This window comes from Kitasatospora sp. NPDC002543, assembly GCF_053594915.1.
Window position 1 is genome coordinate 1 of sequence record NZ_JBSFWR010000044.1, and the last position, 55,076, is coordinate 55,076.

The 55,076-nt window shown below is 74.1% G+C and carries 57 protein-coding genes and 1 riboswitch (1 of these 58 running past the window's edge); of the genes, 17 read left to right on the forward strand and 40 right to left on the reverse strand.

Going from position 1 to position 55,076, the window contains the following annotated elements; translation table 11 throughout:
* From ACWD4P_RS19835 to ACWD4P_RS19845, 3 genes are all read right to left on the reverse strand, one after another.
* Positions 1–1,235, reverse strand: a 1,235-nt coding sequence (locus ACWD4P_RS19835; RefSeq protein ID WP_449780424.1) for an alpha/beta fold hydrolase, incomplete at its 3' end; no start/stop codon positions are given.
* 189 nt (positions 1,236–1,424) lie between these two features.
* The gene (locus ACWD4P_RS19840; RefSeq protein ID WP_359819598.1) at positions 1,425–2,234 is read right to left on the reverse strand and encodes an alpha/beta fold hydrolase; all 810 of its coding nucleotides are present in this window, start codon (positions 2,232–2,234) and stop codon (positions 1,425–1,427) included.
* Positions 2,235–2,455: 221 nt separating this feature from the next.
* Positions 2,456–3,982: an outer membrane protein assembly factor BamB family protein gene (locus ACWD4P_RS19845; protein WP_449780425.1), complete on the reverse strand. Its 1,527-nt coding sequence runs from the start codon at positions 3,980–3,982 to the stop codon at positions 2,456–2,458.
* Positions 3,983–4,188: 206 nt separating this feature from the next.
* Between ACWD4P_RS19845 and ACWD4P_RS19850 the strand changes: the two genes are divergently transcribed.
* Positions 4,189–4,965 (forward strand): class I SAM-dependent methyltransferase, encoded by a 777-nt coding sequence (locus tag ACWD4P_RS19850; protein WP_449780426.1) that lies wholly within the window; start codon positions 4,189–4,191, stop codon positions 4,963–4,965.
* 76 nt (positions 4,966–5,041) lie between these two features.
* On the opposite strand, the gene ACWD4P_RS19855 is transcribed toward ACWD4P_RS19850, so the two are convergent.
* Positions 5,042–6,550, reverse strand: a complete 1,509-nt coding sequence (locus ACWD4P_RS19855; RefSeq protein WP_449780427.1) for a carotenoid oxygenase family protein — start codon at positions 6,548–6,550, stop codon at positions 5,042–5,044.
* The gene (locus tag ACWD4P_RS19860; RefSeq protein ID WP_449780428.1) at positions 6,547–7,182 is read right to left on the reverse strand and encodes a TetR/AcrR family transcriptional regulator; all 636 of its coding nucleotides are present in this window, start codon (positions 7,180–7,182) and stop codon (positions 6,547–6,549) included. Before ACWD4P_RS19860 ends, ACWD4P_RS19855 begins: the two co-directional genes overlap by 4 nt.
* A gap of 420 nt (positions 7,183–7,602) precedes the next feature.
* Here ACWD4P_RS19860 and ACWD4P_RS19865 point away from each other — a divergent pair, with 420 nt between their 5' ends.
* The 10 genes from ACWD4P_RS19865 to ACWD4P_RS19910 all read left to right on the forward strand — a co-directional run bounded on the left by ACWD4P_RS19865 (position 7,603) and on the right by ACWD4P_RS19910 (position 15,106).
* Positions 7,603–7,932, forward strand: a complete 330-nt coding sequence (locus ACWD4P_RS19865; RefSeq protein ID WP_359819583.1) for a hypothetical protein — start codon at positions 7,603–7,605, stop codon at positions 7,930–7,932.
* A gap of 32 nt (positions 7,933–7,964) precedes the next feature.
* Entirely contained in the window at positions 7,965–8,654 is a 690-nt protein-coding gene (locus ACWD4P_RS19870; protein ID WP_449780429.1) for an alpha/beta hydrolase, read from the forward strand.
* A gap of 317 nt (positions 8,655–8,971) precedes the next feature.
* Positions 8,972–10,210, forward strand: coding sequence for a serine hydrolase domain-containing protein (locus tag ACWD4P_RS19875; RefSeq protein WP_449780430.1), 1,239 nt, complete (start codon positions 8,972–8,974; stop codon positions 10,208–10,210).
* 76 nt (positions 10,211–10,286) lie between these two features.
* Positions 10,287–11,219: an aminoglycoside phosphotransferase family protein gene (locus ACWD4P_RS19880; protein WP_449780431.1), complete on the forward strand. Its 933-nt coding sequence runs from the start codon at positions 10,287–10,289 to the stop codon at positions 11,217–11,219.
* A gap of 103 nt (positions 11,220–11,322) precedes the next feature.
* Positions 11,323–11,679: a DUF6204 family protein gene (locus ACWD4P_RS19885; RefSeq protein WP_359819571.1), complete on the forward strand. Its 357-nt coding sequence runs from the start codon at positions 11,323–11,325 to the stop codon at positions 11,677–11,679.
* 75 nt (positions 11,680–11,754) lie between these two features.
* Positions 11,755–12,312: a MarR family winged helix-turn-helix transcriptional regulator gene (locus tag ACWD4P_RS19890; RefSeq protein ID WP_359819568.1), complete on the forward strand. Its 558-nt coding sequence runs from the start codon at positions 11,755–11,757 to the stop codon at positions 12,310–12,312.
* A 169-nt stretch (positions 12,313–12,481) separates the two neighbouring features.
* A complete protein-coding gene (locus ACWD4P_RS19895; protein ID WP_449780432.1) occupies positions 12,482–13,168 on the forward strand; it encodes a class I SAM-dependent methyltransferase in 687 nt (228 codons plus the stop codon).
* On the forward strand, positions 13,165–13,581 hold the full coding sequence (locus ACWD4P_RS19900; RefSeq protein WP_449780433.1) for a sulfurtransferase TusA family protein: 417 nt from the start codon (positions 13,165–13,167) through the stop codon (positions 13,579–13,581). The genes ACWD4P_RS19895 and ACWD4P_RS19900 overlap by 4 nt, the downstream gene beginning before the upstream one ends.
* A gap of 74 nt (positions 13,582–13,655) precedes the next feature.
* Positions 13,656–14,615: a polysaccharide deacetylase family protein gene (locus ACWD4P_RS19905; protein ID WP_449780434.1), complete on the forward strand. Its 960-nt coding sequence runs from the start codon at positions 13,656–13,658 to the stop codon at positions 14,613–14,615.
* A 41-nt stretch (positions 14,616–14,656) separates the two neighbouring features.
* Positions 14,657–15,106 carry a hypothetical protein gene (locus ACWD4P_RS19910; RefSeq protein WP_359819557.1) on the forward strand — a complete coding sequence of 150 codons (450 nt, stop codon included), beginning with the start codon at positions 14,657–14,659 and terminating at the stop codon, positions 15,104–15,106.
* 77 nt (positions 15,107–15,183) lie between these two features.
* On the opposite strand, the gene ACWD4P_RS19915 is transcribed toward ACWD4P_RS19910, so the two are convergent.
* The 4 genes from ACWD4P_RS19915 to def all read right to left on the reverse strand — a co-directional run bounded on the left by ACWD4P_RS19915 (position 15,184) and on the right by def (position 19,515).
* Positions 15,184–16,176: a MerR family transcriptional regulator gene (locus ACWD4P_RS19915; RefSeq protein WP_449780435.1), complete on the reverse strand. Its 993-nt coding sequence runs from the start codon at positions 16,174–16,176 to the stop codon at positions 15,184–15,186.
* A 207-nt stretch (positions 16,177–16,383) separates the two neighbouring features.
* Positions 16,384–17,817 (reverse strand): RsmB/NOP family class I SAM-dependent RNA methyltransferase, encoded by a 1,434-nt coding sequence (locus tag ACWD4P_RS19920; RefSeq protein ID WP_359819552.1) that lies wholly within the window; start codon positions 17,815–17,817, stop codon positions 16,384–16,386.
* 128 nt (positions 17,818–17,945) lie between these two features.
* Complete coding sequence (fmt, locus tag ACWD4P_RS19925) at positions 17,946–18,884, reverse strand: methionyl-tRNA formyltransferase (RefSeq protein ID WP_449780436.1); 939 nt, start codon at positions 18,882–18,884, stop codon at positions 17,946–17,948.
* A gap of 85 nt (positions 18,885–18,969) precedes the next feature.
* The gene (gene def / locus ACWD4P_RS19930; protein ID WP_359819547.1) at positions 18,970–19,515 is read right to left on the reverse strand and encodes a peptide deformylase; all 546 of its coding nucleotides are present in this window, start codon (positions 19,513–19,515) and stop codon (positions 18,970–18,972) included.
* Between the two features lie 254 nt (positions 19,516–19,769).
* Here def and ACWD4P_RS19935 point away from each other — a divergent pair, with 254 nt between their 5' ends.
* Positions 19,770–20,447: a hypothetical protein gene (locus ACWD4P_RS19935; RefSeq protein WP_449780437.1), complete on the forward strand. Its 678-nt coding sequence runs from the start codon at positions 19,770–19,772 to the stop codon at positions 20,445–20,447.
* A 198-nt stretch (positions 20,448–20,645) separates the two neighbouring features.
* On the opposite strand, the gene ACWD4P_RS19940 is transcribed toward ACWD4P_RS19935, so the two are convergent.
* From ACWD4P_RS19940 to pyrR, 14 genes are all read right to left on the reverse strand, one after another.
* A complete protein-coding gene (locus ACWD4P_RS19940; protein WP_449780438.1) occupies positions 20,646–22,724 on the reverse strand; it encodes a primosomal protein N' in 2,079 nt (692 codons plus the stop codon).
* A 146-nt stretch (positions 22,725–22,870) separates the two neighbouring features.
* Positions 22,871–24,079, reverse strand: coding sequence for a methionine adenosyltransferase (metK, locus tag ACWD4P_RS19945; RefSeq protein WP_074002394.1), 1,209 nt, complete (start codon positions 24,077–24,079; stop codon positions 22,871–22,873).
* A 152-nt stretch (positions 24,080–24,231) separates the two neighbouring features.
* A complete protein-coding gene (gene coaBC / locus ACWD4P_RS19950) occupies positions 24,232–25,461 on the reverse strand; it encodes a bifunctional phosphopantothenoylcysteine decarboxylase/phosphopantothenate--cysteine ligase CoaBC (protein WP_449780439.1) in 1,230 nt (409 codons plus the stop codon).
* A 251-nt stretch (positions 25,462–25,712) separates the two neighbouring features.
* Complete coding sequence (gene rpoZ, locus ACWD4P_RS19955; protein WP_030056185.1) at positions 25,713–25,979, reverse strand: DNA-directed RNA polymerase subunit omega; 267 nt, start codon at positions 25,977–25,979, stop codon at positions 25,713–25,715.
* A gap of 37 nt (positions 25,980–26,016) precedes the next feature.
* A complete protein-coding gene (gene gmk / locus ACWD4P_RS19960) occupies positions 26,017–26,574 on the reverse strand; it encodes a guanylate kinase (protein ID WP_359819538.1) in 558 nt (185 codons plus the stop codon).
* A 49-nt stretch (positions 26,575–26,623) separates the two neighbouring features.
* A complete protein-coding gene (mihF, locus tag ACWD4P_RS19965; RefSeq protein WP_030056187.1) occupies positions 26,624–26,950 on the reverse strand; it encodes an integration host factor, actinobacterial type in 327 nt (108 codons plus the stop codon).
* A 349-nt stretch (positions 26,951–27,299) separates the two neighbouring features.
* Complete coding sequence (pyrF, locus tag ACWD4P_RS19970) at positions 27,300–28,133, reverse strand: orotidine-5'-phosphate decarboxylase (protein WP_359819535.1); 834 nt, start codon at positions 28,131–28,133, stop codon at positions 27,300–27,302.
* Positions 28,134–28,162: 29 nt separating this feature from the next.
* Positions 28,163–29,266: a quinone-dependent dihydroorotate dehydrogenase gene (locus ACWD4P_RS19975; protein WP_359819533.1), complete on the reverse strand. Its 1,104-nt coding sequence runs from the start codon at positions 29,264–29,266 to the stop codon at positions 28,163–28,165.
* 143 nt (positions 29,267–29,409) lie between these two features.
* The gene (carB, locus tag ACWD4P_RS19980; protein ID WP_449780440.1) at positions 29,410–32,718 is read right to left on the reverse strand and encodes a carbamoyl-phosphate synthase large subunit; all 3,309 of its coding nucleotides are present in this window, start codon (positions 32,716–32,718) and stop codon (positions 29,410–29,412) included.
* Positions 32,711–33,868, reverse strand: coding sequence for a glutamine-hydrolyzing carbamoyl-phosphate synthase small subunit (gene carA, locus ACWD4P_RS19985; protein ID WP_359819527.1), 1,158 nt, complete (start codon positions 33,866–33,868; stop codon positions 32,711–32,713). Before carA ends, carB begins: the two co-directional genes overlap by 8 nt.
* Positions 33,865–34,428 (reverse strand): PH-like domain-containing protein, encoded by a 564-nt coding sequence (locus ACWD4P_RS19990; protein WP_359819524.1) that lies wholly within the window; start codon positions 34,426–34,428, stop codon positions 33,865–33,867. Before ACWD4P_RS19990 ends, carA begins: the two co-directional genes overlap by 4 nt.
* Positions 34,428–35,732, reverse strand: coding sequence for a dihydroorotase (locus ACWD4P_RS19995; protein ID WP_359819521.1), 1,305 nt, complete (start codon positions 35,730–35,732; stop codon positions 34,428–34,430). Before ACWD4P_RS19995 ends, ACWD4P_RS19990 begins: the two co-directional genes overlap by 1 nt.
* A complete protein-coding gene (locus ACWD4P_RS20000; RefSeq protein WP_359819518.1) occupies positions 35,729–36,718 on the reverse strand; it encodes an aspartate carbamoyltransferase catalytic subunit in 990 nt (329 codons plus the stop codon). Before ACWD4P_RS20000 ends, ACWD4P_RS19995 begins: the two co-directional genes overlap by 4 nt.
* Before the next feature lie 5 nt (positions 36,719–36,723).
* Complete coding sequence (gene pyrR, locus ACWD4P_RS20005) at positions 36,724–37,347, reverse strand: bifunctional pyr operon transcriptional regulator/uracil phosphoribosyltransferase PyrR (protein ID WP_359819516.1); 624 nt, start codon at positions 37,345–37,347, stop codon at positions 36,724–36,726.
* A 330-nt stretch (positions 37,348–37,677) separates the two neighbouring features.
* Here pyrR and bldD point away from each other — a divergent pair, with 330 nt between their 5' ends.
* Positions 37,678–38,181, forward strand: a complete 504-nt coding sequence (bldD, locus tag ACWD4P_RS20010) for a transcriptional regulator BldD (RefSeq protein ID WP_030056198.1) — start codon at positions 37,678–37,680, stop codon at positions 38,179–38,181.
* 148 nt (positions 38,182–38,329) lie between these two features.
* On the opposite strand, the gene ACWD4P_RS20015 is transcribed toward bldD, so the two are convergent.
* From ACWD4P_RS20015 to rpmB, 9 genes are all read right to left on the reverse strand, one after another.
* Complete coding sequence (locus ACWD4P_RS20015; RefSeq protein WP_449780441.1) at positions 38,330–39,247, reverse strand: hypothetical protein; 918 nt, start codon at positions 39,245–39,247, stop codon at positions 38,330–38,332.
* A 181-nt stretch (positions 39,248–39,428) separates the two neighbouring features.
* Complete coding sequence (locus ACWD4P_RS20020; RefSeq protein WP_359819510.1) at positions 39,429–40,250, reverse strand: thioesterase family protein; 822 nt, start codon at positions 40,248–40,250, stop codon at positions 39,429–39,431.
* Between the two features lie 138 nt (positions 40,251–40,388).
* Positions 40,389–40,826 (reverse strand): transcription antitermination factor NusB, encoded by a 438-nt coding sequence (gene nusB, locus ACWD4P_RS20025; protein ID WP_359819509.1) that lies wholly within the window; start codon positions 40,824–40,826, stop codon positions 40,389–40,391.
* Between the two features lie 4 nt (positions 40,827–40,830).
* Complete coding sequence (efp, locus tag ACWD4P_RS20030; protein ID WP_359819507.1) at positions 40,831–41,394, reverse strand: elongation factor P; 564 nt, start codon at positions 41,392–41,394, stop codon at positions 40,831–40,833.
* A gap of 75 nt (positions 41,395–41,469) precedes the next feature.
* Positions 41,470–42,576: a M24 family metallopeptidase gene (locus ACWD4P_RS20035; protein WP_449780442.1), complete on the reverse strand. Its 1,107-nt coding sequence runs from the start codon at positions 42,574–42,576 to the stop codon at positions 41,470–41,472.
* 173 nt (positions 42,577–42,749) lie between these two features.
* Positions 42,750–42,923: a 50S ribosomal protein L32 gene (rpmF, locus tag ACWD4P_RS20040; RefSeq protein WP_359819503.1), complete on the reverse strand. Its 174-nt coding sequence runs from the start codon at positions 42,921–42,923 to the stop codon at positions 42,750–42,752.
* Positions 42,924–42,933: 10 nt separating this feature from the next.
* The gene (locus tag ACWD4P_RS20045; protein WP_449780451.1) at positions 42,934–44,169 is read right to left on the reverse strand and encodes a CobW family GTP-binding protein; all 1,236 of its coding nucleotides are present in this window, start codon (positions 44,167–44,169) and stop codon (positions 42,934–42,936) included.
* A 5-nt stretch (positions 44,170–44,174) separates the two neighbouring features.
* Positions 44,175–44,480, reverse strand: coding sequence for a 30S ribosomal protein S14 (gene rpsN / locus ACWD4P_RS20050; RefSeq protein WP_449780443.1), 306 nt, complete (start codon positions 44,478–44,480; stop codon positions 44,175–44,177).
* Positions 44,480–44,716: a 50S ribosomal protein L28 gene (gene rpmB / locus ACWD4P_RS20055; protein ID WP_359829677.1), complete on the reverse strand. Its 237-nt coding sequence runs from the start codon at positions 44,714–44,716 to the stop codon at positions 44,480–44,482. The genes rpsN and rpmB overlap by 1 nt, the downstream gene beginning before the upstream one ends.
* Positions 44,717–44,856: 140 nt before the next feature.
* On the opposite strand from rpmB, the gene rpmG reads away from it, so the two are divergent.
* On the forward strand, positions 44,857–45,021 hold the full coding sequence (gene rpmG, locus ACWD4P_RS20060) for a 50S ribosomal protein L33 (RefSeq protein ID WP_359829676.1): 165 nt from the start codon (positions 44,857–44,859) through the stop codon (positions 45,019–45,021).
* A 56-nt stretch (positions 45,022–45,077) separates the two neighbouring features.
* Positions 45,078–45,326, forward strand: coding sequence for a type B 50S ribosomal protein L31 (locus tag ACWD4P_RS20065; protein WP_359829675.1), 249 nt, complete (start codon positions 45,078–45,080; stop codon positions 45,324–45,326).
* Between the two features lie 110 nt (positions 45,327–45,436).
* Here the strand turns inward: ACWD4P_RS20065 and ACWD4P_RS20070 are convergent, their stop codons facing one another.
* The gene (locus ACWD4P_RS20070) at positions 45,437–46,552 is read right to left on the reverse strand and encodes a Nickel transporter NicT (RefSeq protein ID WP_359829674.1); all 1,116 of its coding nucleotides are present in this window, start codon (positions 46,550–46,552) and stop codon (positions 45,437–45,439) included.
* Between the two features lie 31 nt (positions 46,553–46,583).
* Positions 46,584–46,794, reverse strand: a riboswitch (cobalamin riboswitch).
* 81 nt (positions 46,795–46,875) lie between these two features.
* On the opposite strand from ACWD4P_RS20070, the gene ACWD4P_RS20075 reads away from it, so the two are divergent.
* Positions 46,876–47,259, forward strand: a complete 384-nt coding sequence (locus ACWD4P_RS20075) for an ArsR/SmtB family transcription factor (RefSeq protein WP_359829673.1) — start codon at positions 46,876–46,878, stop codon at positions 47,257–47,259.
* Positions 47,260–47,338: 79 nt separating this feature from the next.
* On the forward strand, positions 47,339–49,012 hold the full coding sequence (locus tag ACWD4P_RS20080) for a hypothetical protein (protein WP_449780444.1): 1,674 nt from the start codon (positions 47,339–47,341) through the stop codon (positions 49,010–49,012).
* A 51-nt stretch (positions 49,013–49,063) separates the two neighbouring features.
* Here ACWD4P_RS20080 and ACWD4P_RS20085 read toward each other — a convergent pair whose 3' ends face one another.
* The 7 genes from ACWD4P_RS20085 to ACWD4P_RS20115 form a co-directional block, all read right to left on the reverse strand.
* Positions 49,064–51,079, reverse strand: coding sequence for an AAA family ATPase (locus ACWD4P_RS20085; RefSeq protein WP_449780445.1), 2,016 nt, complete (start codon positions 51,077–51,079; stop codon positions 49,064–49,066).
* 69 nt (positions 51,080–51,148) lie between these two features.
* Complete coding sequence (locus tag ACWD4P_RS20090; protein ID WP_359829670.1) at positions 51,149–51,475, reverse strand: putative quinol monooxygenase; 327 nt, start codon at positions 51,473–51,475, stop codon at positions 51,149–51,151.
* A 148-nt stretch (positions 51,476–51,623) separates the two neighbouring features.
* Positions 51,624–52,433, reverse strand: a complete 810-nt coding sequence (locus tag ACWD4P_RS20095; RefSeq protein WP_449780446.1) for an Fpg/Nei family DNA glycosylase — start codon at positions 52,431–52,433, stop codon at positions 51,624–51,626.
* 101 nt (positions 52,434–52,534) lie between these two features.
* Positions 52,535–53,440, reverse strand: a complete 906-nt coding sequence (locus ACWD4P_RS20100) for an AAA family ATPase (RefSeq protein WP_449780447.1) — start codon at positions 53,438–53,440, stop codon at positions 52,535–52,537.
* Between the two features lie 85 nt (positions 53,441–53,525).
* The gene (gene aroQ / locus ACWD4P_RS20105; RefSeq protein ID WP_359822181.1) at positions 53,526–53,954 is read right to left on the reverse strand and encodes a type II 3-dehydroquinate dehydratase; all 429 of its coding nucleotides are present in this window, start codon (positions 53,952–53,954) and stop codon (positions 53,526–53,528) included.
* 8 nt (positions 53,955–53,962) lie between these two features.
* Positions 53,963–55,054, reverse strand: a complete 1,092-nt coding sequence (aroB, locus tag ACWD4P_RS20110; RefSeq protein WP_359822175.1) for a 3-dehydroquinate synthase — start codon at positions 55,052–55,054, stop codon at positions 53,963–53,965.
* Positions 55,047–55,076 carry the 3' portion of a shikimate kinase gene (locus ACWD4P_RS20115; protein ID WP_449780448.1) on the reverse strand. The gene runs 492 nt beyond the window's last position, so 30 of the gene's 522 nt are visible here — the last part of the coding sequence; its start codon lies beyond the right edge, outside the window; the stop codon is at positions 55,047–55,049. The genes aroB and ACWD4P_RS20115 overlap by 8 nt, the downstream gene beginning before the upstream one ends.

Genomic DNA, 55,076 nt, shown 5'->3' on the forward strand with positions numbered 1-55,076 from the left:
GCGACCGGCTCGCGCGGCCAGTCCCGGCAGACCAGGAGGCTGCCGAGGCCGGTCGCGGTGGCCGGGTCGTACGGCCAGGTCTGTTCGGCGGTCAGGCGCTGCCGGGTGCGTTCCAGGGCGGCCGCGCGGCCCGCGACGGGGGTGTCCGTGCTGCCCCACGGGAAGCGCGAGTCGGCGCAGACGGTGGCGGCGTGCAGCCCCTGGCTGAGCGCCCCGGCCGGCGCGGCGTCGCCCTGGTGGACGGCCTCGACGAAGGCCTGGAGCTTCGCGGGTTGCCCGGCGGCGGCCTCGTGCAGGGCTTCGGCGACCCCGCCGTAGTTCGGGTCGGTGAACTCGTAGCTGGTGAGGGCGTCCAGGATCCGCGCGCCGTCGCCGTACCGCCGGACGGTGGCGGCGAGGTCGGCGGCCGGGTCGGTGGCGCAGCCGGTGGCCTGGCAGGCGGCCCGCAGGACGCGGGCGGTGGCGGGCAGGGCGGCGAGGTCGAGCGGGTCGTACCCCTGCTGCGGCACCACCGAGTCGAGCACCAGCCGGGCCACGCGTGCCGGGTGGGCGAGCGCGTACCGCTCGGCGACGAGGGTGCCGTAGGAGACGCCGTCCAGGGTGAGGCGCTGGTCGCCGAGGGCGCGGCGCAGCAGGTCGATGTCGGCGACGGTGTCCGCGGTGCCGTAGAAGCGGGCGTTGGGGCCGAGGGCGGCGGCGCAGTCGGCGACGGACCGCTCGCGCGGCACGGCGAGGTCGGAGGAGCCCATGTCCTCCTGGAGGCCGGGGCACTGGAGCGCCCGGGCGCCGGTACCGCGCTGGTCGTACATGACCAGCCGGTAGTCCTTGAGGACGGGCTCCAGCTTGCCCGCGATCCGCTTCATCAGCGGCACGCCGGGCTGGCCGGGGCCACCGGTGAGGAACAGCAGGTCGCCCTTGGGGGCGGTGGTGTTGCCGGTGACGGCCACCGCGAGGTCGAGGGTGCCGGGGACGGCGCCACGGTGGTCGAGTGGGACGGTGAGGGTCCCGCAGGTGAACTCGGGCGCGTCCGGGCAGGGCGCCTGACCGGTGATCCCGCCGCCGGGGCGGGCCGGGGCGACCTGGGCGCCGGTTCCGGTGGAGGCGCCCGTGGAGATCCCGGTGGAGACTCCGGTGGAGACCCCGGTGGAGGCGAGGGCGGGGGTGGCCAGGGTGGTGCCGGCGACCACCGCGACGGCGCCCAGCAGGGCGGCGAAGCGGCCGCGCGTGCTCGTCATGTTCGTCCTTCCGCTCGCACCGCGCCGGGCCGGCGCGGTCACGGAAGCAGCCTGCGCCCCGGGAGACTTCGAAGCGAGCGGATATCCGGGGATGCGGCCAGGGACGAACCCCCGCAGCGGGTCAGGGCGTACCCCCACGGCGGGTCAGGACGCCCCCGACGACGGGTCGGAGCGACTCCCCGCGACCGGTCAGGCCAGCGCCCGAGGCAGCACCACCCGCACCCACTCCTCCGGCTGCGACAGGTGCGGGGCGTGCCCGGCTCCCTCGTACAGGTGGCGCTCCGCCTTGGGTAGCGAGAGGTCGATCAGGTCCAGCACCTCGCCGAACATCGGCGCGCTGTCGTCGCTCTGGGTGAGAAGGGCGGGCTCGCCGTAGCGCGCGAGCCCCGCGAGGTCGAGGTCGAGGGCGTCCGGGTCGCGCAGCTCGTCCAGGTAGGTGGGCGCGTTGCGGATGTAGGTGTGCCGCACGGGTGCGGGCAGCTGCTCCCAGGCGCCGGGGCCGAAGGCGAGGCTGTCCACGAACAGCTCGGCGGCGGCGGCCGACTCGGCCTGCTCCAGCAGCTCCCGGACGGCGGCGATCCGGTCGGCGAAGGCGGTGCCGATCGGCCGCAGGTCCGGGTCGGCGAGCAGGACGCCGGAGCCCGGCGGCTCGTGCACGGCGATCCCGCGCAGCAGGTCGGGCCGGGCGGTGGCGAGCCGGAGGGTGACCAGCGCGCCGTAGGAGTCGCCGTAGGCGAAGGCGGGCGCGAGGCCCAGTCCCTGGATCAGTCCGGCCAGGTCGGCCGCGTCCTCGTGCACCGAACCCTGGGTGAGCAGGTCCTCGCTGCGGCTGTGCCCCCGGCGGTCGTAGGCGACCGCGGTGGTGGACTCCGCCAGGCCCGGCAGCACCCGTGCCCAGGAGTCCGCGTCGCTCCAGGAACCGTGCACCAGGACGACGCCGGGGCCCTCGCCGTGGGCCTCGTAGTGCAGCGCCACCCCGTTCACCCTGATCTCGGCCATCACGAGCCTCCCGGTCTCGGCGGTGCTCCCCCACCCAGACTGACACAACCACCCGGAAGGCTCAGATCCTCCGGTCGCGGGCCCGGTGTGCCCCCGGAGCCCCGTTCCGGCGGCCCTTCCGCCCCTCGCCGCCGTGCCTCCGTGCCGCCCCGGCCCCGGGCCCGCCCGCCCGCCGCCCGGTACCTACCGGTGCCGCCCGGTACCGCCCGGGCACCGCCGGGTCAGCTCATCACCCGCACCGGCGGCTCGTCCCTCGTCCCGTCCTCCGCCACCACCGTGAACCGCTCCGAGCCCGAGACCGACAGGTCCACCGGATAGAGGGACGCGGTGTCGTTGACGTCCAGCACGGCGCTCTGCCGCCCGGTCGCCGCCTCCACCCTGGTCACCCGGCCCCGGGTCATCGCCCACACCGAGCCGCCGTCCACCACCAGGCCGGTCACCTGGTCGTCCAGCCCGGCCGTCCACCGCTTGCGGCCGTCCGTGAGCGAGTACGCCAGCAGCCGGCCGGTGGCGGTCCGGCTCGGGTGCTTGCCGCCGCTGATGCCGACGTCGCCGGGCTTCTCGCCGGGTACGACGAACAGGTCCCCCACCACCACCCCGCCGAACAGCGGCCGGGCGCTGAACTCGTCGAAGGCGTGCAGCCCGCCCAGCATCACGTCCAGGTCGTACTCGTCCCCGGCGACCGCTATGGCCGCCTGCTGCCGGCCGCTCCGGTCGAAGCTGAGCACCGCGTGGGTGCCGCGCTCGGCCTGGGCGTCCACCCACACCGCGAGCGGGTCGACCGACACCACCGCGAGGTTCTTCAGCCCGCCGGCCGCGGGCAGCACGATCCGCCGCTGCTCACGGCCGTCCGCGGGGGTCAGCGTGCGCAGCACGGGCTGGGTGGCGTCGCCGCACTGCGCGACCGTGACGGCGTCCGCGGGCCCGCCCGCGACCTGCAGCGGGGCGCAGCCGGGATCGGCCGGGCTGCGCCACAGGTCCCGGCCGTCGGCCAGCCGTACGGCGCGCCAGCCGGCCTTCTCCTGGAGCAGGGCCTGCTGCCCGGCCACCGCGACGACGTCCGGTGCCGCGTCGTCGCCGTCGCGGGCGGGCGCGTCCACGGCGGCGGTCCAGCCCTCCCTGCCGTCGGCGAGGTCGAGGGCTGTGACGGCGGCGCACGGCTTGTCGTGCGCCGCATGGCCGATCAGGCCGACGGCGCCGCCGCGGCCCGTCCCGTCGGAGCCGGTCGCCCGGCTCATCGCGCACACCGTGTCCTCCCCGGGCGGGGTCCAGCGCCAGGCGACGGCCCCGGTGGCGCGGCGGTACGCCACCACCAGGTCGGGCCGGGCCCGCACGACGAGGTCCCCGCTGGTCCAGCTGCCCACCGCGCGGATCGTGGACGGCCGGTCCAGCGGCGCCTTCCAGGAGTCGTTGAGGCCGTCCCCGGCGAAGCCGACGAAGATCCCGAGCCCCAGCAGCGCCCCGACGGCGGCGGAGGGGAACCCGGTCCTCGGGTGGATCAGCGCCCAGACGAAGCCCGCGCCGCAGGGCATCAGCCCGAGGATGCTGATGATCCCCATGAACGCGAGGCTGTCGCCGCCGAACCCGTTCGCCGGGCCGAACAGCACCGCCAGCCCCATGGTCGCGAACATCGCCCCCAGCACTCCGCCGGAGACCACCATCCAGGTCTCCTTGTCCCAGGCGAACCCCGGGCCCCACCTGGCTCGCCACCTCGCCCGGACGACACTGTCCTCGGCCTGAACGGCCATGCCGGTTTCTCCCCTGCGACGCGCCGCCCACCGCGTCGGGGCGACGATCATCGGATCGTCGCAGAGCGAGCCATGATCCGAAACAAAGAGCAGGGAAAACCCCGGCCATGACCGCACATACCCAGGGCCGGCCCCGTTCCCGCCGCCCCGCCCGGCCTGCGGAAATCGATTGTCCGCCGGCACGGCGCTGACTAGCGTTGCCCGGCATGACCACGACTCCCACCACCCCCGACTGGCGCACCGCGAACCGCGCCAACTGGGACGAGCGCGTCCCCGTGCACGCCGACGGCCCGTTCTACGACCTGCCCGGCTTCGTCGCGGGCCGTGACACCCTACGGGACTTTGAACCCGCCGAGGTCGGCGACGTCACCGGCCGCACGCTGCTGCACCTCCAGTGCCACCTCGGGCTCGACACCCTCTCCTGGGCCCGCCGCGGCGCCGTCGTCACCGGGCTCGACTTCTCCGCCCCGGCCGTCGCGGCCGCCGAGGGCCTCGCCGCCAGGATCGGCGCCGCCGACGCCCGCTTCGTCACCGCCGACGTCTACGAGGCCGCCGAGGCCCTCGACGGACGGACGTACGACATCGTCTACACCGGCTTCGGCGCGCTCTGCTGGCTCCCCGACCTCACCCGTTGGGCCCGGACGGTCGCCTCGCTCCTCACCCCCGGCGGCTTCCTCTACCTCGCCGAGCACCACCCGGTGGCCGACGTCCTCGCCGACGACGGGCGCGGCTTCGAGGAGGACTACTTCGAACGGACCCCGATCGTCGTCGACCACCCCGGCACCTACGCCGACCCGGACGCCCGGCTCGACGCCACCGTCACCGTCCAGTGGCAGCACGGCCTCGGCGACGTCGTCACCGCCCTGGCCGCCGCCGGCCTGCGCCTGGACTTCCTGCACGAGCACGCCCACGGCCACTTCCGCGTCCCGGCCGGCTCCCCCGCCCCGCAGACCTACTCGCTCCGGGCCACCAGGCCGCGGTGACCGCGGCCGGGCCGCCGCGCCGGCCTCGCGGCGGCGCCGGGGGCGTCCGTCGCACGGCGGGCAGGTCGCACCCCCCTCAGCTCCAGCCCGTGTCCCCGCCCCGGTCCCCGCCCGCGGCCGGCTCCCCGCCCGGCACCCAGTTCCCGTGCAGTCCCAGCGGCACCCGCACCGGCAGGTGGACGCGGGCGACGGGCTCGCCGGTGAAGTCCTGCGCGGACAGGATCACCAGGTCCGCCGCACCGCGCGCCGGGTCGTGGACGTACGCCATCAGGTACCCGTCGTCCTCCGCCGCCGGCGACTCGGCGGGGACGAACACCGCCTCGCCCACGGCGCCGTCCCGCCCGAACTCGTGGGCCTCGACGGTCCCGCGGAGCAGGTCGTGCTTGAGCAGGGCGTTGCTGAAGCCCTCGTCCGGGCGGTCGTCCCCGGGGCCGGTCGGCGGCGCGTAGAGCTCGACGGCGGCCGCGTAGCCGTAGCGGTAAGGGCGGCCGGTGTGGCGTGAGTTGAGGCGGGGGAACTCCTGGACCCGGTCGTCCAGCCGTTCCTCCCGCACCGTGCCCGCCGCCAGGTCGAGCGTCCAGCGGTCGAGCGTGGGCCGGCTGGCGCCGATGGCGCGCAGGTCCATGCCCGACGGGTGCCGCACCACGTCGACCACCAGCACGTCCGGCGTCCGCTCGTACGCGTTGAGGGTGTGCCCGACCAGGTGCGGGGTGAGCTCGAACCACCGCACCGGGCCGCCCTCGCGCGGCATCACCCCGACCCGGGCGGCGCGCCGCTCGTCCCAGGTGAAGGGCACTCCGGTGGCCAGGTGCGCCGCGCTGAACACCACCGGTGTGTCGTACAGCAGCACGAACCGCTCGGTCAGCGCGAAGTCGTGCATGTACGGGTTGCCCGGCACCTCGATCAGCGTGCTGCGCCGGACGGTCCCGGCGGCGTCCATCACGATGTGCTGCACCTGCTCGGAGCCGTACCGGAAGGCCAGCGAGTGCAGTTCCCGGGTGTGCGGGTCGAGGATCGAGTGGGCGTTGGCGCTGTACCCCTGCGGCGTGGCGCCCAGCGCGCACGGCCCCACCGTGTCCAGCTCGTAGGTGAGTTCGTACGGGCGGATGCCGCCCTCGATCAGCGCGTAGGTGCGCCCGGCCAGGCCCGCGACCTGCACGTTGGGGGAGATGTCGAGCCGCTCGTCGACGGGCGTGCCGCGCCGGGGCTCGCCGAGCCGGTCGGCGACGGCACCGGAGCGGACCCAGCGGTTGCGGTACCACTCGGCCCGGCCGTCGCGGATCCGGACGCCGTGCACCATGCCCGCGCCGAGGGTCCACAGGTGGGCGGCGGGGTCCTCGATGCCCAGCGGGTTGGGGCCGTTGCGCAGGTAGCGGCCGTCGAGGTGGGCCGGTATCCGGCCGGTGACGGGCAGGTCGTGGACGGTGACCTCCTCGGTCACCGGGGCGAAGTTCCCGGACAGGTAGCGGTTGCGGGCCGTGCCGCTGCGGATCGGGTCGGCGCGAGCCGTGCCGCTGCGGATCGGGTCGGCGCGAGCCGTGCCGCTGCGGATCGGGTCGGTGCGGATCGGGTCGCCGGTGCTCATGGTGTCTGTCTCTCGTCCGGTGATCGGGTGTCGGCTCCGAACGCCCGCCCCAGGGCGGCCATCAGCGCCTCGTAGCGCGCCCCGGCCTCGGCCGGCGCGAAGTGGCCGGCGAGCTCCAGGCTCACCGCGCCGTGGGTGGCCGCCCAGAAGAGCTTGGAGACCTCGTGGGCGTCGCCGGGCCGGAAGACCCCGGCCGCCACACAGGCCTGCACCGCGGCCACCGAGGCGCCGAACGCGCTGTCGGCCACCGCCAACGCCTCGGCGCCGGGGCGGAATCCGGGCACCGGCTGCTCGAACATCACCCGGTAGTAGGCGGGTTCGGCGATCGCCCGCTCGCGGTACGCGCGGCCGAGCTCGGTCAGGTACGCCAACGGGTCGCTGCCGCGCGGGACTTGCTCCTGGGCCCGGCGCAGCCGCGCGAAGCCCTCCCGGTACAGCGCGTCGAGCAGCCCCTCCTTCCCGCCGAACATCGTGTACAGCACCTTGGTCGAGGAGCCGATCTCGGCGGCGATCCGGCGCACGGTCAGCGCGGCGGGGCCTTCGGCGACGAGGAGGGAGATGGCGCGGTCGAGGATCACGGCGCGGACGGCGTCCTGGCCGATCCGCTGCGCGTCCTGGTAGGGCGTGCTCATGGGTAACAACGTAACCCATCGGAAACAGTGTTACCACCCTTCGCCCGCAAGGGGTTTCGAAACCCGGGCCGACCCGGCGCGGCGCACCGGACCGGACCTCACCCGCACCCGCACCCGCACCCGCACCCGCACCCGCACCGCCGAACGAACGGGCCGAGACGGCGGAGCGCGTCGCCGACCGTCCGCCACGGCGCGCCAACCCTGCGCCACGGGCGGAGAGTTGACACAGGCCGCGGACCCGCCCGGGGCGGCCCGGAGCCACCCGCACACAGGGTCTCCACATCGTGCTGAGCCGACCGGGTGCACCTCGGCACCGGACAGTACGCGTACGCCCGGTCGGCTCGTTCTGCAGTACATGCCTCCCCAGAAGCCCCCTCCGTTCCCGCTGCCCGCGCCCAGCACCACAGGGAGGAGGTTCCCGTGGCCGTGATCGGCCGTGCGACGGCCACCGTGGTCGCGCTGGGCATCCTGCTCATCCCGGCGGCCGTCACCGCCGGCTCCGACCTGCCGCCCGAGCTCGGCGCGGGCTGGTGGGAGGTGTCGGCCGGCGCCGCCAACGTCCGGGTCGACCACTTCGGTGAGGACACCGTCATCGGACTCGCCCGTTCGGGTGACCGGGTGGAGGTGGTGGACACCTGGACCTCGCCGCTCGGCGCCCGCTGGGCGAAGGTCATGGTGGTGCGCACCCGGGTCTCCGGCTGGGTCCTGTGGTCCCTGCTCGCGCACCGCGACCCGTCCTCGGAACCGTAGAATCCGCCTGTACACATCAGGAGGGAATTCGCGTGTTCCGAGCGCAGCGTCCGCGCACCGCAGAGCTGACCCCGTGGCAGGGGGAGGAGCCGGTCACCGGCGTCGCCCTGCTGCTGCCGGGCGGATTCATCCGCAGTCGGCGCGCACCGATGAGGGTCGCCGAGCTGGGCCTGCGGGACCTGGCCGCCGAGCTCACCGAGCGCGGCCGGCCGCACGGTCTCGCGGTGCACCTGCTGCGCTACCGCGTCGGCGGCTGGAACGGCGCCGACGCCGACACCGCCGTCGACACCCGCTGGGCGCTCGACGAACTCACCCGGACGTACCCGGGCGCACCCGTCGTCCTGATCGGCAATTCGCTGGGCGGGCGGGCCGCCTTCTGGTCCGCCGGGCACCCCTCGGTGGTCGGCGTGGCCGGGATCGCGCCCTGGCTGCCCAGCGGCGACCCGGTCGACCAGCTGGCCGGGCGGCGGGTGCTGATCGTCCACGGCACCGGGGACCACAGCACGGCCAGTGCCACCCGGTCCCTCGAGTACGCGCTGCGCGCCCGGCGGGTGGTGCCGGACCTCGCGCGCTACGAGGCCCCGGGAGCCAACCACTACCTGTTCCGCGAGTCCCGCGACATCAGCGCGCTGACCACCGCCTTCACCCTGGCCACCCTGGGCGCCGAGCCCGCTCCGCTGATGGCGGGGGCGGTCTGCACCCGGCTCCCGGCGCGGGTGTAGCCCGCACTCCCCCGCTCCATCCCCCGCGTCCCACGCCCCCGCGTCCCGGGCCTCCCCTGCCGATCGGCAGGGGAGGCCCGGTCGCGTTTCCGCGGGATTCCTGCCGATCGGCACATGTGCGAACGGGGTCCCGGCGGTCAGTCTTGGGGCATCACCACGGCGGCCACCCGGGCCGCCGGGGAAGGAGCCTCCACCGTGTTCGTCGACCGAGCCCAGCGGTTCCCCGCCGTCCGCTTGCAACTGACCGACCGCCAGTCTCGTGTACTCCTGGGCGGGTCAGTCCGACCCGCACCCGTCCCGACCGCTTCGGAGAACACATGGCCACCACCAAGCCCGCCGCCCTCGCCCTGGGCCTCGCCGCCGTGGCTCTCGCGGCCGCACCCACCGCGCCCGCCCTCGCCGCCACATCAGCCGGCCCTGCCGGCCCTGCCGGCCCCGCCGGCCGGATACCGCTCACCCGCCTCGATCCGGCCGCCCTCGACGCCGCGTTCGCCGCCCGGCCAGGGGATCCGGCCGCGGGCGCCGTCGCCCGGGTGACAGCCGACGGCCTGGTCTGGCGCGGCAGCGCCGGAGATCCGGTGAGCGGACGGCCGGTGGCACCGAACGCCGCGTTCCGGATCGGCAGCATCAACAAGACCTTCGTCGCCGCGGTGCTGCTCCAACTGGCCGCCGAGCGACGGATCTCACTGGACGGCACCGTCCAGCAGTACCTGCCCGGCACGCTGCCCGCGGCCTTCGCCCTGCCGATCACCGTCCGCCAGCTCCTCAACCACACCAGCGGCCTTCCGCAGGCCGTCGAGGGCCCGGACGTCAAGGACAACGACGACCTGATCGCCCGGCGCTTCACGGTCGAGACGCTCGACGAGGTCGTCCGGCGGACGCTCCACCCCGACCCCGAGAAGGGCCTGCCCGAGCCGAAGCCCGCCTTCGCCCCGGGCGCCGAACAGGAGTACAACAACTTCAACTACCGGCTGGCGGGCCGGATCATCGAGCAGATGACCGGCCACACGATCAGGGAGGAGGTGACGGCCCGCGTCCTGGAGCCGCTCGGCCTGCGGCACACCGAGGTGACGGAAGGCAGGCCCGCGATGCCCGAGCCCCGCCTGGCCGGCTACTACCCCGACAACGCCCACATCCCGACGGACGTCTCCGAGCAGGGCGGCAACCCTGAATCGATGGTGTCCACCCCGGCCGACCTCGACCGCTTCCTGCGCGCCCTGCTGGACGGCGAACTCCTGCCTCCCCAGCAGCTGCGGGAACTGTTCACCCTGCCGCGGGACGCCTCCGGCCGGCCGGTGCCCGTGCGCGGGGCGGGCGAGTGCCGGTTCGGGCCGGACAAGGGGCGGGCCTGCTACAGCGCCGGACTGATGGCCATCCCCCTGCAGGACGGCACGGTGGTCTGGGGCAAGACCGGGCACGACCTCGGGTACGCCGACGGCCTGTTCGCCACGCCGGACCTGCGCAAGCGGCTGGTCTACTCCGTCGGCACCTGGGAGCCCACCCCGGCACCGGCGCTCCGCCTCGCCGTCACGGCCTTCGGCCCCTTCGCCCCCTGAGCCCCGCCGCACCCGCCCGTCCCCGGCGCCGCCCGCCCCGCCCTCCGCCACCGCCCCCACCCCGGGAGGAAACCGCGTGATCGCCGTCCCCGACGGGCTCGCCCGCACCACCGTCGACCGCGAGGGAGCCCCCGGCGCGGCCTGGATCGCCGGACTCCCCCGCCTCGCCACCGAGCTGCTGGACCGCTGGGACTGCGCGCCGGACGGCCCGGCCACCCACGGCGGAGTCGGCCTGGTCCTCCCGGTCCGGCAGTCGGCGGGGCGCACCGCCGTGCTGAAGGTCTCCTTCCCCCACCCGGGCAACGTCCACGAGCCGGACGCCTTCGCGGTGTGGGCAGGCCGGGGCGCCGTCCGGCTGTACGAACGGTGCGACGGGCAGTTCGCGATGCTGCTCGAACGGGCGAGCCGGACGACGCTCGCGGAGGTCCGGGACGGCGACGAGGTACTGACGGTCGCCGGGCGGCTCAGCCGCCGGCTCGCCGTCCCGGCGCCACCGGGCCTGCCCCGGCTGAGCGAGCGGGCAGCCGACTGGGAGGCCCGGCTGCGCGCCGACGCGGCCTCCCTGCCCCACGCCCTGCCGGCCCGCACGGTGGGCGCCGCCCTCGCGACCGTCCGCGAACTCGGGCGCGCCCAGCCCGGCGTGCTCGTCCATGGCGACCTCCACCCCCGCAACATCCTGCGGGCCGAGCGCGAACCCTGGCTGGCCGTGGATCCGAAGGGGTACGCCGGAGACCGGGCCCACGACGGCGGCACCCTGCTCACGGTCCACGCCCTGACCCTGCTCGACGCGCCGGACCAGCACCGAACAGTCCTGCGCGCGCTCGACGTCTTCGCCGAGGCCGCCGAGCTGGACCGCGAACGCACTCGCCGCTGGGCCCAACTCCACGCCGTCCGAGCCGCGTTCCGAGGCCGGCGGCACGGCTTCCGGCGCGCCCGGAGCGGCCCCGAGCGTGACCGGCTCACCCGGTACGCGGACGGTCTCGCCGAGGCACTCACCCCGGCCCGGTGAGTCCGCGCCGGCCCGTTGGACCACGCCCGTCGCGGACCCCGCGCCGCTCCGGGCGCCGAAATCGCGTTGGCGGTCGACGGTCCGCACTGCCTATGGTCGGGGGATGACCACACGAACCTTCCGCATCATGGTGCGCGGCGTCTTCGACGGCCTCACCGAGGACCAGCGCGCCGACCTGCTCGCCGCCGCCCCCGAGCACGACGTCCTGCGCGCCGCGTTCACCCGCGAGGGGCACCTCAGCTACGACCTCTCCGCGCGCACCGCCTTCACCTTCCGCTTCCTCGACGAGGGCGAGGCCGAGGAGGACATCCTGGAGGCCACCGAGCGGGCCGAGCAGTCGGCGCGCGACTGGCTCACCGAACGCGGCTACGGCTGGAAGAACCTCCGCTCCCAGGCCGAGGACCTCTCCCAGGCGCCCCTCGGCAAGCGACAGCGCCGCGCCGCCGGCACCGCCCGCTGACCCGACCCCTCCCCCCCGGCCACCTCCTTGAGGGCTCCGCATGGAGATATGCTTGAGCAGTCAAGGAGGTGGCAAATGACAGAGCACCCGGAACACCCGGAGCAGACCGAGCGCACGGAGCCGACCGGGACCGCCCCGGCCGCACCGAACCCCGGCACGAGCCCGAACCCCGGCACGAGCCCCGGCCCCGACCCGTTGGACACCGCCCTGCGGCTGGTCCGCGCCCAGACCGCCCTGGTCAAACGCTTCGACGCGAGCCTCGGCGGCCTGCACGGCGTCAGCCTGGCCGACTTCACCATGCTGCTCCACCTCTCCCAGGCCCCCGGCGGCCGGATGCGCCGGGTCGACCTCGCCGAAGCCCTCGGGCTCACCGCCTCCGGCGTGACCCGCGGCCTCGCACCGCTGGAGCGGATCGGCCTGGTCGCCCGGGAGGCCGCCGCCCGTGACGCCCGGGTGGCCTACGCCGCCCTCACCCCTACCGGCCGCGAACGGCTCGCCGACATGCTGCACACCGCCCGCCAGGTCGCCGCCGACCACTTCGCGGCGGACCGCTGGACCCCCGAGGACCTCGGCCGGCTCTCCACCCTGCTCACCCGCCTCGGCGGCACCGCGCCCGGCCAACGCCTCGGCTGAGAGCCCCGCTCCCGTCCGGGCCCCCTCCCGACCGAGCCCCCACTCCCGGCCGGGCCGCACGCCCCCGGGCACACCGCCCCCACCCCACCCGCCGTTCCACCCCACGTCCTAGGCTGGCCCCGCACCACTCGCACCACCCGCACCACCCCACCCCGCGGAGGGCAGCACCATGACCGACACCCCCGGCACCGGGCCCGGCCGGGAGCAGGCCCTCGCCGACGCCCAACGCGCGCACTGGCAGCAGACCTACACCGCCAACCCCGGGATGTACGGCGAGCAACCCTCCACCCCGGCCGAGTACGCCGCCGAGGTGTTCGCCGCCGCCGGGGCACGGGACGTGCTGGAACTCGGCGCCGGGCACGGCCGGGACGCACTGCACTTCGCCCGGGCCGGCTTCCACGTGCTGGCCACCGACTTCAGCCCGACCGGTCTGCGGCAGCTGCGCGCCGCCGCGGCGGACCAGGGCCTGGCCGACCGGCTCTCGGCCCTCACCCACGATGTCCGCACCCCGCTGCCCCTCCCCGACGCCTCCGTCGACGCGGTCTTCGCCCACATGCTGCTCTGCATGGCGCTCTCCACCGAGGAGATCGAGGCGCTGGCCGCCGAGGTCCGCCGGGTCCTGCGCCCGGGCGGCACCCTCGTCTACACCGTCCGCCACACCGGTGACGCCCACTACGGCGCAGGCACCGGCCACGGGGACGACATCTGGGAGCACGGCGGCTTCGCCGTCCACTTCTTCCCCCGCGAGCTGGTGGACTCGCTCGCCGAGGGCTGGCACCTGACCGAGGTCCACCCCTTCGAGGAGGGCGAACTGCCCCGCCGCCTCTGGCGCATCACCCAGGAGACCCCCCGATGACCGCACCCGACGCCGCCACCCCGGAGACGACCGCCCCCGAGGCGGCCATCCCCGAGGCGATCACCCCCGAGGCCGCCGCTTCCGGAGCCGCCGTTTCCGGAACCGCCGCGCGGGCCGCCGGCCTCGCCCCCGATCTCACCGTCGACGGCACCGGGCTGCTCTGTGTCCAGCTCCTGCTCCGGCTGCGCGCCCGGATCGCGCACCTCCCCGCCGGCGCGGTGGTGCACATCCACACCACCGACCCCGCCGCCCCGCTCGACCTCCCCGCCTGGTGCCACCTGACCGGCCACGAGTACCTCGGTCCGGTGCCGCACGAGGCCTCCGACCGCGAGGTGTACGCGCTGCGCCTCACCTCGGCCCCGGTCCCCACCCGCCCCGACCGCCCCTGGCACCCGGTGCCCGACATCGACTGACCGGTACCCCGCTCGCCCACGGCACCCGGAAAACCCCGCGCGCCGGCCCGCACCACCGGGACAGACTGCTGCCCATGCCCGCAGCCGACGCCCCGCCCCCACCCAAGCCTCCGCCCACGCCCCCGCCCCCGCTCCCGCTCCCGCTCCCCACCGCCAACCACCTCCTCGGCCGGCCGCCCGACGCCCGCCTCCTGCTGCTCAACTGCGACGACCTCGGCCTGCACGAGTCCGTCAACCTCGCCGTGATCGACGCCGTCCGGAACGGCATCGCCGCCTCCTGCAGCCTGATGACGCCCTGCGCCGCCGCGCCGCACGCGCTCCGGCTGCTGCGCCGGCACCCGGAGGTCCCCTTCGGCGTCCACCTGACGATGGTCTGCGAGTCCGCTGACCTCCGCTGGGGCCCGCTCACCGCCCGAGACCGGGTTCCCTCCCTGCTCGACGCCTCGGGCGCGTTCTTCGCCCCCACCCCCGCCGGACGCGCCGCGCTACTCGCCCAGGCCCGGCTCGACGAGGTCGAGCGCGAGTTCCGCGCCCAGATCGACGCGGTGGCGGCCGCCGGCCTCGCCCCGACCCACCTGGACTTCCACTGCCTGGCCGACGGCGGCCGCGCGGACATCCTCGACCTCACCCTCGCGCTCGGCGCCGAGTACGGCCTGGCGGTCCGGGTCTGGCTGCCACCCGCGTCGGCCCGGATGCGCGAGCGCGGCCTGCCGGTGGTGGACCGCGGCTTCCTCGACAGCTTCACCGTCCCGCTGGACGACAAGCCCGCCCACTACGCCCGCCTGCTCGCCGCCCTCCCGCCGGGCCTCACCGAGTGGGCCCTGCACCCGGCCCTGGCCAGAGCGAACTCCCAGGCCCCGGGGGATGGTTGGGACGTCCGGCGCACCGACCACGCGTTCCTGGTCTCCCCCGAGGCCCGTCGGCTGCTCACCGAACACGGCATCACCGTCCTCGGCTACCGCACGCTCCAGGAGGCCTGGCAGCGGGCCCGAGCACGGTCCGCGCCCCCGACCCCGCCCGGTGTGCCACGATGAGGAGGCACGAACGATCCAGTGCCACTGGGAGGTTGACCACCGTGGACCCGATCATCAGCTGCCGCTGGCAGGACCCGAACGGCGAGTGGGCCCTGACCGTCGGCCACAACGGCGCCGACTGGGAGCTGCTCGCCTCCGCCCCCTCCTGGTCGGAGTCGATCCCCTTCGCGAACCCGGAGGAGGTCCGCCGCCTCGCCCAGGCCCTGCTGGACCTGCCCGCCGAACCCGAGCCGTACGAGTTCGAGTGGCAGCTCTCCCGCACCGGTCCGGACCCGGCCGGGGGCGAGTCGCGGCCCCACTTCGCGACCTTCGCCGTCGGCCTCGACCCCACCGACGACCACCGCCCGTACCTCGCCTACCAGTCCTACTACGACCTGGGCCGGGCGACCGGACTCGGCCTGGAGGTGATCTGCGAGGACCCGCCGGTCGACCACCTCCGCGCCCAGGCCCACGCCTTCCTCACCACCTACCCGGGCCCCACCCGCCGGTAGCCGCCCGACGCGGACCGGCCGACCGGCGCCGCCCCACCGGCGCCCACCCCACCGGAGCCCGCCGAACCGGCCCCGGCTCACGCCACGGCGCGCACCGCCCACTCCATCTCCGCCGCCCGGCTCTCGGGCGGGGACCAACCGTTGACCACCGCCAGCAGCTCCAGGTACCGCTCCCGCCGCGGATCGGCCATCGCCCCCAACCGCTCCGCCAACCGGTCGCGCACCGCCCCGGCATCCCCCGGCACCGCCCCCGCGCACCACCGCCCGTACCGTTCCACCAGCTCCGCGACCACGGCGGCCGCCTCCGCCGACCCCGGCTCCACCCCGGCCGCGACCGCCGGTCCGGCCAACTCCCCGACCGCTACCGCCAGTCCGGGCCTCGGTACACGCGATCCGGCTCCCGCCGCCCCGGCCGCGGACTTCCGGAACACCGTCTCGGCGGCCTCCGCCTCCGCGGCCTCCGCCTCGGCGAGCCCCCGCAGCAGCGCCCGGAACCCGGCGTCGCCCGCCAGCCGCGCCAACTCCACCCAGGCCTCGATCTGTTCGACCGACGGATCCTGCGGCAGCTCCGGCGTCAACGAGCGCGCCGCGGCCGCGAACCGCTCGCCGCCGCTCCCCGTCCCACCGCCCCCGATTCCGCCGAACACCCCCGCCAGGAACTCCCCGATCAGGCGCTCCCGTTCGTCCTCCGTGAGCCGGGCCAAGCGGTGCACGATCGTCAACTCCTCAGGTGTGGAACCGAGTCTGGCCACCGCCCCGAGCACGGCGCGCCGCAGCCGCAGCACCCGGATCCGGAGGTCGATCGCCTCCGCCTGCGCGGCGGCGACCTCGGCCGGCGCCAGTTCGCGCTCCACCACCCGCCGGATCACAGGCAGTCCGAGCCCGAGCTCCCGCAGGGTGCGGACCAGTTCCAGGCGCGCGACGGCGTCGGCGCCGTACCGCCGGTGGCCGGCCGGATTGCGGTCGGCCGGCGACACGATGCCCGCGTCCGAGTAGAAGCGGACGGTCTTGACCGTCAGCCCCGTCCGCCGGGCCAGCTCACCGATGCCGTACGTCGTGTCGCCGTTCATGACCCCACCCTGCTACCTCCCCCCACGGGAGATGCAAGCCCCCGCCGGGGAGGTGGCCCCCGCCGGAGGCGACCCGGCGGCCGGGATCACGCCCCACCGGGATCACGCCTTGCCGGAATCACGCCCCCACCGGAAGCCGCCCCCAAACGGGAGCGGCCCCGGCCGGAGGCACGACCGCCTCCGCCCGGGGCCGGCACCGCCGCCGTCTCAGGCGGTGCGCCGCAGCAGCGCCAGGTACATCGCGTCCGTCCCGTGCAGGTGCGGCCACAGCTGCACGTCCGGGCCGTCGCCGAGCGCCGGGACGCCGGGCAGCAGCGGGCGCGCGTCGATCCACTCGACCCGGCCGCCCTCGGCCCGCAGCACGTCGTCGACGACCGCGCGGGTCTCCGCGAGGTGCGGCGAGCAGGTCGCGTAGCCGACCACCCCGCCGACCCGGGTGGCCTCGATCGCCGAGCGCAGCAGGTCCCGCTGGAGCGGGCCGAAGGCCGCGATGTCGGACGGCCGGCGCCGCCAGCGCGCCTCCGGGCGGCGGCGCAGCGCGCCGAGGCCGGAGCAGGGCACGTCGACCAGCACCCGGTCGAAGCCGCCGGAGCGCCAGGCCGGGCGGGTCCCGTCGGCCGCGATCACGGTGTACGGGCCGGGGTTGCCCTCCAGCGCCCGCGCCACCAGTCGGGCCCGGTGGGGCTGCTTCTCGCTCGCGACCAGCGCGGCGCCCCGCTCGGCGGCCAGCGCCCCGAGCAGCGCGGCCTTGCCGCCGGGGCCGGCGCAGCCGTCCAGCCAGAGCCGGTCCGGCCCGTCCAGCGGCGCCGCGGCCAGCGCCAGCGCGACCAGCTGGCTGCCCTCGTCCTGCACGCCCGCCCGGTTCTCCCGGACCGCCTCGACGGAGCCCGGGTCGCCGCCCTCGGCGAGCCGCAGCGCGAACGGGGACCAGCGGCCCGGCTCGGCCTCCGGCAGCGCGTCGGCCAGCTCGCCGACGGTGGCCCGGCCGGGGCGGGCGATCAGGGTGACCTCGGGCCGCTCGTTGTCGGCCCGCAGCAGTTCCTCCATCGCGGTGCGTCCGGAGGCGTCGGGCTGCCAGCGGCCGAGCGAGTCCCAGAGGGCGGAGACCACCCAGCGCGGGTGCGAGTGGACGACGGCCAGGTGGTCCTCGGCGTCCTTGTCGTACGGCGGGGCGACCTGCTCGATCCAGGCGTCCAGGTCGTGGGCGCTGATCCGGCGCAGCACGGCGTTGACGAACTTGGCCTTGCCGTCGCCGAGCACCACCCGGGCCAGCTCGACGGTCGCCGAGACGGCCGCGTGGCTGGGGATGCGGGTGGTGAGCAGCTGGTGCGCGCCGAGCGAGAGGACGTCCAGCACCGGCGGGTCGACCTTGCTGAGCGGTCGGTCGATGCAGGCGGCGATGATCGCGTCGTAGGTGCCCTGCAGGCGCAGGGTGCCGTAGACCAGCTCGGTGGCGAGGGCGGCGTCGCGCCGGTCCATGCCCTTCTGCTCGGCCTCGCGGAGCAGGGAGGGGAGGATCAGGTTGGCGTACGCGTCGCGCTCGTCGACGGCGCGCAGTGCGCGGAACGCGACGATCCGGGCCGGGTCCTTCTTCGGACGGCGGTGCGGGCGGGGGGCGCGCTTGGCGCTGGGGGTGGTCACAGGTGCCTCAAGGTGCTGCGGTGGTTATCAACGAACGACTATCAACGAACGGCTGTCAACGAACTGCTGTCGACGAACACGGGCGGTCTCGATCGGCCTCGAACGAACAGTAGCGCCAAACCGGGGCGTCAGCCCCCGAAGCGCTCCCCCGCCTCCAGCCGCGCGCCCCGGGCCCAGTCGGCGGCCCGCATCTCCTTCTTGCCCTGCGGACGCACCTCCCCGAGCTCGACGTCGTGGCTGCCGGTCCCGACCCGGACGCTGTTCTTGCCCGCCATGGCGACCTCGCCCGGCGCCAGCTCGGCGGAGTCCGGCAGCAGCCGGACCGGCCCGGTGACCTTCAGCCGCTCGCCCCGGAACTCCGTCCAGGCCCCCGGTGCCGGCGCGCAGCCCCGCACCACCCGGTCGATCCGCAGCGCGGGGTGGTTCCAGTCGATCCGGGCGTCCTCGACGGTGATCTTCGGCGCCAGGGTGACGCCCTCGGCCGGCTGCGGCACGGCGTGCAGGGAGCCGTCCTCGATGCCGTCCATGGTGGCCGCGAGCAGCCGCGCCCCGGAGACCGAGAGCCGGGTGAGCAGCTCGCCGCTGGTGTCGCTCGGGCGGATCTCCTCGGTGATCACGCCGTAGACCGGGCCGGAGTCCAGGCCCTGCTCGATCAGGAAGGTCGACGCGCCGGTGACCTCGTCACCGGCCAGCACCGCGTGCTGGACCGGGGCCGCGCCGCGCCAGGCGGGGAGCAGCGAGAAGTGCAGGTTGACCCAGCCGTGCTTGGGGATCTCCAGGGTGCCGGGGCGCAGCAGCGCGCCGTAGGCGACCACCGGGCAGCAGTCGGGGGCGAGCTCGGTGAGCCGGGCGACGAAGTCCGGGTCGCTGGGCTTCGCCGGCTTGAGGACCTCGATCCCGGCCTCCTCGGCGCGCTGAGCGACGGGGCTGGCGACCAGCTTGCGCCCGCGCCCGGCCGGGGCGTCGGGGCGGGTGACCACCGCGACGACCTCGTGCCGGTCCGAGGCGAGCAGGGCGTCCAGGGCGGGAACGGCGACCTCGGGGGTGCCGGCGAAGACGAGGCGCATCAAGTGCCTTTCTGGTGGAGGAAGTCGGTGAGGCCCGCGGGGGACGGACCGCGACAGGGGAACGGACGAGGAGGGGGACGGAGGGTCAGCGGGCGGAGCCGAAGGTGCTGTGCGGCGAGACCTTGACCACCGGGGCCGGCCCGCCGCCCCAGTCCGCCTCCCGGATCGCCTTCAGCGCGGCCTTGCGCTGCTCCCGGTCCAGACGGTCGATGAAGACGATGCCGTCCAGGTGGTCGGTCTCGTGCTGGATGCACCGGGCGAGCAGCCGGGTGCCCTCCAGCGTCACCGGATCGCCGTACATGTTGAAGCCCTTGGCCACCACGCCGTACGCGCGCTTGGTGTCGTAGCGCAGCCCGGGCAGCGACAGGCAGCCCTCGGGGCCGTCCTGCTCCTCCTCGCTCAGCGACAGGTCGGGGTTGATCAGGTGCCCGGTGACGCCGTCCACGTGGTATGTGAACACCCGCAGGGAGACGCCGAGTTGGGGCGCGGCGAGGCCGGCGCCGGGGGCGTCCAGCATGGTGTCGGTGAGGTCGGCCACCAGCTTGCGCAGTTCCTTGTCGAAGGTGGTCACCGGCTTGGCGGTGGACCGCAGGACGGGGTCTCCGAAGAGACGGATCGGCTGGATCGCCACGGGGTACGGGCTCCTGTCCGTAGGGGCGCGGGCTGCGGTCGGCCGCTGGTTCACCCGCCAGTCTATGCAACCCGCGCGGCCGCCCGACGGGGGCTTCCCCGGGGCCGGATCGGCGGCCGCCGCGGCCCGACTGTGCCGAGCCGCGTTACCCCGGCCCCCGCTTCGGCGTTGGTCAAGAGAGATTGACCGGGGCCGGGCGCATCGGGACACCGAGTGCCGGCCGACCCAACCGTACGGAAGGTGGCACGTAGGCCATGGCCGAGCAGATCAACCACGACGCCCGGGCGCGGGCGAGCCTGCACCTGCTGGTGCGGGACATCGAGCGGGTGAGGCGGCAGGTCGACGCGCTGCGGACGCTCACCGCTCAACTGGGCAACGTCTACCGTCCGCGCCGACCGAGCACCTCGGCCGGCTTCGTGGTGTACGGGCGGGCGCCGGCGCCGACCGTGCGCCTGGCGCAGGAGCTGCGGGAGAGCGTGGAGACCCTGGTGGCGGCGGCGGTCGAGTTCGACCGGGCGCTGGGCTTCTCCTGGGACTCGGTGGGCTCCGCCCTCGGGGTCACCAAGCAGGCGGTGCACCGGCGCTACGGCATGCGCCGCCCGACCAGCGAGCTCCTCGCCGCGAGCGGCGCCGTCCCGGGCCAGAGCCGCCCGGACCGCTCCGAGGAACTGCCCGCCGGCGCCGAGCGCACCGGTCTGGCGACGACCGTCCCGGCGGCCCGCCAGGGCGGCCTGGACCGCAGCAGCCTGGACCGCGCCGTCCTGGACCGCACCCCGATGGACCGCACTTCGATGGACCGCACGCCGATCGACCGCACCCCGATGGACCGCGGCGCCATCGACCGCACCCCGATCGACCGCGGTACGACCGACCGCGGCACCGCCGTCGACCGCCCCCAGCCGGACCGGCCCGGCATCCCGCTGCGCGGCTGACCGAGCCGCCGCAGCCGGGCCGTCCGGGGCGGGGTGGCCCACTCACCCCGCCCCATCGGCCCGTCCCACCGGGCCTCCGGGCCTCCGGACCGCCGACCCACCGGGCCACCCGATCACCAGGCCGCCGACCCACCAGGCCCACCAGGCCCCCCAGCCCCCCGGGCCGCCCGGCCGCGAAGCCCCCAGCTCCCCAGCCCCTCAGCCGATGTCCGTCGGATCCACCCGCACCCGCACCGGCTCCGCCGTCCGCAGCGCGATCCGCGCGATCTGCGCCGCCTTGAGCGCCGTCGCCAGCGCGGCCCCCTGCCCGGGCGACACCCGCAGCAGCGCGCGCTCCTGCTCCTCCCCCCGCAGCGCCGGCACCGGCACCGGCCCGAGCACGTCCGCCCCCTCGGGCAGCCGGATCAGGTTCAGCAGGTCCGCGACCGCCGAGGGGCTCCCGCTCACCGAGGCCATCCGGGAGACCGGCGGGAAGTGCAGTTGCGCCCGTTCGTCCCGTTCCAGCCCGGCGTGCCCCAGTGGGTCCCAGCGGACCAGTGCCTGCACCGGACGGGCCGACGGCTCGGCGACCACGACCACCGTCCCGCCCTCCGTCGAGGGGCGCACCAGCGCGGCCGCCGCGAGCCAGAGCCGCAGCGTCTCCTCCCCCGCCCGCAGGTCGGGCCGGCTCAGCAGGGCCCAGCCGTCGAGCAGCAGCGCGGCCCCGTACCCGCCGCCCTCCACCACCGGTTCCGCGCCGGGCGTGGAGATCACCAGGGAGGGCTCGTCCGGCACGGTGGCCAGCACCGAGTCCCGGCCCGAGGTCCGCACCGGGATGCGCGGGAACGCCTTGCCCAGTTCCTCCGCCGTCCGCCGGGCCCCGACCACCTGGGCGCGCAGCCGGAAGGACCCGCACTCGGGGCAGTGCCAGTCGTTCTCCGGTTCCCCGCACCAGCCGCACACCAGGGCGTCCGCCGAGGGTGCCTCCAGCGGCCCCTCGCAGCGCCGGCAGCGGGCGGGGGTCCGGCAGCGTCCGCAGGTCAGTCTGGGCACGTAGCCGCGCCGGGGCACCTGGATGAGCACGGGGTGACCGGCGGCCAGGGACTCCCGGGCGGCTTCCCAGGCCACCGAGGGCAGCCGGGCGGCCTGGGCGGCGGCGTCCCGGTGCTGGTCCTGGTCGGTGACGGTCCGCACCCTGGGCGCGACCTGCCGCACCGTCTCGCGGTCCGCGACCAGCGGGCGCGCCCAGCCGGTGCTGACCAGCTGCGCGCCCTCGACCGTCACCGCGTGCCCGCCGAGCAGCACCGCCGCGCCCTCGTCGGCGGCGCGCAGCAGCGCCACCTCGCGCACGTGCGGGTGCGGCGCGCGCGGGTCGCTGTGGCTGTTGTCGCCGTCCGACCAGACGACGACCAGCCCGAGGTCCCGCACCGGCGCGAACATGGTGGCCCTGGTCCCGATCACGGCGTGCACCGAGCCGCGGCTCACCGCGAGCCAGCGCCGGTAGCGTTCGCGCGGGCCGAGGTCGGCCTCCAGCGCCACGTGCATCCCGGGGCCGAGCAGCTCGGTCAGGGCCTGGTCGACCCGGGCCACCGAGCGTCCTTCCGGGAGCACCACCAGCGCCCCGCGCCCGCCCGCCAGTGTCGCGGCCACTGCCCGGGCGATCTCGTACGGCCAGCCCGGGCCGGGCAGCGCCGACCAGACGGCGCGCGGCGAGCCGCCCCCGGCGAGGGCGGCGAGGAAGTCCGGTCCGGCCGGGTAGCGCTGCCAGCCGCCGGGGGCGGGGGCGGCCGGGCGGGGCAGCGGGGGCGGCGAGGGTTCGGCCTCGGCCTTGGCGTGCCGGGGCGGGACGGCGAGCTGGAGCACGTCGGCCAGCGTCCCGGCGTACCGGTCGGCGACGGTGCGGCACAGCCGCAGCAGCTGCGGGGTGAGCACCGGTTCGGGTGAGAGCACCTGGGCCAGCGGGGCGAGCGGGCCGGCGAAGTCGCTCTTCTCCAGCCGGGCGACGATGAAGCCGTCGTGCAGTTCCCCGCCCTCGCGCTGGCCCCGCACCACCCGGGCCCCGAACCGCACCCGGACCCGCACGCCGGGCTGGGCCTCCTCGGCCATGCCGGCCGGCACCTCGTAGTCGAAGAACTTGTCGATGGTGAGCACGCCCTTGTCCACCACGACCCGGGCCACCGGCAGGTGCTCGGCCCGTTTGGCCCCGTGCCAGGTGCGCGGCTTGGCCCGCTTGACCGTCTCCCGGATGAACGCCAGCTGCTCGGGCTCGGCGCCCCCGTTCTCCCCTGTGCTGCTCATCGCCACCAAGTACTACCAGGTCACACCGACAACGCACGAAGCGGCGCCCACCCCCGTTCGGGGGCGGGCGCCGCCTCAAGCATTGCTCGGCACCGCTCGACACTGCTCGGCGCCACGGGGCACCGCCGGTGCCCGGGCCGCGGACGTCAGTCCTGCACGGCCGCCTTCAGCTGCTCCACCCGGTCGGTGCGCTCCCAGGTGAAGTCCGGCAGCTCACGGCCGAAGTGGCCGTACGCGGCGGTCTGGGAGTAGATCGGGCGCAGCAGGTCCAGGTCGCGGATGATCGCGGCCGGACGCAGGTCGAAGACCTCGGAGACGGCCTTCTGGATCGCGAGGACCGGCACGCTCTCGGTGCCGAAGGTCTCCACGAACAGGCCGACCGGCTCGGCCTTGCCGATCGCGTACGCGACCTGCACCTCGGCGCGGCGGGCGAGGCCGGCGGCGACGATGTTCTTCGCCACCCAGCGCATCGCGTACGCGGCCGAGCGGTCCACCTTGGACGGGTCCTTGCCGGAGAAGGCGCCGCCGCCGTGGCGGGCCATGCCGCCGTAGGTGTCGATGATGATCTTGCGGCCGGTGAGCCCGGCGTCGCCCATCGGGCCGCCGATCTCGAAGCGGCCGGTCGGGTTGACCAGCAGGCGGTAGCCCTCGGTGGTCAGCTTGATGCCCTGCTCGGCCAGCGCCTTCAGCTCCGGCTCGACCACGAACTCGCGGATGTCCGGGGTGAGCAGCGACTCCAGGTCGATGTCGCTGGCGTGCTGGGTGGAGACGACCACGGTGTCGAGGCGGACGGCCTTGTCGCCGTCGTACTCGATGGTGACCTGGGTCTTGCCGTCGGGGCGCAGGTACGGGATGGTCCCGTTCTTGCGCACCTCGGTGAGGCGGCGGGAGAGGCGGTGCGCCAGGGTGATCGGCAGCGGCATGAGCTCGGGCGTCTCGTCGGACGCGTAGCCGAACATCAGGCCCTGGTCACCGGCGCCCTGCTTGTCCAGGTCGTCCTCGTCACCCTCGACCCGTGCCTCGTACGCGGTGTCGACGCCCTGCGCGATGTCGGGCGACTGGGCACCGATGGACACCGAGACGCCGCAGGAGGCGCCGTCGAAGCCCTTCTTGGAGCTGTCGTAGCCGATCTCCAGGATCTTGTCCCGGACGAGCTGGGCGATCGGCGCGTACGCCTTGGTGGTCACCTCGCCGGCCACGTGCACCTGGCCGGTGGTGATGAGCGTCTCCACGGCGACCCGGGACGTCGGGTCCTCCCGGAGGAGAGCGTCAAGGATGGTGTCGCTGATCTGGTCAGCGATCTTGTCGGGGTGTCCCTCGGTCACGGACTCCGAGGTGAACAGGCGGCGAGACACAGCGCTCCCTGGGGTTGCAGCGGCTGCTGACTGAAGTTCCCCGGGGCGACCCGGGGAACTCCGGAAAGACTTGATTCCTGGAGTCTAACGGTCTGGTTCCGTCGAACGTCACCCGCTTCAGGATTTCTCGACCGCCGCGCGACCGGTTCCGATCAGTTGCCGCCCATTTCCAGCCGCTTTGCGACCAGGTCCCAGACCACGTCCGCGAGCGCCTCCTTCGGGCCCACCGGAACGGCGGTCTCACTGCCGTCCGAGCCCAGAACCACGGCCTCGTTGACGTCCGTGCCGAAGGCCTTGCCGTCGCCCACCTCGTTCACGACGAGCAGGTCACAGCCCTTGCGGGCGAGCTTGGCGCGGCCGTTGGCGAGCACGTCGTCGGTCTCCGCCGCGAAACCCACCACGAGTTGACCCGAACGGGCCCGGTGGGCCGACACCTCGGCCAGGATGTCGGGGTTGCGGACCAGGGCGACGGGCGACGGCTCGACCCCCTCGACCTTCTTGATCTTGCCGGTCACGTACTCGGCGGGCCTGAAGTCCGCCACCGCCGCGGCCATGACCACGGCGTCCGCGTCCCGGACCGCCTCCAGCGCCGCCTCGCGCAGCTGCAGCGCGGTCGAGACGTGCACCACGTCCACCCCGGCCGGGTCCGGCAGCTCGGCATTGGCCGAGAGCAACGTCACTCGGGCCCCGCGCGCCGCGGCCGTCGTGGCGAGCGCGTAGCCCTGCTTGCCGGAGGAGCGGTTGCCCAGGTAGCGGACCGGGTCCAGCGGCTCCCGGGTGCCGCCGGCCGAGACCACCACGTGCCGGCCCGCCAGGTCGGTCGGCACCGGCCCGCCCCGGCGCAGCACCGCCCGGCAGGCGTCGAAGATCGCGGACGGCTCGGGCAGCCGGCCCTTGCCGGTGTCCTTGCCGGTCAGCCGCCCGACGGCCGGCTCCAGCACGATCACACCGCGCCGGCGCAGGGTGGCCACGTTGTCCCGGGTGGCCGGGTGCTCCCACATCTCGGTGTGCATGGCGGGCGCCACCACGACCGGACAGCGGGCGGTGAGCAGGGTGTTGGTGAGCAGGTCGTCGGCGAGGCCGTGGGCGGCCTTGGCGATCAGGTCGGCGGTTGCCGGGGCGACCACGACCAGGTCGGCCTGCTGCCCGATCCGCACGTGCGGCACCTCGTGCACGCGCTCCCAGGTCTCGGTGGCGGCCGGACGCCCGGACAGCGCGGCCCAGGTCGCCTCACCGACGAAGTGCAGCGCGGCCGCGGTCGGCACCACGGTGACCTGGTGGCCCGACTCGGTGAAGCGTCGCAGCAGCTCGCACGCCTTGTACGCGGCGATCCCGCCGCTCACGCCGAGGACCACGCGGGGGGCGTCCGCACTCAGAGTCATCTACCGGCCTTTCTCCGCATCGGGGCTCCGCATCGGGAACGCGCCCACCCTACGGCCCCGCGGCCGGCACCCGCTCGGCGCCCCTCCCCGCGGCGGAACGGGCTTCCGGGGGGTCTGCGCACCCCACGGGGAACACCGGCAGCCCCCGGGGAACACCGCACCCCGGGGAACACCGGAGCCCCGCCCGGGAAACACCGAAGGGCCCGGCGGAAACGATTCCGCCGGGCCCTTCCGGAAATTCAGCGACCGCCTCAGGCAGCCTCGACCGCCTCGGCGGTCAGCATGCCCGCGTTGATCTCGCGCAGCGCGATCGACAGCGGCTTCTCGTGCACGTGGGTGTCGACCAGCGGGCCGACGTACTCCAGCAGGCCCTCGCCGAGCTGGGAGTAGTACGCGTTGATCTGCCGCGCGCGCTTGGCGGCGTAGATCACGAGGCTGTACTTGGAGTCGGTGGCCTCAAGCAGCTCGTCGATCGGCGGGTTGATGATGCCCTCGGGCGCGGTCATCGAAGAGGACACGCTAAAACCTTCCGAAAGGGTGGAAAAGACAGACAGGTCAGGCTACACCGAGCAAGGCTAGCAGTTCGGCCGCTACCTGCTCGACGGAGGTGTTGACAAGGGTCGTGTCGAACTCGGGCTCGGCCGCGAGCTCGACCTTGGCCGCCTCCAGCCGCTTCTCGATCACGTCCTGCGCCTCGGTGCCCCGGCCGGTCAGCCGGCGGACCAGCTCGTCCCAGCTCGGCGGGGCCAGGAACACCAGCTGCGCCTCGGGCATCGAGCCGCGGACCTGACGGGCGCCCTGGAGGTCGATCTCCAGCAGCACCGGCTCGCCGCGCTCCAGCTTCTCCTGCACGGCCGCACGCGGGGTCCCGTAGCGGTTCCCGGCGAACTCGGCCCACTCCAGCAGTTCGCCGTTGGCGACCAGCTTGTCGAACTCGTCGTTGTCGACGAAGTGGTACTGGACCCCGTTCTTCTCGCCCGGCCTCGGACGGCGGGTCGTCGCCGACACCGAGAGCCAGACCTCGGGGTGCATCTTCCTCATATGAGCGACGACCGTGCTCTTGCCGACCCCCGAAGGGCCGGAGAGCACGGTCAGCCGCGGACGCTCACTCATGCACCGATTATCCCGGATCGCGGAGGATCCTGGGACCACGGGGGCACGGTCAGGCGGCGCCACCGCCGAACTCCCGCTCCAGGGAAGCGATCTGGTTCGTGCCGAGGCCCCGGACACGCCGGCTCTCGCTGATGCCGAGGCGCTCCATGATCTGCTTGGCGCGGACCTTGCCGACGCCCGGAAGGGACTCCAGCAGGGCCGAGACCTTCATCTTGCCGATCACGTCGTTGTCGGCCTTGCCGGCCTTGATCACCTCGTGCAGGGAGGCGCCGGAGTGCTTGAGCCGGTTCTTGACCTCGGCGCGCTCCCGGCGAGCCTCGGCGGCCTTGGCGAGCGCGGCGGTGCGCTGTTCAGGGGTAAGGGGCGGAAGGGCCACGCCGTTCACCTCAGGGTGTGGATGGATGGATTGAGCTAGGACTGGTTCGGTACCGAGGACACCGTCCGCAAGGGGAACCACAAGGCCCTGACCTGCGGGAGCCACGGAAATCGCGGCTCGCCGATGACCTATCGCCGGACACTACCCGGATTGCGGCGCCACGTCAGGAAAAGAACACGAAAAGTCCTGGTCAGCCAAGGCCGACCAGGACTTTCCAGGGCAAAATGACCGCGATTGCGAGGCTTTGGCGGCGCCGATGTGACGGCGCTCACGTCAACTCCCCGGCCACCGCGCGGTGCTGCGGACACTCCGCAGGGTCACCGCGCGGCTACCGGAAGAACTCGTTCCGCTACTTGACGGCGTCCGCGAACTCGCCGACGAAGCGCTCCGCGGCACCGCGCAGCGCCGGCACCGACGGGCCGTGCTTGAGCACGTCCCGGCTGACGCTCGGCACCACGTTGATCACCGCGGCGCCGAACACCCGCGGCAGGTCCGCCATGGTCGCGCCCTGGGCGCCGATCCCGGGGGCCAGCAGCGGGCCGTTGATGGCCAGTTCCACGCCCGCGTCGGCCAGCGTCGCGCCGACCACCGCGCCGAAGGAGCCCAGCGGCGCGGCGCCCTCGTTCTCGGCCGCCAGCTGCCGCAGCACCGAGGCCGCGACCGGCTCGCCGTCCGCGCCCACCGCGCGCTGCACCTCGGCGCCCTCCGGGTTGGAGGTGAGCGCCAGCGCGAACACGCCGCAGCCCTGCTCCCGGGCCAGGTCCAGGGCCGGGCGCAGCGAGCCGAAGCCCAGGTACGGGCTGACCGTCACCGCGTCCGAGAACAGCGGGCTGCCCGGCGACAGGAAGGCCTCGGCGTACGCGGCCATGGTGGAGCCGATGTCGCCGCGCTTGGCGTCCATCAGGACCAGCGCGCCGGCCGCCCGGGCCTCCTCGACGGTCTTCTCCAGCACCGCGACGCCCTTGCTGCCGAAGCGCTCGAAGAAGGCGGCCTGCGGCTTGAGCACGGCCACCCGGTCGGCCAGCGCCTCGACCACGGTGCGGCTGAAGGTCTCCAGACCGGCGAGGTCGTCGCCGAGCCCCCAGGCGGCGAGCAGGGACGCGTGCGGGTCGATGCCGACGCAGAGCTGGCCGCGGGTGTCGAGGGCCTGGCGCAGCCGGGTGCCGAACGGGGCGAGGGTCATGTCGTCTCTTTCCGGAGGTGGTGGGGGGTTCAGGAGCTGCGCACGGCGCTGCCGACGGCGTCGGCCAGGCTGCGGAAGCCGCCCGCGCGGACCTTGGCGGACAGGCCCTTGTGGATCCGGCGGCACCAGAACGGGCCCTCGTAGATGAACGCGCTGTAGCCCTGGACCAGGTCGGCGCCGTGGACGATCCGCTGCCAGGCGTCCTCGGCGGTCTCGATGCCGCCGACCGAGACCAGGGTGAGCCGGCCCTCGGTGCGGGCGCGCAGCCGCTGGAGCACCTCCAGGGCGCGGGCCTTGAGCGGGGCACCGGACAGGCCGCCCATGCCGATCTCCTCGACCCGCCCGGCGTCGGTGCGCAGGCCCTCGCGGCCGATCGTGGTGTTGGTGGCGATGATGCCGTCCAGGCCCAGCTCCAGGGCGAGGTCGGCGACCGCGTCGACGTCCTCGTCGGCCAGGTCGGGGGCGATCTTGACCAGCAGCGGCACGTGGTGCGCGGTGGTGCGGTCGGCGGCCTCGCGGACGGCGGCGAGCAGCGGCCGCAGGTGGTCCACGGCCTGGAGGTTGCGCAGCCCGGGGGTGTTCGGCGAGCTGACGTTGACCACCAGGTAGTCGGCGTACTTGGCCAGCCGCTCGGTGGACTTCACGTAGTCGGCGACGGCGTCGGCCTCCTCGACCACCTTGGTCTTGCCGATGTTGACGCCGACCACCGGGGTGGAGCTGGTGTGCGGGCGGGCGGCCAGCCGGGCCGCGACCCGGGCCGAGCCCTGGTTGTTGAAGCCCATCCGGTTGATCAGCGCGCGGTCCTCGACCAGGCGGAACAGCCGGGGCGCCGGGTTGCCGGGCTGGGGCTCGCCGGTGATGGTGCCGATCTCGACGTAGTCGAAGCCGAGCATCGACAGGCCGTCGATGCCGACGCCGTTCTTGTCGAATCCGGCCGCCAGGCCGAACGGGCCCGGCAGGTCGAGGCCGAGGGCGCGGGTGCGCAGGGCCCGGTCGCGCGGGGCGAGCACCAGCCGCACCAGGGTGCGCAGTCCGGGCACCGAGGAGCCGAGGCGGATCCAGAAGAAGGCCAGGTGGTGGGCCTTCTCGGGGTCCATCTTCTTGAAGACCAGGTCGAACAGAAGCTTGTACAAGGGTGGTTCAACTCCCGGAGCGGAGAGAGTAGGGGCGCGGGCGCAGCCCGTCGGAAGAGAAGAAGGGCGGCGGCGGGCGACGGGTGGGCGGGCACGGCAGTGGGGGGCACCCAGCGGTTCCGGTGCCCCCCACTGCGGTGGTGCTACTTGCGGCCGGCGTTGATCAGCTCGGCGTGCTCCTGGAGCGACATCACCCCGACCTCGTCGCGCAGCAGCGCGTCCATGCCCTGCACCGCCGCGCCCATCGCCTGGACGGTGGTCAGGCAGGGCACCGCGCGGGCCACGGCCGCGGTGCGGATCTCGTAGCCGTCGAGGCGGCCACCGGTGCCGTACGGCGTGTTGATGATGAGGTCGACCTCACCGTCGTGGATCAGCTGGACGATGGTCCGCTCGCCGTTCGGGCCCTCGCCCTCGCTGTGCTTGCGCACCAGCGTGGACGGGATGCCACCGCGGTGGAGCACCTCGGCGGTGCCGGCGGTGGCGAGCACCTCGAAGCCGAGGTTGACCAGCGCCCGGGCCGGGAAGACCAGGTTGCGCTTGTCGCGGTTGGCCACCGAGACGAAGACCTTGCCCTTGGTCGGCAGCGCGCCGTACGCGCCGGCCTGCGCCTTGGCGTAGGCGGTGCCGAACACCTTGTCGATGCCCATGACCTCACCGGTCGAGCGCATCTCCGGGCCGAGCACGGTGTCCACCCCGCGGCCGTGGATGTCGCGGAAGCGGCTCCACGGCATCACGGCCTCCTTGACCGCGATCGGCGCGTCGGCGGGCAGCGTGCCGCCGTCGCCCTCGGCCGGGAGCAGGCCCTCGGCGCGCAGCTCGGCGATGGTGGCGCCGAGCGAGATCCGGGCGGCGGCCTTGGCCAGCGGCACGGCGGTCGCCTTGGAGGTGAACGGGACGGTCCGGGAGGCGCGGGGGTTGGCCTCCAGCACGTAGAGGATGTCCCCGGCCATGGCGAACTGGATGTTGATCAGACCGCGGACGCCGACACCGCGCGCGATGGCCTCGGTGGAGGTGCGCAGGCGCTTGATGTCGAAGCCGCCGAGGGTGATCGGGGGCAGCGCGCAGGCCGAGTCGCCGGAGTGGATGCCGGCCTCCTCGATGTGCTCCATGACGCCGCCGAGGTAGAGCTCGGTGCCGTCGTAGAGCGCGTCGACGTCGATCTCCACCGCGTCGTCCAGGAAGCGGTCGATGAGCACCGGGTGCTCGGAGATCAGACCGGCGTGCCGCTCCAGGTAGGAGGCGAGCGAGGCCTCGTCGTAGACGATCTCCATGCCGCGGCCGCCGAGCACGTAGGACGGGCGGGCGAGGACGGGGTAGCCGATCTCGTCGGCGATCGCCTTGGCGTCCTCGAAGGAGAAGGCGGTGCCGTGCTTGGGGGCCGGCAGGCCGGCGTCGCGCAGGACGCGGCCGAAGGCGCCGCGCTCCTCGGCGAGGTCGATCGCCTCGGGCTGGGTGCCGACGATCGGCACGCCGTTGTCCTTGAGCGCCTGGGCCAGGCCGAGCGGGGTCTGGCCGCCGAGCTGGACGATCACGCCGGCGAGCGGGCCGGCCTGCTGCTCGGCGTGGACGATCTCCAGCACGTCCTCCAGGGTGAGCGGCTCGAAGTAGAGCCGGTCGGAGGTGTCGTAGTCGGTGGAGACGGTCTCCGGGTTGCAGTTGACCATGACGGTCTCGTACCCGGCGTCGGCGAGCGCGAAGGAGGCGTGCACGCAGGAGTAGTCGAACTCGATGCCCTGGCCGATGCGGTTCGGGCCGGAGCCCAGGATGATCACGGCGGGCTTGGTGCGCGGGGCGACCTCGTTCTCCTCGTCGTAGGACGAGTAGAAGTACGGGGTCTTGGCGGCGAACTCGGCGGCGCAGGTGTCGACGGTCTTGAAGACCGGGCGGATGCCGAGGGCGTGGCGCACCTCGCGGACGACGTCCGGCTTCAGGCCGCGGATCTCGCCGATCTGCTGGTCGGAGAAGCCGTGCCGCTTGGCGTGGCGCAGCAGCTCGGGGGTGAGCTCGTCGGCCTCGGCCAGCTCGCCGGCGATCTCGTCCAGCAGGAAGAGCTGGTCGACGAACCACGGGTCGATCCTGGTGGTCTCGAACACCTCCTCCGGGGTGGCGCCGGCCCGGATGGCCTCCATGACGGTGTTGATCCGGCCGTCGGTCGGCACGACCGCCTTGGCCAGCAGCTCCGCCTTGTCCCCGACGGGGCCGGTCCAGCCGAACTGGGAGCCCTTCTTCTCCAGCGAGCGCAGGGCCTTCTGGAGCGCCTCGGGGAAGTTGCGGCCCAGGGCCATGGCCTCGCCGACGGACTTCATGGTGGTGGTCAGCGTCGCGTCGGCGCTCGGGAACTTCTCGAACGCGAACCGCGGCACCTTGACGACGACGTAGTCGAGGCTCGGCTCGAAGGAGGCCGGGGTCTCCTCGGTGATGTCGTTGGGGATCTCGTCCAGGGTGTAGCCGACGGCCAGCTTGGCGGCGATCTTGGCGATCGGGAAGCCGGTGGCCTTGGAGGCGAGCGCCGAGGAGCGGGAGACGCGCGGGTTCATCTCGATGACGATGACCCGGCCGTCCACGGGGTTGACGGCGAACTGGATGTTGCAGCCGCCGGTGTCGACGCCGACCTCGCGGATCACGGCGATGCCGATGTCGCGCAGGATCTGGTACTCGCGGTCGGTGAGGGTCATCGCCGGGGCGACGGTGATCGAGTCACCGGTGTGCACGCCCATCGGGTCGAAGTTCTCGATGGAGCAGACGACCACGACGTTGTCGTTCTTGTCGCGCATCAGCTCCAGCTCGTACTCCTTCCAGCCGAGGATGGACTCCTCCAGGAGCACCTCGGTGGTCGGCGAGAGGGTCAGGCCCTGGCCGGCGATGCGGCGCAGGTCCTCCTCGTTGTGGGCGAAGCCGGAGCCGGCGCCGCCCATGGTGAAGGAGGGGCGCACGACGACCGGGTAGCCGCCGAGGGTGTCGACCCCGGCCAGCACCTCGTCCATGGTGTGGCAGATGACCGAGCGGGCGGACTCGCCGTGGCCGATCTCGGCGTTGACGGCCTCGACGACGCCCTTGAAGAGCTCGCGGTCCTCGCCCTTGTTGATCGCCTCGACGTCGGCGCCGATCAGCTCGACGCCGTACTTCTCCAGCGTGCCGGCCGCGTGCAGCGAGATCGCAGTGTTGAGCGCGGTCTGGCCGCCCAGGGTCGGCAGCAGCGCGTCGGGGCGCTCCTTGGCGATGATCTTCTCGACGAACTCCGGGGTGATCGGCTCGACGTAGGTGGCGTCGGCGATCTCCGGGTCGGTCATGATCGTGGCCGGGTTGGAGTTCACCAGCACGACCCGCAGGCCCTCGGACTTGAGGACCCGGCAGGCCTGCGTACCCGAGTAGTCGAACTCGGCGGCCTGGCCGATCACGATCGGGCCGGAGCCGATCACCAGGACGGACTTGATGTCAGTGCGCTTAGGCACGCTGGCCCTCCATGAGCTTCACGAAGCGGTCGAACAGGTAGGCGGCGTCGTGCGGACCGGCGGCCGCTTCGGGGTGGTACTGCACGCTGAAGGCGGGGACGTCGAGTGCCTGGAGGCCCTCGACCACGTCGTCGTTGAGGCAGACGTGGGAGACCTCGACCCGCCCGAAGGGGGTGTCGCTCGCCTTGTCCAGCGGGGCGTTCACGGCGAAGCCGTGGTTGTGGGCGGTCACCTCGACCTTGCCGGTGGTGCGGTCCTGCACCGGCTGGTTGATGCCGCGGTGGCCGTACTTGAGCTTGTAGGTGCCGAAGCCCAGGGCGCGGCCGAGGATCTGGTTGCCGAAGCAGATCCCGAAGAACGGGGTCTTCCGCTCCAGCACGCCCCGCGCCACGGCGACCTGGTGGTCGGCGGTGGCCGGGTCGCCCGGGCCGTTGGAGAAGAAGACGCCGTCGGGGTTGACGGCGTAGACGTCCTCCAGGGTGGAGTTCGCCGGCAGCACGTGCACCTCGATGCCGCGCTCGGCCATCCGCTGCGGGGTCATCGCCTTGATGCCGAGGTCCAGCGCGGCGACGGTGAAGCGCTTCTCACCGATCGCGGGGACGACGTACGGCTCGGTCGTGGCGACCTCGGCGCACAGGTCGGCGCCCTTCATCTCGGGCGACTCCTGCACCCGGGCGAGCAGGGCGGCCGGGTCGGCCAGCGCCTCGCCGGAGAAGATGCCGCAGCGCATCGCGCCGCGCTCGCGCAGGTGGCGGGTCAGCGCGCGGGTGTCGATGCCGCTGATCCCGACGATGCCCTGGTCGACCAGTGCCTCGTCGAGCGAGCGCCGCGAGCGCCAGTTGGAGGCGATCCGGGCGGGGTCGCGGACGACGTAGCCGGCGACCCAGATCCGCTGGGACTCGTCGTCCTCGTCGTTCCAGCCGGTGTTGCCGATCTGCGGGGCGGTCATCACGACCACCTGGCGGTGGTACGACGGGTCGGTCAGGGTCTCCTGGTAGCCGGACATGCCGGTGTTGAAGACCGCCTCGCCGAAGGTCTCGCCGGTGGCGCCGTAGGCCTGTCCGCGGAAGGTCCGGCCGTCCTCCAGGACGAGCACGGCAGGCACTCGTTCCCGCCGTTGGCGCTGCGTGGTGGGGGCAGGTGCGGTCATTGCGCGGCCTCTTCCGTCTTCGTCTTCGTACGTGTTGCGAGCTGGGCGATCGCCTCGACCCAGGCGGCGTGCTCATCGGGGTGGTCGGCCCGGAAGCCGGAGTCCAGCTCCGTTCCCTCGTGCGTCCAGCTGACGACGAGCAGTCCGGAGGGGACGACCTTGCCGGCGATCCCGGAGTCCGTCCGGGCGCCGGTCAGGTGCGCGGCCGGGATCCAGAAGTCGACGTCGCCGGGGCGCTGCACCAGCAGGCCGTCCTCGCCGAGGGTGAGGTCGACGCGGCTGCGGGTGCCCAGGCCGTGGGCGACGACCCGGTCGAGCCAGTTCCCGGCGGTGGTCGTGCCGTGGTACCGGCCGCTGGTCTCCAGGAGGGTGCGCCCGGCGCGGGCCGGCACGGCCGGCAGCGGCGGGATGCCGGACTGCAGGGTGCGCCGCCAGTTCCAGCCCTGGCGCATCAGCCAGTAGACGAGGCCGATCACGATCAGCAGTCCGACGGACCAGCCGATGTAGCCGGGCCAGTCGGTGACCTTCGCCTGCTCCTGGGCGAGCGTGGCGCCGTCCATCACCGGTCGCCGTCCTGCTCGGCGAGCTCGCCGGCCAGGACGGTGGCGCGGCCCCGCAGGAAGGTGGCGTGCACCCGTCCGGGCAGGTCCAGGCCCTTGTAGGGGGTGTTGCGGCTGCGGGTGGCGAAGCTGTCCGGGTTCACGGCTCCACGGTACGCGGGATCGAACAGCACCAGGTTGGCGGGCTCACCCACCGAGATCGGCCGGCCCTGGCCGGCGAGACGTCCGATCCGGGCCGGGCGGTGCGACATCCGGTCCGCGACGCCCTCCCAGTTCAGCAGGCCGGTGTCGACCATGGTCTGCTGGACGACCGACAGGGCGGTCTCCAGGCCGACCATGCCCATCGCGGCCACGGCCCACTCGCAGTCCTTGTCCTCGTCCGGGTGCGGGGCGTGGTCGGTGGCGACGGCGTCGATGGTGCCGTCGGCCAGCGCCTCGCGCAGTGCCCGGACGTCCTCGGCGGTGCGCAGCGGCGGGTTCACCTTGTACACCGGGTCGTAGGTGCGGACCATCTCGTCGGTGAGCAGCAGGTGGTGCGGGGTCACCTCGGCGGTGACGTCCCAGCCCTTGGACTTGGCCCAGCGGACGATCTCGACCGAGCCGGCCGTGGAGAGGTGGCAGACGTGCAGCCGGGAGCCGACGTGCGCGGCGAGCAGCACGTCGCGGGCGATGATCGACTCCTCGGCGACGGCCGGCCAGCCGCCGAGCCCGAGCTCGCCGGAGACCTGGCCCTCGTTCATCTGGGCGCCCTCGGTCAGCCGGGGCTCCTGGGCGTGCTGGGCGACGACGCCGTCGAAGGCCTTGACGTACTCCAGGGCGCGGCGCATCAGCACCGCGTCGTCCACGCACTTGCCGTCGTCGGAGAAGACCCGGACGTTCGCGGCGGACTCGTGCATCGCGCCGAGCTCGGCGAGCTTCTTGCCCTCCAGGCCGACGGTGACGGCGCCGACCGGCTGCACGTCGCAGTAGCCGGCCTCCTGGCCGAGCCGCCAGACCTGCTCGACCACGCCGGCGGTGTCGGCCACCGGGGTGGTGTTGGCCATCGCGTGCACGGCGGTGAAGCCGCCCATCGCGGCGGCCCGGGTGCCGGTGAGCACGGTCTCGGCGTCCTCGCGGCCGGGCTCGCGCAGGTGGGTGTGCAGGTCGACCAGGCCGGGCAGGGCGATCAGCCCGGTGGCGTCGATCTCGATGTCCGCCTCGACCGTCAGGCCGGTCCCGATCTCCTTGACCACACCGTCGGCGAGGTGGAGGTCCTGCGGGGCGCCGCCCAGGATCTTGGCGTTGCGGATCAGGTAGCTGGTCACTGAGCGGTCTCCACGGAGTCGGTACGGGGGGCGTCGGCGGGGGCGTCGGCGAAGACGGCGCCACCGAGCAGCAGGTAGAGGACGGCCATCCGGACGGAGACGCCGTTGGCGACCTGCTCGATGGCGGTGCAGCGCGGCGAGTCGGCGACCTCGGCGGTGATCTCCATGCCGCGGACCATCGGGCCGGGGTGCATCACGATCGCCCGGTCCGGCAGCTGGGCCATCCGGCGGCCGTTCATGCCGTAGCGGCGGCTGTACTCGCGCTCGGTCGGGAAGAACGCGGCGTTCATCCGCTCGCGCTGCACCCGCAGCATCATCAGCGCGTCCGTCTTGGGCAGGACCTCGTCCAGGCTGTAGCTGATCTCGCAGGGCCAGTTCTCGACCCCGATCGGCAGCAGCGTGGGCGGGGCGACGAAGGTGACCTGCGCGCCGAGGGTGTTCAGCAGGTGGACGTTGGAGCGGGCGACCCGGCTGTGCAGGACGTCGCCGACGATGGTCACCCGGCGCCCGGCCAGGTCGTTGCCGCTGCCGGGGTTGAGGTGGCGGCGCATGGTGAAGGCGTCGAGCAGCGCCTGGGTGGGGTGCTCGTGGGTGCCGTCACCGGCGTTGATCACACTGCCGTGCAGCCAGTCGGACTGGGCCAGCCGGGCGGGCGCGCCGGAGGCGTGGTGGCGGATGACCACCGCGTCGGCGCCCATCGCCTGGAGGGTCAGCGCGGTGTCCTTGAGGCTCTCGCCCTTGGAGACCGAGGAGCCCTTGGCGGAGAAGTTGATGACGTCGGCCGAGAGGCGCTTCTCGGCGACCTCGAAGGAGGTCTTCGTCCGGGTGGAGTCCTCGAAGAAGAGGTTGACGACGGTGCGGCCGCGCAGCGTGGGCAGCTTCTTGACGGCCCGGCCGGAGAGCTGGGCCAGCTCCTCGGCGGTGTCCAGGATCAGCAGCGCGTCGTCGCGGCTGAGATCGGCGGCGGAGACGAGGTGGCGCTTCACGCGGGTTACTCCGGGAGGTGCGGTTCGGAAGGCTGGGGGGCCAGGGCCTGCGAGCTGCGGGCGGTGTAGTCGCGGTCGCCGACCAGGACGGCGTCCACGCCGTCGCTGTCGGACAGGCGCACCTGCACGGCCTCGCGCAGCGAGGTGGGGAGGTTCTTGCCCACGTAGTCGGCGCGGATCGGCAGCTCGCGGTGGCCCCGGTCGACCAGGACGGCGAGCTGCACGGCGCGCGGGCGGCCGATGTCGTTCAGCGCGTCGAGCGCGGCGCGGATGGTGCGGCCGGAGAAGAGCACGTCGTCGACGAGGATGACGAGCTTGCCGTCGATGCCGCCGGCCGGGATCTCGGTGTGCTCCAGGGCGCGGGCGGGCTTCAGCCGCAGGTCGTCCCGGTACATGGTGATGTCCAGGGTGCCCAGCGGGATCTCGCGCCCGGTGATCTGGGCCAGCCGGCCGTGCAGGCGGCGGGCGAGGTGGACGCCCCTGGTGTGGATGCCGAGCAGCACGACGTCCTCCGCGCCCTTGGCGCGCTCGACGATCTCGTGCGCTATCCGGGTGACGACCCGGGCGATGTCCGTGCCGTCCAGCACCTGGTGAGGTGCCCGGGGCGTCGGTTCATGGTGTGTGGTCATGCCGAAGCGGACCTCCTTCCCCGCCTCACGGGACGGGCCTTAAAGGATGTCTGGGATGGCCCCCGCCGACCGGGCGCGGGCTTCGAGCCATCGTAGCAGTGCGCCGGACAGTAAACAGACGGCCATCATTCCGCTTCCCGGGGTTAACACTCCGGACGCGCCGACGATGCGGGCCATTCGCACGACTGCCCCATTCGGCTTGACGCAACTACCTTACTCTACGTAACCTCACAGTGAGTTACGAGACGGACGTCGGACCCACCGGTAACGACGTCGGCAATCGCCCGTGACCCACCACTGAACGCGAAGCAATCTCGTCCGGGGAGATCAATGTCCAGCGACTACGCGAAGCAACTCGGAGGCAAGCTCCGAGCGATCCGCACTCAGCAGGGTCTCTCCCTGCACGGTGTCGAGGAGAAGTCCCAGGGGCGATGGAAGGCAGTCGTCGTCGGCTCGTACGAGCGTGGTGACCGTGCGGTCACCGTGCAGCGTCTGGCCGAGCTGGCGGAGTTCTACGGCGTCCCGGTGCAGGAACTGCTGCCCGGCGGCACGCCCGGCGGTGCGGCCGAGCCGCCGCCGCGCCTGGTCCTCGACCTGGAGAGACTGACCCAGGTCCCGTCCGAGAAGGCCGGCCCGCTGCAGCGCTACGCGGCGACCATCCAGAGCCAGCGCGGCGACTACAACGGCAAGGTGCTGTCGATCCGCCAGGACGACCTGCGCACCCTGGCCGTCATCTACGACCAGTCGCCGTCGATCCTCACCGAGCAGCTGATCTCCTGGGGCGTGCTGAACCCCGACGCGCGCCGTGCGGTGCGCGAGGAGGACGCGAGCTGAGGCTCACCGCACCGGCTCCCGCCAGCGGATCCAGGCACGACCCGGCACCAGCACGACCAGTGCCGGCAAGCAGAAACGTCACGGCGCGGCTCCCCAGAGCGGGGGCCGCGCCGCGGTGTCGAACAGGCCGTCCCGGGCGGCGCCGGTCTCAGCAGACCGTGTCCAGGCTGTAGCCGGGCTGCGCCGCCACACCGTCCAGCCGCACCGGCCGGTCGGCCGGGGCCCAGTCCTGCCCGCCGCTCGACCAGGCCCAGGAGGCCGGCAGGTACTCCCCGCAGGAGGCCGCCGAGCCCTGCGAACCGTGCAGCACCGCGATGCCCGGCAGCTCCAGGGCCAGCCCGGCGCAGAGCACCGCGCAGAGCAGCTCCAGGTCCTCGTCGTTGATCCGGACCACGCCGTCCTCCCACTGGAGCACCCGCGCCGCCGCGGTCAGCGTCCCGCCGGGCGCGTCCACCCGCAGGCGCAGCTCGTACACGCCGGCGCCCGCGCCGACCAGCATCCGCCGGAACACCTCGCCCCCGCGCTGGTAGGCGGCGCGCACCCAGGCGGCGTGCTCCTCGTCGGGCGCGCCCGCGCCCCCGTACAGGCCCCCGTCGAGCAGCAGGTCGGCGTGGCAGAGCGTCAGCCCGTTCTCCCGGGCGCGCACCAGGCGCGGCACGAAGTCCCCGGCCAGCTCCTCGCCCTGATAGACGAGCAGCTGGGTCTGCAGGGCCGGGTTGGTCAGGTAGCGGTCGCGGGCGGCGGGCTCGGCCGGGTCCAGCCCGTGCAGCACGCAGAACTCCTCGAAGTCCTGCGGGTGGAACATCCGGGCCCGGACGGTGTCGAACCGCTCCAGCGCCTCGGCCAGCAGGTCCGCGATGTCGGCCAGGTAGCGCTCGTGGTCGGGGGCGTCGGAGATCCCCCACGCCCGGGCCCGCGCGAAGTCCGCGGCGTTGGTCAGCACCCCGATGACAAAAGCCTGTTCGGCACCCGCGGCCCGCTGTGGGCGGTGCGACGCCCGCACGGCGGGCCGCGAGCCGCCGGCGGTGCAGTCGGAGTTACGGCGGGCGCGCCCCAAATGACTCATCGGTGGCTCCTGGCTTCGACGTCGGCGGTGGGTCGAGGGTCAGCGGCGGGCTCGCCGCTGACCCTCTTCCTCCCCATCCGCGCGCGTCGCACACGTACGGCGTGTCACAGGAATGTAACCACCGGTAATCCGGGCCCCCGGGAGCGGTGCTCCGGACCGTCCGGGGCTGCGGCACTCCGGCCTACCGGGGCGCCCGGGCGAGCTGGCGGGACTGCGCGACCAGGCGGCCCGACTCGTCCCAGACCTCCGCGTCCTCCTCGAAGTAACCGCCGGCCAGGTTGCGGGTCGCGTGGGTGACCCGGAGCCAGCCGGGCACGGGCCTGGCGCGCAGGTGGACGGTCAGCTCGATGGTGGGGGCCCAGCCCGGCAGGCCGAGGTCGAAGGTGACCGGCGGCAGCGCGTCGGCGACCAGCAGGAGCAGCAGCGGGTCGGGCTCGCGGCCGTCGGCGAGCCGGAACCAGCCCTGGATCCGCCCCTGGCCGGAGGGCTGCCCGAGCGCCCAGCCGACGGTGGCCGGGTCCAGCCGCAGGTCGAACCGCTCCAGCAGGGCGGCCTGGTCGATCAGCTCCTTGGGGGCGTGCTCGACGCCGATGCACTGGTCCGGCGGCGGCAGCTGCGGCGGGCGGGCGCTGGTGCGCACCTCGCCCTCGGCGGTGGCGAGGTCGCCGTGGCTGGCCACCACGCGCAGCCGTTCGACGCCGTCCTGGCTGAGCGAGGCGGTGCCGGTGGACAGTCCGCGGCCGGTGCGCAGCACCTCGGTGCGGACGGTGGCCGGGCCGGGTGTGGAGGCGGACAGGTAGTAACCGCTGATGGACACCGGGTCCGGGTGGGTGCCGTGCTCCAGCGACAGCGCGTGTCCGGCCACCGCGAGCAGCAGTCCGCCGTTCACCCCGCCGCCGATCTGCCAGCCGGCGCCGAGCTCGGCCTCGTAGCGGCCGGCCTCCTCGGGGTGCCTGGTCAGGGCGATGCCCTGGTCGAACTCGCTGCGGATCGCCGTGGTCATGTGGGGGGCCTGCCCTTCAGCGTGCTTCCGGACGTCAAGTTACTGACAAGTAGGCCCCCACCCTACGCCGACCGAGGGAAACGCGGAACGGCCGCCGGAACCCTGTTCGGGTTCCGACGGCCGTTCACGAGGTCGCCGTTACCGGCGGATGCCCGGCTTCAGCTCCAGGAAGCGGGCGAGCATGCCGTTGACGAAGGCCGGGGAGTCGTCCGTGGAGAACTCCTTGGCGATCTCGACGGACTCGTCCAGGACGACGGCGTCCGGGACGCCGTCCTCCCAGATCAGCTCGTACGCACCGAGCCGCAGGACGTTGCGGTCCACGATCGGCATCCGGTCGAGGGTCCAGCCCACGGCGTACTGCTCGATCAGGTCGTCGATGCGACGGGCGTGCTGGACGTAACCCTCGATGAGCTCCATGGTGTACTCACCGACCTGCGGGGTGCCCTCGTCGGGCTTGGCCTCACGGGCGCGGGCCACCCAGTCGGCGAGGACCTGCTGCGGGTCGACCCCGCGGTGGTCGGCCTCGAAGAGGATCTGGAAGGCCCGGGTACGGGCCTTGCTGCGTGCGGCCGACACGGACTTACTTCACCCGGCCGAGGTAGCTGCCGTCGCGGGTGTCGACCTTGACCTTCTCGCCGGTGACGACGAAGAGCGGGACGGCGATCTCGGCGCCGGTCTCCAGGGTGGCCGGCTTGGAGCCACCGGTCGAGCGGTCGCCCTGGACGCCCGGCTCGGTGTGGGCGATGGTCAGCTCGACGGCGGCCGGGAGCTCGATGTAGAGGACGGCGCCCTCGTTGGTGGCGACCAGGGCCTCGAAGCCCTCCAGCAGGTACTTGGCGGCGTCGCCGACGACGGCCGGCTCGACCGTCAGCTGGTCGTAGGTGTCCATGTCCATGAACACGAAGTTCTCGCCGTCCTTGTACGAGAACTGCATGCCGCGCTTGTCGACGTTGGCGGTCTCGACCTTGGTGCCGGCGTTGAAGGTCTTGTCGACGACCTTGCCCGTCAGGACCTCCTTGAGCTTGGTACGCACGAAGGCCGGGCCCTTGCCGGGCTTGACGTGCTGGAACTCGACGACGGACCAGAGCTTGCCGCCATCGAGCTTGAGGACCATGCCGTTCTTGAGATCGTTCGTGGAAGCCACGGGCGCACTTACTCCTGGATATAGCTGTCAAGGAACCAAGGGGTGCGTCCTGCCGCCCACGGCCGGGGGCCGCGGTCACAGGGCGAGGAGCTCCTTGGTGGTGATGGTGAGCAGCTCGGGCCCGCCCTCCTCAAGGGGGCGCACGACGAGCGTGTCCTCGATCCGGACCCCGCCCTTGCCCGGGAGGTGGACCCCTGGGCCGACGGTGACCGGCACGCGGCTGTCCAGTTTACCCATGTCCGCCGGACCAAGGCGCGGCGCCTCCCGGATCTCCAGCCCGATGCCGTGGCCCACCGGGTGCGGGGAGGCCTCGGTGTGGCCGGCCGCCTCCAGGACCTGCCGGGCGGCCCGGTCGGGCACGCACTGCTCCACCCCCGGTCCGAGCGCCTCCCGGCCGGCCCGCTGGGCCCGGAAGACCAGCCGGTGCAGCTCCACCTGCCAGGGCGCCGGGGCGGCGCCGATCACGAAGGTGCGGGCGGTGGAGACGCCGTAGCCGCGGTACTGGGCGCCCATCACCACGGTCAGGAAGTCGCCCTCCTCCACCCGGCGGTCGGTCGGCTGGTGGGCGGCCTGGCCGGAGTGGCTGCCGGTGCCGACCGACACCGGGAAGGCGGCCCGGTCGGCGCCGTGGTCGATCATCCGGCGCTCCAGCTCCATCGCCAGGTGCCGCTCGGTGCGGCCGACCAGGATCGACTCCAGCAGCTCGCCGAGCGCCTGGTCGGCGATCTCGGCGGCGATCCGCAGGTCGGCGATCTCGTGCTCGTCCTTGACCACCCGCAGCCGCTCGACCGTCCGGCCGAGGTCCACCAGCCGGGCGCCCTCGGCCAGGGCCCCCACCGCCCGGTGCCGGCTGACGGTCAGGTCGTGCTCCTCCACCGCCAGGTCCGACACCCCGGACGCGGCCGCGACCGTCGCGGCGGCCAGCGCGGTGTCCGAACCGGACGCCACCGGCAGCCGGGCGATGTCCGGGGCGATCAGGTGCTCCCCGGAGTCGTCCGGCGGCAGGTCGTCCGGCAGCGCGAGCAGCGCCCGCTCCCTGGTCAGCAGCAGGCTCGCCCCGCAGGGCGCGCAGCCCGTCAGGTACCGCACGTTCGCCGCGCCGGTGATCAGCGCCGCATCGGCCCCGGCCGCGCTGCAGTGCTCCCTCACCCGCTCCCGCCGCCCCGCGTACGCATCCGCCATGCGTCGAGCCTACGAACCCCCGGCCCGAAGCGCCCGCCGAGCACCCCCGACAGAACCCCCGGTGCCTCCTGCGCGCCCCCCGTGCGACCGCGCCGTCGCCCCGCGTCCCACGCCGTGCCGCCCGCTCCCCGCCGAGGCGGCCGCCGAGGGGCCGGGGCCCCTCGGCGGCTCCCTCACCGCTCGTCCGGGTCGAGCAGGCCCCGCCGGTAGGCCGGGACGAGGCTCTGCGGGACGAGCATCTCCCGGCCGTTCAGCGTGATCGGGACCAGCTTGGGGGGCGTGGCCCGCCACTGGGCGCGGCGGTGCCGGGTGTTGCTGCGGGAGGTCCTGCGCTTGGGTACGGCCATCGTGGGCTCCTCATCGGGTGGTGGTGGTCGGGCCGGGACCGCGGCGGGGCGGGTCGCCCGCGCGGGGTGGGCCGGCTTCTCGGTGGACGGGGTCGAGCAGGTCGTGGAAGGCGTCCGGCAGGGCCTTCCAGCCGGGTTCGCCGGCGGCGAGTTCGGCGTCGGTGAGCAGGCAGGAGTCGAGCAGTTCGGTGAGGCCGTCGACGTCCAGTCCCTCGGCGGTGAAGCTGAGCTGCTGCACCCGGTCGCCGTGCAGCGGGTGCCAGTCGAGGGCGGCGGCGGCCCGGCGGGCGGGCGGGTAGAGCTCCCAGGCCGCGTCGGGCAGGGAGGTCAGCCAGGGCCCGCACTCCTCGACCGCGAGGTTGGCCCCGGCGGCGTCCCAGGCCAGCAGGAGGTCCGGCCGGTTGGCGAGCCAGAACCGGCCGCGGCTGCGCTGGGCCGCCGGGACGAGCAGTTCCAGCGCCCGGTGCAGCCGCTCGGGGTGGAGCGGGCGGCGGCGCTCCCACAGCAGGGTGGTGACGCCCGCCTCGTCCCGCTCCTGCGGCAGCAGGGCGAGCGCGGGGTTGACCCGGTCGCGGGCGGCGGCCACGTCGAAGCCGCCGAGCGCGGCCCGGGTGAGCGCTCCGGTGCCGAGCCGGACGGTCCGGGCGGTGGCGTGCAGCTGGCGCAGGAGGGCGAGCCCCGGAGCGTGCGCGGCGGCGCGCGGCACGGCGAGCGTGCCGGCGTACTCGATCTGGTGGGCGAGCGCCTCGGCGCGGGTCCGGTCGTCGCGCGCCGCGGTCTGCTCGCCGTGCTCCGCCAGGTCGTCGGGGACGGAGAGTTCGCCGATCAACCGGTCCGGGTCGACGGCGGTGACCACGCCCGCCAGTTCGACGGCGTCGGCGAGCGGCCGCCCGTCCACCTCTCCCCCGTCGATCACCTCGACCGCCGGGTGCGGGTCGCTGCCGCCCCACAGTTCGACGATCGCCAGTCCGTGCCGGCCGCCGTCGGCGATCTCCAGCAACCGCGGCAGCAGGTCCTCGCGCAGGGCGCAGCACGGGCAGTCGTTCACCAGCGGCACCTCGGCGGCGGCGAAGGCCCCGGTCGCGTCGCGCAGTTCGCGGCGGACGGTGCCGAGGGCGGCGTCCCGCAGGTCGTGGTGCAGGACCACGGCGTCCACCGCGGCCGCCGCCAGCTCCTCGACGGCGGCGCGGCGCGGCTCCGCGTGCAGGCCGGCGACGACGACCACCGGCAGCCTGGTGCCGTCCACGGCGCTCACCAGCTCGCCTTGCGGACGCCCGGCAGGTGTCCGGCGTGGGCGTGGACGCGCAGGTTGACCCGGGAGAGGCCGAAGGCCCTCAGGTAGCCGCGCGGCCGGCCGTCCAGGGCGTCCCGGTTGCGGACGCGGGTGGCGCTGGCGTCGCGCGGCTGGCGGGCGAGTTCGGCCTGGGCGGCGGCGCGCTCGGCGGGGCCGGTGCCGGGGTGGGCGATGACGCGCTTGAGCTCGGCGCGGCGCTCCGCGTGGCGGGCGACGGTCGCGCGCCGCCGCTCGTTCTTGGCGATCTTGCTCCGCTTGGCCATCAGACCCTCTCCCCCCGGGCGCGGATGCGGGCGACGGCGGCCTCGATGCCGATCGCGTCCACGGTGCGGATGCCCTTGGCGCTCAGCGTCAGCCGGACGTACCGGCCCTCGCCGGGCAGCCAGTAGCGCCTGCGCTGGATGTTGGGGTCGAAGCGGCGGGGCGTACGGCGGTGCGAGTGCGAGATCGCGTTGCCGAAGCCGGGACGGCGCCCGGTGAGTTGGCAGTGGGCGGACATGGGTGCTCCCTGGCGTCCGGGAATGGGCGGGACCGGGCTCACGTTACACCAGATGAAAATGACATCCATTTCGGTGTACGGTTCCCAGCACCCGGCCCGAGACCCGGGAACCGACACCCCAGCGCCCAGGAGGACACCCGATGGCCCGCAGCGAACTGCGCCCGGTGATCAAGCTCCGCTCCACCGCCGGCACCGGCTACACGTACGTGACCCGCAAGAACCGCCGCAACGACCCGGACCGGATGGTCCTGCGCAAGTACGACCCGGCCGCGGGCCGGCACGTCGACTTCCGCGAGGAGCGCTGACCCCCGACCGGCCCGACCGGTCCGACCACCGAAGCCCGACCCGAGAGGAGCCCCTCATGAAGTCCGGAATCCACCCCAGGTACCGCCCGGTCGTCTTCCGCGACAAGGTCGGCGGCCTCGCCTTCCTCACCCGGTCGACCGCCACCGGCGACCGCACCGTCGAGTGGGAGGACGGCAACACCTACCCGGTGATCGACGTCGAGATCTCCTCGGCGAGCCACCCCTTCTACACCGGCCAGTCCCGGGTGCTGGACACCGCCGGCCGGGTCGAGCAGTTCCGCCGCCGCTACGGCGACCGGCACTGACCCCGGAGAACGCCGACGGCGCCTCCCCCCGTCCGGGGAGGCGCCGTCTCGGCGTGCCTGCGGCGCGGCGGCGGCACCGGGCCGGTCGGGCCCGCCGGCGGCCGCCCGGGTCACGGGTTCCCGGGCGTCCAGCGCTTCTCGACCCGGGCGAGCTTCCAGTAGCCGATGGCGATCACCCAGACGACCACGAACAGCCCGGCGATGGCGTAGCCGACGTTGTCCAGCGAGATGTCCGCGATGAACCCGGTGACCGGGTCGGTCAGGTCGAGCTTCTCGTGCAGCACCCCGACCAGCTCGATGGTGCCGATGATGAAGGCCACCGCGATCGACAGACCCGTGATGGTCAGGTTGTAGTACACCTTCCGCACCGGGTTGGCGAAGGCCCACTGGTACGCGAAGTTCATGAACGTCCCGTCCAGGGTGTCGAACAGGCTCATCCCGGCCGCGAACAGCAGCGGCAGACAGACGATCGCGTACCAGGGCAGCCCGGAGGCCGCACCCGAGCCGGCCATCACCATCAGGGTGACCTCGGTCGCGGTGTCGAAGCCCAGGCCCAGCACCATGCCCACCGGGAACATCTGCCCCGGCCGGGTGATCGAGCGGGTCGCCCGGTTCAGCACCCGGGCCATGAAGCCGCGCGAGTCGAGGTGCGCCTCCAGCTCCTTCTCGTCGAACTTCCCGGCCCGCATCGAGCGGAACACCTTGAGGATGCCGAGCAGCGCCGCCAGGTTCAGCGCGCCGATCAGGTAGAGGAAGGCACCGGAAGCCGTCGTACCGACCACGCCGAGCCACTTGTGGGTGGGCGACTCGTCGTCCATCAGGGTGTTCGCCAGCTGCGCGCCGCCCGCCACCAGGGCGGCCATCAGCACCACCATCGAGGAGTGCCCGAGGGCGAACCAGAAGCCCACCGAGACCGGCCGCTTGCCGTCCGCCATCAGCTTGCGGGTGGTGTTGTCGATCACCGCGATGTGGTCGGCGTCGAAGGCGTGCCGCATGCCGAGGGTGTACGCGGTGATGCCCAGGCCCACCCCGAAGACCTGGGTACCGACCGCGTACCTCTCGGGCGCGACCAGGAAGATCAGCGTGCCGAAGGCCACCACGTGCATGGCCACGATCACCGCCATCAGCCCCGCCGTACGGACGGTGTCCTCGCGCCGCCACTTGAAGGCGGGCAGTGCGGAAGGGGCCGTGTTCGGCCCGTCGGCAACGGTTTCGGGCAGGGTCATCTGCGGATCACGCTCCAGCACCTCGTGGAAAACCTCGTGAGATGCCGTGGCCGGTCTCCTGGCTTACGGGACACCCGTACCCGCCTTCCCGGGCGTGGGGCGCCCAGTGGCTTCGTGGGGACGGACGACGCTCCTCCGCATGCGGAGGAACGACCCGATCACAGTGGCGAGGGCCGCTCCGGGCTGGGACCCCTGAGGGTCCGTCACCGGTCTTCCCGAGCACCACGGCGGGGAACACCGTAGGGCCACGCCCCGACCCGTGCAAGGTTGCGCACCTGCGCAGGTGTCCAGGATCACAGGCCGCCGCCTGCGAGAATGTCCGCATGCATCTCGTACCGGCCGACCGCGCGGGCCACCGCACCATCGACGGGCACCGGGTCTGCGAAGCCATCGCCGCGATCGGCGACCCGGCACACGTCCGGTCCTGGGCGGAGCGCTTCTCGCTGCTCGCCGACCCCGGACGGCTCGCCCTGCTGCTCGCCCTCCACCGGGCCGGCCCCCTCGCCGTCACCGACCTCGCGGTGGCCACCGGCATGCGCGACCCCGCCGTCTCCCAGGCCCTGCGGCTGCTCCGCACGGCCGGCGTGGTCACCGGCGACCGGGACGGACGAGTGGTGCGCTACCGGCTCGTGGACGAGTCCATGCGCCCCATCCTCGACGAGTGCGCCGCCGCCGAGCACCACGAGCCCGGCGCGGCCACGGGCTGACCCCGGCTCGGCCCTCCCCGGAGCGCGTCCTTCCCCGGAAGGACGCGCCGGACGCCGCCCCGGCCAGTACGATCATGATGTGCCGTCCCACCCCCACGCCTGGCCCGCCGACCGCTGGAACACCGAACCGGTCAAGGCCCGCGTGCTGGCGGTCGCCCGCACCCTCACCTCGGCGACCCGGGTCCTGGACGTCCTCAGCCTGCTGAACCCGGAGGGCGTCGAGCGGTACTTCACCGTCAACCCCGGTTCCGCCTTCGCCGACCGCGCCCTGGACGAGTACCTGCACGGCCTGCCCGGCTTCACCGTGCTGGACTGGGAGGAGGCCGTCCGCCTCCGCTTCGACCTGGCCGTCTCCTGCGCCGTCCACTCCTCCATGCACCGCCTGGACGCCCGCCTCGTCGTCCTCCCGCACGGCGCCGGCTACAACCGACTGGTCACCGAGTCCACCGGCGACACGGTCAGCGCCGCCGGCCTGTCCCGCAACGAACTCACCCACCGCGGAAGGGTGTTCGTGGACGTCCTCGGCCTCTCCCACCCCGAACAGCTGGACCGCCTGCGGATCTCCTGCCCCGAGGCCCTGGACGTCGCCCGGGTCGTCGGCGACCCGTGCTTCGACCGGATGCTCGGCAGCCGACGCTCCCGCGACGGCTACCGGGCCGCGCTCGGCGCCACCGGCAGCCGACGGCTCGTCGTCCTCAGCTCCACCTGGAGCGCGCACTCCTCCTTCGGCCGCCGCCCCGACCTGCCCCAGCGGCTGGTCCGCCAACTCCCCGCCGACGAGTACACGGTGGCCGTCGTCCTGCACCCCAACGTGTGGAGCCGCCACGACCCCGAGGCGCTGCTCGACGCCGCCTGCCGGATGGGCCTGCGCCTGATCCCGCCCCACCAGGGCTGGCAGGCCGCACTCGTCGCCGCCGACTGCGTGATCGGCGACCACGGCTCCGTCACCTTCTACGGCGCCGCCCTGAACCGGCGCACCCTGCTCGTCGCCACCGGCGCCGCCGAACTCGACCCGCGCTCCCCCAGCTACGCCTTCGGCCAGGCCGCGCCCGCCCTCGACCCGGACGGCGACCTCGCCGCCCAGGTCGAACGGGCCCTGGCCGAGGAGCCCGCCGACCTCAGCTCCATCACCGACCGGTCACTCGCGCACCGCGGCGAGTCCGCCCGGCTGCTGCGCCCGCTGCTCTACTCCTTCCTCGACGGACTGGACGAACCCGGGGACGAGCCGGCCCTGCCGCCCTACCCCAGGCCCGTTCCGCACCCCCCGGCCACCGAGCGGCCCACCGCGTACGACGTCGAGGGCAGGAGCGAGGGCACCGAAGTCAGCCTGCGGCGCTACCCCTTCGACCCGAAGGACCACACCCCGCGCGGCTTCCACGCCCTCACCGACGACCACCCGGGCGACGCCCTGCGCTACACCGCCGAGGTCCTGGCCCGCACCGAGGCCCACGCCGAACTCCCCGCCGCCCGCTGGCTCGCCGACCGCGCCGCCGAACTCCCCGGCCTGACCGTCGCGGTGGCCGCCCTCGGCCCGGCCCGCCACCTGCTCCGGCTGCGCACCGGTCTGCTCCTGGAGGCCCGCGCCGAACCGGGCTGGGGAGACTCCGACCTCGCCGTCGACCCGCTGCTGCTCGGCTCCGCCGTGGCCTGCTGGCTCGCCGACGGCGGCGACCAGGCCGGCCTGCCCGCGCACGGACTCACCGTCCGCACCGGCGAGCACCGCACCCGGGTGTCCTTCCGCACCGGACCGTAGGGCCCGCCCTGCCGCTCGTCCCCGGGCGCGCCGCAGCCCCGGCGCCGGGCCCTACTCGGCCAGCTGCCGCAGCCGTTCGCGGCTGCGCTCCGCCAGCTCCTCGTTCGCCGACTCCTCGGCGAGGGCGACGAGCAGGGTGTGCGCCTGCGCCTCCTTCGCGTACTGGCTGCGCTCCTCGGCCCGCCGGGCGCAGTCCTCGGCCTGGGCGACGGCGAGGTCCAGCTGTCCGAGCGCCCGGTGTGCCCGGGCCCGGACCAGCGGCAGCTTCATCAGCATGTCGTTGTCCCCGGTGTCCTCGGCCAGGGCGGTGGCCCCGGCCAACAGGGTCAGCGCCTGCTCCGCGCGGCCGTCGGCGATCAGCGCCTGCGCGAGGTGGTAGCTCTGGACGATCTCGCCGTGCTCGTCCCCGCGGTTCTCCGCCAGGGCCAGGGTGAACCGCTCCACCGCGTCCGCCGGACGTCCGTCGGCCAGGCAGAACAGGCCGTCGGTCTCGTAGAGCACCCCGACCACCTGACGGTCGGCCACCAGCGGCACCTGCTCGGTGGCCAGCGCCAACTGCTCGGCGGCGAGCGGGAATTCCTTGCGGTCGAGATGGGCGCGGGCGAGCTGGTTGCGCATCCGGACCACGGCGTCCGGCCGGTTGTCCCACTGCGCCGACTCGATGCCGAGCCGGTGGGTGGCGATCCAGTCCTGGTAGAGCTTCCGGTCGTGGTACAGCAGCCAGAGCGACTCGCAGAGCCGCCACACCTCGCCGTGCCACCCCTGCCTGGCCGCCTCCTCCACCACCGCGCGGAAGTTGGCCCGTTCGGCGTACAGCCACTCCAGGGCCGCGGTCTCGGAGGGGAAGCCGGGCAGTTCGCCGCCGCTCGGGTCCTGCAGGCGCAGGCGCTTTTGGGCCATCGTCCGGTCCGCGAGCGACGCCCGGCCCCGGTAGTACGCCACGACTCCGGCGAGCAGCGCCGCGCGGTCGGGCAGCTCCCGGGCCCGGCCGTAGGCGTGCAGCCGCACCACGTCGTGGGCGCGGTAGCGGTCCTCCCCCTCGTCGCCGTCCAGCACCTCGTCCAGCACGTGGACGTCGCGCAGTTCCCCGACCGCCCGCTCGGCCCGCTCGACACCGACCGCGCGCGCCAGTCCGGCGGACACGAAGGGGCCGGGGTGCACCCCGATCAGCCGGTAGAGCTCCCGGCCCTGCGCCGACAGCCGCTCGTAGACCAGGTCGTAGGTCGCGCCGAGGTCGTTGTTGTCCTCGTCCTCCAGCATCGCCAACCCACCCTCCCGGTCGTGGAGTTCGGCCACCACCCGGCCGACCGGCAGGTTGTCCCGGTCCAGCAGCTGGCTCCCGACCGCGTTCAGTGCGAGCGGCAGCCCGCCGCACAGTTCGACCAGTTCCGCCAGCTCCCCGTCCGTGCCCCGCCCGGAGCCCACCCAGCCGCGCACCAGTTCGGCCCCGGCCGTCGCGCTCAGCGGCCCTAGCCGGCGCACCTCGGCGCCGTCCGTCCGCAGCGCGGGCAGCCGCCGCCGGCTCGCGACCACCACCAGCCCGCGGGCGGGCAGCAGCGCGCGGACCTCGGCGGCGTGCTCGACGTTGTCGAGGAAGAACAGGCACCGGCGCTCGGCGGTGGCGGTGCGGAACGCCGTGAACCGCTCGGCCTCCACGGCCGGGGGCTCGGTGCCGAGCGCGCGCAGGAAACCGGCCAGCAGTTCGGGGAGGTCCACCCCGCCCTGGTGCCGGTAGGCCTTCAGGTCGGCGTAGAGGTCCCCGTCCGGGAAGTGCTCCCGGTGGTCCTCGGTGAACTTGACGATCAGCTCGGTCTTCCCGACCCCGCCGAGGCCGGTGAACACCACGATCCCGAGCCCGCCCTCCTCGACCCGGCGCAGTGCCGCGCCGAGCGCGGCGATCTCCGGCTCACGGTTGACGAACGGGCCGTGCGGCGCGCGCACCTGACGGGGCCTCGGCACCGTCGGCGGCTGGTGGTGGAGGTGCACCGATCCGATGCTCCCGGCCTGGACCACGTGGCCGCCCACCGTGGCGCCCGACACGGTGTTGACCACCTCGCGCCGCTCCATCCGCCTGCTCCCTCCGACCGCCCGGGCCCCAGCCTACGGGCTGGGCACCCGGCCGGAGGGGCACTCGGGTCACCGGGGGGTGATCTCGCCCATCTCCGCCCAGCCGTCCATGCCGGCGATCTCGGTCGAGACGATCCGCGGCTTGGCGGCCACCGCGTACGACAGCTCCTCCATGGCCTTGACGAAGTGCGCGGACTCCACGTGGGCCTTGCCCGCGTCGCCGTCGCGGAACGCCTCGACCAGGACGAACTCGTTCGGGTCGTCGACGCTGCGGGACCACTCGAAGAAGAGGTTGCCGGGCTCCTGGCGGGTGGCCCGGGTGAACTCGTCGACCAGGCCCAGCCACTCGTCGGCGCGCTCGGGGCGGACCGGGAACTTGACCGTGATGAAGATCATGGGACGTCCTTTCGGGGGTGGCCACGTTCGCACATGGCGGTACGGATGGCGGCAGGCTGCCGGGCATCGGCGAGCGCCGCGTCCATCGTCGCAGGTCAGAACGGCTGTCTGCGACACGGGGGCACCACGCGGCGGAGTCCGGCCCGGCTCACGCCGCCTGGCAGGTCGGGCACCAGAAGAGGTTGCGGGCCGCGTGCTCCTCCGTCCGCACGTCGGTGCCGCAGACCAGGCAGGGCATGGCGGCCCGCCGGTAGACGTAGACCTCGCCGCCGTGGTCGTCCACCCGGGGCGGGCGGCCCATCGCCTCGGGGGTGTGCTCGGGGCGGACGGTGTCGATCCGGCCGGCGGTGACGCCCTCGCGCATCAGGGCGACCAGGTCGGTCCAGATCGCGTCCCACTCCCGGCGGGTGAGGTCGCGCCCGGCCCGGTGCGGGTCGATGCCGTGCCGGAACAGCACCTCGGCCCGGTAGACGTTGCCCACCCCGGCCAGCACCTTCTGGTCCATCAGCAGCGCCGCGACGGTCGTCCGGCTGCCCGATATCCGGCGCCAGGCGGCCTCCGGCTCGGCGTCGGCGCGCAACGGGTCGGGGCCCAGGCGGGCGGCGACGGCGGTCTTCTGGTCGTCGGTGACCAGCGCGCAGGTGTTGGGGCCGCGCAGGTCGGCGTAGCCGTCCTCGTTCTCCAGCCGCAGCCGGATCAGCCCGACCGGCTCGGGCGCCGGGCCGGTGCCGAAGGTGAAGCCGCCGTAGAGGCCGAGGTGGACGTGCACCCAGGCGCCCTCCTCGAAGCCGAGGAAGAGGTGCTTGCCGGTGGCCTCCGCGCCGGTGAGCAGCTGCCCGTCGATCACCTTGGCCTCGTCGGCGAACCGGCCCTGCGGGCTGGAGACCCGCACCGGCCGGCCGCCGAAGGCCTTCCGGTTCTCGCCGGCGAGGCGGTGGATGATGTGGCCTTCGGGCACGGGCGTCAGCTCCTCCGGGCGCTATGACAGGACCCGTCCATCATCGCAGCCGGCACCGACAGCTCCACGACGCCGCAGGCCGGCGGCGGTCCGGTCGCGGGTCAGCGGACCGGGATGCCCATCAGCCGGGCGAGGATGACGCGGTCCAGCTCGGCGGCCGTGCCGGCGACGTCCAGGGCGGAGTTGTCGATGATCGGCAGCCCGGAGTTGTACCAGCCGGCCATCCGCCCGTGGATGCGGGCCACCTCCTCGTCCCCGAGGCGGCGGTTGCCGCTGCGCCGGGCGTTGCGGTGCAGCACCGAGTCCAGGCTGGGCAGCAGGACGACCGGGATCATCCCGGGGCCGATGTGCCGCTTCCAGCCGCCGAGTCCGATCGCCGGGCGGTCCGGGAAGACGGCGTCGTCGATGATGCAGGAGATGCCGTTGGCCAGGTAGTTGCGGCAGGCGAAGCCGCAGGTGCGGCGGGCCAGCCGGTACTGCGCCTCGGAGGCGTTGTTCCAGCCGGACTGCGGGTTCGCGAAGCCGGACTGCACCCACTCGCGGACGTCGTCCAGGCTGATGTGCGCCGTCGGGCTGGGCCGCCGCTCGGCCCAGTGGCGGGCGACGGTGGTCTTGCCGGCCCCGGCCGGTCCGATCAGCAGGACGGCGATCGGCCCGGTGGGCGCGTGCTGCCGCGGCGAGTGGAGGGGCAGTTGAACGGGTGCGCCGGACGGCAGGACGAAGTGCCCGGTGCCTCCGGCGGGCACCGGCGCGCCCGACGCCGGAGCGGCCGCGGGGGCCGGACGGGCGGCGGGCCCGGGACCGGCGGGAGCGGTGGGTCCGGGAGCGGCGGGGGCCGCGGGTGGGGCGGGAGCCGTCGGCGCCGACCGGACCGCCGGCCGGGACAGCGGCTGGGACGGCGGGGAGACCGGCGCCCCCGGCGACGTCCCCCGCGGACCGCCCTCCGGCGGCACCGGCGGAGCGACGGGACGCGGCGGGACCTGCCCGCCTCCGGCGTACTGCGTCACGGCACCTCCCGACACCTCTCAGCGGGGACACTACACGGAGGCCCGGCGGCGGGCACAGTCCGCCGCCGGGCCACCGCCCGCGCCCTCAGCGGGTGGTGAGCCGCTCGGCCAGCGCGCGCAGCGCCAGCTCGTAGGAGCCGAGCCCGAAGCCGGCGACGGTGCCGGAGGCCACGGCGGCGATCACCGAGGTGTGCCGGAAGGTCTCCCGGGCATACGGGTTGGAGATGTGCACCTCGATCAGCGGCGCGGTGCGCTGGGCCGCGGCGTCCCGCATCGCGTACGAGTAGTGCGTGAACGCACCGGGGTTGATCACCACGGGCACCTGCCCGTCGGCGGCCTCGTGCAGCCACTCCACCATCTGCTGCTCGGAGTTGGTCTCGTGCACCTCCACCTCGAAGCCGAACTCCTTGCCCAGCGCGGTGCAGCGCTCGACCAGTCCGGCGTACGAGGTGGCGCCGTAGACGTCCGGCTCGCGGCTGCCCAGCCGGCCCAGGTTGGGGCCGTTGAGCACCATCACCCTGGTCACGCCGAGACCTCCGCGTACGCGGCGACCAGCAGCGACGGGTCGGGGCCCTCCAGCACGGAGGTCTTGCCCAGGCCGTCCAGCACGATGAAGCGGATCAGGTCGCCGCGGGACTTCTTGTCGATCTTCATCGCGTCCAGCAGCTTCGGCCAGGCGTCCGCCCGGTAGCTCAGCGGCAGGCCGACCGAGGCCAGCACGGTGCGGTGCCGGTCGGCCGTCTCGTCGTCCAACCGCCCTGCCAGGCGGCCGAGTTCGGCGGCGAAGACCATGCCGATGGAGATCGCGGCGCCGTGCCGCCACTTGTACCGCTCGTTGCGCTCGATGGCGTGGCCGAGGGTGTGGCCGTAGTTGAGGATCTCGCGTCGGCCGGACTCCTTGAGGTCCCCGGAGACCACGTCGGCCTTGACCTGGATGGCCCGGCGGATCAGCTCCACGGTGTGCGGGCCGGCCGGCGACTTCGCGCCCTCCGGGTCGGCCTCGATCAGGTCGAGGATGGCCGGGTCGGCGATGAAGCCGCACTTGATGACCTCGGCGAGGCCGGAGACGTAGTCGTGCTTGGGCACGGTCTCCAGGGTGCCGAGGTCGGCCAGCACGCCCACCGGCGGGTGGAAGGCGCCGACCATGTTCTTGCCCTCGGCGATGTTGATGCCGGTCTTGCCGCCGACGGCCGCGTCGACCATGCCGAGCAGCGTGGTGGGCATGGAGATCCAGCGCACCCCGCGCAGCCAGGTGGCGGCGACGAACCCGGCCAGGTCGGTGGTGGCGCCGCCGCCGAGGCCGACGACGACGTCGCTGCGGGTGAACCCGGTCTGCCCGAGCACCGACCAGCAGTACGCGGCGACCTCGGCGCTCTTGGCGTCCTCGGCGTTGGGCACCTGGAGCGCGATGGCCTCGTAGCCCTCGCCGACCAGGTCCTCGCGGATCGCGTCGGCGGTGGCGGCCAGCGCCTCCGGGTGGATGATCGCGACCCGCTTGGCCCGGGCGCCGATCAGCGGCGCCAGCTCACCGAGCAGCTGGTGCCCGATCAGCACGTCGTACGGGTCGTGGCCGGCGCTCCCGCCGACGTGGATCCTGACGGTGGTGTCAGTCATGGGGGGTCTTCAGCTCCAGTGC

Bases quoted from the DNA above. Each gene is read 5' to 3' on its own strand.
- ACWD4P_RS19840 (WP_359819598.1), bottom strand. From the start codon at position 2,234: ATGGCCGAGATCAGGGTGAACGGGGTGGCGCTGCACTACGAGGCCCAC.
- ACWD4P_RS19845 (WP_449780425.1), bottom strand. From the start codon at position 3,982: ATGGCCGTTCAGGCCGAGGACAGTGTCGTCCGGGCGAGGTGGCGAGCC.
- ACWD4P_RS19850 (WP_449780426.1), top strand. From the start codon at position 4,189: ATGACCACGACTCCCACCACCCCCGACTGGCGCACCGCGAACCGCGCC.
- ACWD4P_RS19855 (WP_449780427.1), bottom strand. From the start codon at position 6,550: ATGAGCACCGGCGACCCGATCCGCACCGACCCGATCCGCAGCGGCACG.
- ACWD4P_RS19860 (WP_449780428.1), bottom strand. From the start codon at position 7,182: ATGAGCACGCCCTACCAGGACGCGCAGCGGATCGGCCAGGACGCCGTC.
- ACWD4P_RS19875 (WP_449780430.1), top strand. From the start codon at position 8,972: ATGGCCACCACCAAGCCCGCCGCCCTCGCCCTGGGCCTCGCCGCCGTG.
- ACWD4P_RS19885 (WP_359819571.1), top strand. From the start codon at position 11,323: ATGACCACACGAACCTTCCGCATCATGGTGCGCGGCGTCTTCGACGGC.
- ACWD4P_RS19890 (WP_359819568.1), top strand. From the start codon at position 11,755: ATGACAGAGCACCCGGAACACCCGGAGCAGACCGAGCGCACGGAGCCG.
- ACWD4P_RS19895 (WP_449780432.1), top strand. From the start codon at position 12,482: ATGACCGACACCCCCGGCACCGGGCCCGGCCGGGAGCAGGCCCTCGCC.
- ACWD4P_RS19900 (WP_449780433.1), top strand. From the start codon at position 13,165: ATGACCGCACCCGACGCCGCCACCCCGGAGACGACCGCCCCCGAGGCG.
- ACWD4P_RS19905 (WP_449780434.1), top strand. From the start codon at position 13,656: ATGCCCGCAGCCGACGCCCCGCCCCCACCCAAGCCTCCGCCCACGCCC.
- ACWD4P_RS19915 (WP_449780435.1), bottom strand. From the start codon at position 16,176: ATGAACGGCGACACGACGTACGGCATCGGTGAGCTGGCCCGGCGGACG.
- fmt (WP_449780436.1), bottom strand. From the start codon at position 18,884: ATGCGCCTCGTCTTCGCCGGCACCCCCGAGGTCGCCGTTCCCGCCCTG.
- ACWD4P_RS19935 (WP_449780437.1), top strand. From the start codon at position 19,770: ATGGCCGAGCAGATCAACCACGACGCCCGGGCGCGGGCGAGCCTGCAC.
- ACWD4P_RS19940 (WP_449780438.1), bottom strand. From the start codon at position 22,724: ATGAGCAGCACAGGGGAGAACGGGGGCGCCGAGCCCGAGCAGCTGGCG.
- coaBC (WP_449780439.1), bottom strand. From the start codon at position 25,461: ATGACTCTGAGTGCGGACGCCCCCCGCGTGGTCCTCGGCGTGAGCGGC.
- gmk (WP_359819538.1), bottom strand. From the start codon at position 26,574: ATGAGTGAGCGTCCGCGGCTGACCGTGCTCTCCGGCCCTTCGGGGGTC.
- pyrF (WP_359819535.1), bottom strand. From the start codon at position 28,133: ATGACCCTCGCCCCGTTCGGCACCCGGCTGCGCCAGGCCCTCGACACC.
- carA (WP_359819527.1), bottom strand. From the start codon at position 33,868: ATGACCGCACCTGCCCCCACCACGCAGCGCCAACGGCGGGAACGAGTG.
- ACWD4P_RS19990 (WP_359819524.1), bottom strand. From the start codon at position 34,428: ATGGACGGCGCCACGCTCGCCCAGGAGCAGGCGAAGGTCACCGACTGG.
- pyrR (WP_359819516.1), bottom strand. From the start codon at position 37,347: ATGACCACACACCATGAACCGACGCCCCGGGCACCTCACCAGGTGCTG.
- bldD (WP_030056198.1), top strand. From the start codon at position 37,678: ATGTCCAGCGACTACGCGAAGCAACTCGGAGGCAAGCTCCGAGCGATC.
- ACWD4P_RS20015 (WP_449780441.1), bottom strand. From the start codon at position 39,247: ATGAGTCATTTGGGGCGCGCCCGCCGTAACTCCGACTGCACCGCCGGC.
- ACWD4P_RS20020 (WP_359819510.1), bottom strand. From the start codon at position 40,250: ATGACCACGGCGATCCGCAGCGAGTTCGACCAGGGCATCGCCCTGACC.
- ACWD4P_RS20035 (WP_449780442.1), bottom strand. From the start codon at position 42,576: ATGGCGGATGCGTACGCGGGGCGGCGGGAGCGGGTGAGGGAGCACTGC.
- rpmF (WP_359819503.1), bottom strand. From the start codon at position 42,923: ATGGCCGTACCCAAGCGCAGGACCTCCCGCAGCAACACCCGGCACCGC.
- rpsN (WP_449780443.1), bottom strand. From the start codon at position 44,480: ATGGCCAAGCGGAGCAAGATCGCCAAGAACGAGCGGCGGCGCGCGACC.
- rpmB (WP_359829677.1), bottom strand. From the start codon at position 44,716: ATGTCCGCCCACTGCCAACTCACCGGGCGCCGTCCCGGCTTCGGCAAC.
- rpmG (WP_359829676.1), top strand. From the start codon at position 44,857: ATGGCCCGCAGCGAACTGCGCCCGGTGATCAAGCTCCGCTCCACCGCC.
- ACWD4P_RS20065 (WP_359829675.1), top strand. From the start codon at position 45,078: ATGAAGTCCGGAATCCACCCCAGGTACCGCCCGGTCGTCTTCCGCGAC.
- ACWD4P_RS20070 (WP_359829674.1), bottom strand. From the start codon at position 46,552: ATGACCCTGCCCGAAACCGTTGCCGACGGGCCGAACACGGCCCCTTCC.
- ACWD4P_RS20075 (WP_359829673.1), top strand. From the start codon at position 46,876: ATGCATCTCGTACCGGCCGACCGCGCGGGCCACCGCACCATCGACGGG.
- ACWD4P_RS20085 (WP_449780445.1), bottom strand. From the start codon at position 51,079: ATGGAGCGGCGCGAGGTGGTCAACACCGTGTCGGGCGCCACGGTGGGC.
- ACWD4P_RS20090 (WP_359829670.1), bottom strand. From the start codon at position 51,475: ATGATCTTCATCACGGTCAAGTTCCCGGTCCGCCCCGAGCGCGCCGAC.
- aroQ (WP_359822181.1), bottom strand. From the start codon at position 53,954: ATGGTGCTCAACGGCCCCAACCTGGGCCGGCTGGGCAGCCGCGAGCCG.
- aroB (WP_359822175.1), bottom strand. From the start codon at position 55,054: ATGACTGACACCACCGTCAGGATCCACGTCGGCGGGAGCGCCGGCCAC.